Source organism: Vibrio sp. 10N.261.51.F12 (assembly GCF_041471725.1).
Classification (GTDB): domain Bacteria; phylum Pseudomonadota; class Gammaproteobacteria; order Enterobacterales; family Vibrionaceae; genus Vibrio.
Map to the genome: position 1 here is coordinate 1 of NZ_JBFROV010000011.1, position 41187 is coordinate 41187.

36 protein-coding genes are annotated in these 41187 nt (G+C 45.3%); 14 read left to right on the plus strand and 22 right to left on the minus strand.

The annotated features are described in order from the left end of the window. Window positions 1–192: 192 nt before the first annotated feature. The 3 genes from AB4405_RS05755 to AB4405_RS05765 form a co-directional block, all read right to left on the minus strand. Window positions 193–711, minus strand: coding sequence for a GNAT family N-acetyltransferase (locus AB4405_RS05755; protein ID WP_372060003.1), 519 nt, complete (start codon window positions 709–711; stop codon window positions 193–195). Between the two features lie 84 nt (window positions 712–795). Next, a complete protein-coding gene (locus AB4405_RS05760) occupies window positions 796–1968 on the minus strand; it encodes a hypothetical protein (protein WP_372060004.1) in 1173 nt (390 codons plus the stop codon). A gap of 153 nt (window positions 1969–2121) precedes the next feature. Then, a complete protein-coding gene (locus AB4405_RS05765; protein ID WP_102470975.1) occupies window positions 2122–3018 on the minus strand; it encodes a Tim44 domain-containing protein in 897 nt (298 codons plus the stop codon). Between the two features lie 262 nt (window positions 3019–3280). On the opposite strand from AB4405_RS05765, the gene AB4405_RS05770 reads away from it, so the two are divergent. The 5 genes from AB4405_RS05770 to AB4405_RS05790 all read left to right on the plus strand — a co-directional run bounded on the left by AB4405_RS05770 (window position 3281) and on the right by AB4405_RS05790 (window position 9071). Next, complete coding sequence (locus tag AB4405_RS05770) at window positions 3281–3871, plus strand: TetR/AcrR family transcriptional regulator (protein ID WP_102470976.1); 591 nt, start codon at window positions 3281–3283, stop codon at window positions 3869–3871. A 17-nt stretch (window positions 3872–3888) separates the two neighbouring features. Next, window positions 3889–5763, plus strand: a complete 1875-nt coding sequence (locus AB4405_RS05775; RefSeq protein WP_372060005.1) for an MFS transporter — start codon at window positions 3889–3891, stop codon at window positions 5761–5763. A gap of 117 nt (window positions 5764–5880) precedes the next feature. Then, a complete protein-coding gene (locus tag AB4405_RS05780; RefSeq protein ID WP_372060006.1) occupies window positions 5881–6813 on the plus strand; it encodes a YeiH family protein in 933 nt (310 codons plus the stop codon). A 164-nt stretch (window positions 6814–6977) separates the two neighbouring features. Next, on the plus strand, window positions 6978–7664 hold the full coding sequence (locus AB4405_RS05785; RefSeq protein WP_372060007.1) for a hypothetical protein: 687 nt from the start codon (window positions 6978–6980) through the stop codon (window positions 7662–7664). 252 nt (window positions 7665–7916) lie between these two features. Further along, the gene (locus AB4405_RS05790) at window positions 7917–9071 is read left to right on the plus strand and encodes an amidohydrolase (RefSeq protein ID WP_372060008.1); all 1155 of its coding nucleotides are present in this window, start codon (window positions 7917–7919) and stop codon (window positions 9069–9071) included. A 125-nt stretch (window positions 9072–9196) separates the two neighbouring features. Here AB4405_RS05790 and AB4405_RS05795 read toward each other — a convergent pair whose 3' ends face one another. Continuing rightward, window positions 9197–10000 carry a MetQ/NlpA family ABC transporter substrate-binding protein gene (locus AB4405_RS05795; protein WP_372060009.1) on the minus strand — a complete coding sequence of 268 codons (804 nt, stop codon included), beginning with the start codon at window positions 9998–10000 and terminating at the stop codon, window positions 9197–9199. 417 nt (window positions 10001–10417) lie between these two features. Between AB4405_RS05795 and AB4405_RS05800 the strand changes: the two genes are divergently transcribed. Further along, complete coding sequence (locus AB4405_RS05800; protein ID WP_372060010.1) at window positions 10418–10609, plus strand: hypothetical protein; 192 nt, start codon at window positions 10418–10420, stop codon at window positions 10607–10609. A gap of 31 nt (window positions 10610–10640) precedes the next feature. Here the strand turns inward: AB4405_RS05800 and menE are convergent, their stop codons facing one another. From menE to AB4405_RS05830, 6 genes are all read right to left on the minus strand, one after another. Next, the gene (gene menE / locus AB4405_RS05805) at window positions 10641–12161 is read right to left on the minus strand and encodes an o-succinylbenzoate--CoA ligase (protein ID WP_372060011.1); all 1521 of its coding nucleotides are present in this window, start codon (window positions 12159–12161) and stop codon (window positions 10641–10643) included. Between the two features lie 140 nt (window positions 12162–12301). Further along, a complete protein-coding gene (menC, locus tag AB4405_RS05810) occupies window positions 12302–13288 on the minus strand; it encodes an o-succinylbenzoate synthase (protein WP_372060012.1) in 987 nt (328 codons plus the stop codon). Between the two features lie 199 nt (window positions 13289–13487). Continuing rightward, on the minus strand, window positions 13488–14354 hold the full coding sequence (menB, locus tag AB4405_RS05815; RefSeq protein WP_372060014.1) for a 1,4-dihydroxy-2-naphthoyl-CoA synthase: 867 nt from the start codon (window positions 14352–14354) through the stop codon (window positions 13488–13490). 25 nt (window positions 14355–14379) lie between these two features. Further along, window positions 14380–15330 carry an alpha/beta fold hydrolase gene (locus AB4405_RS05820; protein ID WP_372060047.1) on the minus strand — a complete coding sequence of 317 codons (951 nt, stop codon included), beginning with the start codon at window positions 15328–15330 and terminating at the stop codon, window positions 14380–14382. A gap of 4 nt (window positions 15331–15334) precedes the next feature. Next, window positions 15335–17086, minus strand: coding sequence for a 2-succinyl-5-enolpyruvyl-6-hydroxy-3-cyclohexene-1-carboxylic-acid synthase (gene menD, locus AB4405_RS05825; RefSeq protein ID WP_372060048.1), 1752 nt, complete (start codon window positions 17084–17086; stop codon window positions 15335–15337). Beyond that, window positions 17086–18393 carry an isochorismate synthase MenF gene (locus AB4405_RS05830; protein WP_102470987.1) on the minus strand — a complete coding sequence of 436 codons (1308 nt, stop codon included), beginning with the start codon at window positions 18391–18393 and terminating at the stop codon, window positions 17086–17088. The genes menD and AB4405_RS05830 overlap by 1 nt, the downstream gene beginning before the upstream one ends. 246 nt (window positions 18394–18639) lie before the next feature. Here AB4405_RS05830 and AB4405_RS05835 point away from each other — a divergent pair, with 246 nt between their 5' ends. The 3 genes from AB4405_RS05835 to AB4405_RS05845 all read left to right on the plus strand — a co-directional run bounded on the left by AB4405_RS05835 (window position 18640) and on the right by AB4405_RS05845 (window position 21933). After that, window positions 18640–19854 carry a pyridoxal phosphate-dependent aminotransferase gene (locus AB4405_RS05835; protein WP_102470988.1) on the plus strand — a complete coding sequence of 405 codons (1215 nt, stop codon included), beginning with the start codon at window positions 18640–18642 and terminating at the stop codon, window positions 19852–19854. 82 nt (window positions 19855–19936) lie between these two features. After that, a complete protein-coding gene (gene yfbR, locus AB4405_RS05840; protein WP_372060015.1) occupies window positions 19937–20536 on the plus strand; it encodes a 5'-deoxynucleotidase in 600 nt (199 codons plus the stop codon). A 65-nt stretch (window positions 20537–20601) separates the two neighbouring features. Then, window positions 20602–21933, plus strand: a complete 1332-nt coding sequence (locus AB4405_RS05845) for an anti-phage deoxyguanosine triphosphatase (protein WP_372060016.1) — start codon at window positions 20602–20604, stop codon at window positions 21931–21933. A gap of 78 nt (window positions 21934–22011) precedes the next feature. Here the strand turns inward: AB4405_RS05845 and AB4405_RS05850 are convergent, their stop codons facing one another. Beyond that, window positions 22012–22614, minus strand: a complete 603-nt coding sequence (locus AB4405_RS05850; protein ID WP_372060049.1) for a tRNA-uridine aminocarboxypropyltransferase — start codon at window positions 22612–22614, stop codon at window positions 22012–22014. On the opposite strand from AB4405_RS05850, the gene rrtA reads away from it, so the two are divergent. Continuing rightward, complete coding sequence (gene rrtA, locus AB4405_RS05855; protein WP_372060017.1) at window positions 22613–23179, plus strand: rhombosortase; 567 nt, start codon at window positions 22613–22615, stop codon at window positions 23177–23179. The genes AB4405_RS05850 and rrtA overlap by 2 nt on opposite strands. On the opposite strand, the gene AB4405_RS05860 is transcribed toward rrtA, so the two are convergent. The 7 genes from AB4405_RS05860 to tig all read right to left on the minus strand — a co-directional run bounded on the left by AB4405_RS05860 (window position 23162) and on the right by tig (window position 32041). Further along, on the minus strand, window positions 23162–23455 hold the full coding sequence (locus AB4405_RS05860; RefSeq protein ID WP_102470993.1) for a helix-hairpin-helix domain-containing protein: 294 nt from the start codon (window positions 23453–23455) through the stop codon (window positions 23162–23164). The genes rrtA and AB4405_RS05860 overlap by 18 nt on opposite strands. Window positions 23456–23624: 169 nt before the next feature. Next, on the minus strand, window positions 23625–25484 hold the full coding sequence (gene ppiD / locus AB4405_RS05865) for a peptidylprolyl isomerase (RefSeq protein ID WP_372060019.1): 1860 nt from the start codon (window positions 25482–25484) through the stop codon (window positions 23625–23627). Window positions 25485–25669: 185 nt separating this feature from the next. Beyond that, on the minus strand, window positions 25670–25942 hold the full coding sequence (locus AB4405_RS05870; RefSeq protein ID WP_102470995.1) for an HU family DNA-binding protein: 273 nt from the start codon (window positions 25940–25942) through the stop codon (window positions 25670–25672). A 195-nt stretch (window positions 25943–26137) separates the two neighbouring features. Further along, a complete protein-coding gene (gene lon / locus AB4405_RS05875) occupies window positions 26138–28489 on the minus strand; it encodes an endopeptidase La (protein WP_102470996.1) in 2352 nt (783 codons plus the stop codon). Window positions 28490–28606: 117 nt separating this feature from the next. Then, window positions 28607–29887 (minus strand): ATP-dependent protease ATP-binding subunit ClpX, encoded by a 1281-nt coding sequence (gene clpX, locus AB4405_RS05880; RefSeq protein ID WP_102470997.1) that lies wholly within the window; start codon window positions 29885–29887, stop codon window positions 28607–28609. A gap of 123 nt (window positions 29888–30010) precedes the next feature. After that, window positions 30011–30634 carry an ATP-dependent Clp endopeptidase proteolytic subunit ClpP gene (gene clpP / locus AB4405_RS05885; RefSeq protein ID WP_102470998.1) on the minus strand — a complete coding sequence of 208 codons (624 nt, stop codon included), beginning with the start codon at window positions 30632–30634 and terminating at the stop codon, window positions 30011–30013. Between the two features lie 102 nt (window positions 30635–30736). Beyond that, entirely contained in the window at window positions 30737–32041 is a 1305-nt protein-coding gene (tig, locus tag AB4405_RS05890) for a trigger factor (protein ID WP_102470999.1), read from the minus strand. Between the two features lie 538 nt (window positions 32042–32579). Between tig and AB4405_RS05895 the strand changes: the two genes are divergently transcribed. The 3 genes from AB4405_RS05895 (at window position 32580) to AB4405_RS05905 (ending at window position 36289) form a co-directional block, all read left to right on the plus strand. After that, window positions 32580–34454 carry an ATP-binding protein gene (locus AB4405_RS05895; RefSeq protein WP_372060020.1) on the plus strand — a complete coding sequence of 625 codons (1875 nt, stop codon included), beginning with the start codon at window positions 32580–32582 and terminating at the stop codon, window positions 34452–34454. A 166-nt stretch (window positions 34455–34620) separates the two neighbouring features. After that, entirely contained in the window at window positions 34621–35964 is a 1344-nt protein-coding gene (locus AB4405_RS05900) for a sigma-54-dependent transcriptional regulator (protein WP_372060022.1), read from the plus strand. 142 nt (window positions 35965–36106) lie between these two features. Continuing rightward, window positions 36107–36289 (plus strand): hypothetical protein, encoded by a 183-nt coding sequence (locus AB4405_RS05905; RefSeq protein ID WP_372060024.1) that lies wholly within the window; start codon window positions 36107–36109, stop codon window positions 36287–36289. Between the two features lie 30 nt (window positions 36290–36319). Here the strand turns inward: AB4405_RS05905 and AB4405_RS05910 are convergent, their stop codons facing one another. From AB4405_RS05910 to AB4405_RS05925, 4 genes are all read right to left on the minus strand, one after another. Continuing rightward, window positions 36320–37681: a TRAP transporter large permease gene (locus AB4405_RS05910; protein ID WP_372060025.1), complete on the minus strand. Its 1362-nt coding sequence runs from the start codon at window positions 37679–37681 to the stop codon at window positions 36320–36322. Window positions 37682–37684: 3 nt separating this feature from the next. Beyond that, complete coding sequence (locus tag AB4405_RS05915; RefSeq protein WP_372060026.1) at window positions 37685–38395, minus strand: TRAP transporter small permease; 711 nt, start codon at window positions 38393–38395, stop codon at window positions 37685–37687. Window positions 38396–38616: 221 nt separating this feature from the next. Continuing rightward, entirely contained in the window at window positions 38617–39615 is a 999-nt protein-coding gene (locus tag AB4405_RS05920) for a TRAP transporter substrate-binding protein (protein WP_102471005.1), read from the minus strand. A 278-nt stretch (window positions 39616–39893) separates the two neighbouring features. Then, window positions 39894–40430 carry a dihydrofolate reductase family protein gene (locus tag AB4405_RS05925; RefSeq protein ID WP_372060028.1) on the minus strand — a complete coding sequence of 179 codons (537 nt, stop codon included), beginning with the start codon at window positions 40428–40430 and terminating at the stop codon, window positions 39894–39896. A gap of 167 nt (window positions 40431–40597) precedes the next feature. Here AB4405_RS05925 and AB4405_RS05930 point away from each other — a divergent pair, with 167 nt between their 5' ends. Further along, complete coding sequence (locus AB4405_RS05930; RefSeq protein ID WP_372060029.1) at window positions 40598–41185, plus strand: TetR/AcrR family transcriptional regulator; 588 nt, start codon at window positions 40598–40600, stop codon at window positions 41183–41185. The last annotated feature ends 2 nt before the right edge of the window (window positions 41186–41187 follow it).

Genomic DNA, 41187 nt, shown 5'->3' on the forward strand with positions numbered 1-41187 from the left:
TCCATCTCCCTCCACCATATAGAAAAAAACCGACTCATTGAGTCGGTTTTTTTTCGTCTGAATATTAATCATGGCCCATTGTGCATTCCATTAACCATCGCGCACATCAACCACCGCACACATTAGCGGCTTCATTCGTTACCAGAACAGCAACACTTCCACCCAATAACAATTTTTTATTTGTCGTGTTGATTACCGCAGTATTTTTCGGTATTCAATGACATCAATATCCACATGGTTAATATGAGCGTAGGCGCTTATTTTTTTGGTCGGGTGAAAACCATTTCGTTCCAAGACTTTTCTTGAGCCTATATTCAAGGTGGCCGCGTGCGCTCTCACCTCAATGATTGAGCTATTTTCAACCAACAACGTCAACAACTTTTTTAATGCGGTAAACGCAATGCCTTGCTTAATATAGCGGTACCCGATCCGATAGCCGATTTCTGCAACCGTCGGCGTGCACTCTTTCACGTTGACATTTATTCGCCCGCAAATCTCACCATCCGCTGTTTTTATTAACATCGGGTACATCAGGCCAGCTCGATGATAAAGCAAGAACTCCTGAACCTGCTCACGGACCCCTTTGATTGAATAGAACGCCTCATCACGAGGAGGAACATGTTGTTCAAACCAGGTTTGATTTTCAGTTTCAAACGCTAGTAATGAGGCGCAATCATCAATATGAATTAACGCAATCTGCACGCTTTCCATAAAGGACCTCCAAATAACGTTCTGATCAATATAGATAATTGTGGATTTAGTCGACGCAAATAATCAAGAAAATGTCGGTAAAGCCTAGAAGACTTCGTTCACGTGGAAGTAGAAGGTTCCACCATGTTCACCATAGCCAATATCCGCGCGCACATTCACTGTGTCTTTGATTTTTAGCCGAAAGCCCGTGCCTGCGCTGGCTAGTGTGTTGTCCCACAGTCCAGAGACATCATCGGATACGGTACCCGCCGCTCCCCAAAAGACAACACCGACTCGCCAATAAACGGGCAAGCGATATTCAACCTGCCCCATCATCATTTGGTTATCTCGATAACGCCCTAAAATATAACCGCGCATCGCATCTGCGCCCCCTAAATCTGGAAGTTGATTCCAAGGCACTTCTCCAGAAGTTAGGTTTGCCTGCACCTGCCATGCAAGTAAACCAGGCATTGGGGCGAGCGCATAATATTGTGAGGCTTTTAATGAGTACTTACCAAAGCTTTCTGAGTTCGTTGCGTCTTGGTAGTAACCGATATCTGCTTGCAGTAACGTCCCTCTCGACGCGTTGGTCACATTATCACGGGTGTCGTACACGTTGGAGATAAAAACGCCGTAGCTCGTGTTGTCGGTGAGCTCCGCAGCCAAATAATCGTTGGCCTGATTCTCAAACTCTTTTTCATGTGGGCTTACCGATTTGATATTACCGCCTAGACCAAGGAAATAATCCCCTTTTACACGAGTTAACCACGTGGGCTTGATATCAACGACACGCTCTTTAAAATCAACCTTATTGTCGTCTTGCTGACCATTCTCATAACCTTGACCATAATAAACAGCCGCATCATCAAACACTTTTATATCGGTAAATACACGGTTGTTGCCCGAATTATAAAAATGTTTATTGCTAAGAGTGATGCCCAATGAGCCATTACTTGATGCGTATGGATTAATCACCATCGAAGAAGGTTGTCCAGCGCCTTCATCAAGCTCACCGTATAACCCGACGTACAGCATTCCCAATCCCAAGCCTTGTTCCGGCGTATAGAAAACCGCAGGGATATAGCTCGAATTTACGCCTTTGTCAGCCTCGTAGTCTTGCTCAGCACCAAACACACTCAGTACGTCATCCAGCGCATCGATTGTGGCGTTTGACGCCGTTTCAAATAGGGGTACCACAGGTTCTTTCGCATGTATTGAGGTAGCCGAGAGAAGTGAAACGGAGAGCATAAGTGAAAGACTAAAAGATGTAAGTCGCATTGAGTATTCATATACCGAAAAAATGAGTGGCCGGATTATAGAATAAAACTTATATGGGGTTGTGACATTATTGAATTAAATTGTAAAAAAACCGCAGCTCAAAGGCTGCGGTTTTTGATAGGGCATGACAAGGTTAGTCTTGAATACCAACCATTAGCCTTGAATGCCAACAATTAACCATGGTGCATTCGGCTGAGTCAGATCGCGTTCTAAGTGCCAGATATCTTCGATATCTTCTTCTACGCCATCAGCTGTATCGCGGTAACGACCTGAGAATTGTAGGCTCAACTGTGCCTTACTCGCATCATGATCAGCACGAACCACTTCAACATCGACATACATCACATCGGTGTGTTGCTCACCTTCCAATTTTGCACGCTCAGAGATCAAGTCTTGCAGCAAACTAGCAGAGACGTACTCTTCAATCGTATGTAGCTCATTGTGATTCCATGCGCCTTGAAGGATGCGATAATGCTCGCGGGCACCATTCAAAAATGCGACGGAATCAAACCCTGGTGGGTAGTTGTGTGGAACATCACTATGACCCGCTGCGCCAAAACCACCGCCGGTTGCTGCGCCTTGAGGCTGCTCAAAGCTCTGGAAATTCTGTTGTTGCTGTTGTTGCTGTGGCTTTTCAAACGGGTTGCGTGTGTTGTTTCCACCAAATGCAGGCTGCTGCCCCTGCTGGTTCATACTACCCTGCTTTGCGCCAAGCACACCTCTCATGAGTCTAAAGATGACGAAGGCAATTAAGCCCATAATTAAGATATCCATAAACTGGATACCTTCAAAAGCACCACCAAAGAATGCTGCGAGTAGTCCACCGGCAAGTAAACCGCCCATCAGACCACCCATCAAGCCTTTTTTGCTGCCAGCTTTGTTTTGATCTTGTCTTACCGTGTTGGTATTTTGCTGTTGTTGTCTTGGCGCAGGCGCCGTCTTAAAGCTTTTACCAAACGATTTACCGCCACCGAATTTTTTAGCTTCCGCGACAGGATTCACCGTTACCGCAAGTACGAGTAACGCGATGAAAGAGAATAAACGTTTCATTCTGTGCCTTTTTTTATTGTTACGTAAAATCGTAGACTCTACGGTAGGGAATACGATGGTTAGTGAATCATATACTGAGCTTAGCACTAAAGGAAAGCTTCATATGAACTGACTTGTTTCAGGATATTGCTCGTTTGTTGCAATCATTGTCAGCATTCTTCGCCTTATTACCTTATATCGTCGTATCTTAGGTCTCATCAGTTGACGCTGATACTGTGCCACTCTAAAATAGTGAACTGTGTTCAATTGACCTACCACAATCATGGCCCGTAGAAACGATCATACAAGAGAAGAGCTTATCCAGCTAACGCTTAGCACGGTTAAGGACTACCTCAGCGAAAATTCACATCACACGCTTAGTTTGCGTAAAATCGCAACACTAATTGGCTATGTGCCAAGTACATTGGTCAATGTGTTTGGTAGCTACAATGTATTGCTACTTCGCGCTGTTGCAGAAACTCTGGACGATTTATCCCTAGAAGCAAAACAGGTCGTAGAAGGCGCTCAAGGGCCAGAAGATGCCCTTTACGCACTCGCCGCTTGTTACCATGATTTTGCCAAACGCTCACCTTATCGCTGGCAGCTAATCTTTGAACATAATATGAATGGCGCTAGGCTCCCTCAGTGGCAATCACAGCGAATCGATGGCATGACTGGCATGCTTGAAGGCCTACTATCCGTCCACCGACCGGATAAATCACACTCTGAAGTACTGCAAGCCAGCCGAGTTTTATGGGCAGGGGTGCACGGCATTACTTTATTGAGTGTCGATGACAAATTTTTCTCTGCAGAGCCTATCGATGGCAATGAGTTGATTCGAGACCTCATCTCGAAATACCTACAAAGCTGGTAACACCACAAGGAACGGCAATGCCACATTCGAAATCAAGCTCTCTGTTAACACAAAGACGCTTTCTACCTTATTTTATTACTCAATTTTTTGGTGCATTTAACGACAACATTTTTAAGAATGTTCTGTTGCTGTTTGTCGCATTCGCTGGGCCTCAAGTCTTACCTATATCGAGCAATCTATTTATTAATTTGGCGGCCGGCCTATTCATTCTGCCTTTTTTCTTATTCTCAGCCTCCGCTGGCGTATTAGCGGATAAATACGAAAAATCCGCATTTATTCAAAAAGTTAAGCTGCTAGAAATTGCCATTATGTGTTTAGGCGCTATTGGCTTCGTTACTGAGAGCTACGGGATCTTGCTGTTCTTGCTATTTTTAATGGGCACTCAGTCCTCTCTTTTTGGTCCCGTCAAATACGCGTTGCTGCCACAGCAATTAAAACCAGAAGAGCTATTGTCTGGTAATGCACTGGTTGAGACCGGTACATTTATTGCCATTTTGGTGGGTACCATTGGCGCGGGCCTCATTGCCTCAGCAGAACATTCTCATTATATTGCGGCGGTGAGCGTTATTGTATTTGCCATCGCTGGTTATCTATCGAGTCGACAAATCCCGAAAGCCCCAGCCAGCGCACCTAATATTAAATTTCGCTGGCAGCCTATCAAACACACCAAAGAAACGCTTAAAATCGCGCATCAAGATCGTGTGGTGTTTCAATGCATCGTCGCGATTAGTTGGTTCTGGTTCTTAGGGGCGACGTATTTAACGCAGTTTCCTAACTTCACTAAAATCCATTTAATGGGCAATGAAGCCGCCGTTTCTTTCTTACTCGCGCTCTTTTCTGTTGGTATTGCGTTGGGCTCCATGCTCTGTGATCGATTATCAAAAAATCGAATCGATATTGGTATCGTGCCGGTTGGTAGTTTAGGTATTACTATTTTTGGTGTGTTAATGGCGCTTTCTGTGCCAAGCAATCTACCGCAATTTGAGAGTTTTGGTGCCTTTATCTCGTACTCAGCGCTATGGCCAGTGTTTGGCTTTTTATTGCTACTCGGCATTTCCGGTGGCTTATTTATTGTGCCGCTTTATGCCTTAATGCAGCAACAAGCGAAAGAAACCGAACGTGCCCGCGTGATTGCTGCACTCAATATTTATAACTCACTCTTCATGGTAGGCAGTGCTGTTCTTGGCATTGTGACATTAACCGTGCTAGACCTGACGATCGTCCAGTTATTTGTCGTGCTCGCACTATTAAACTTCATGATGACGGTCCACCTATTTCGACAAGCACCCATCCTCGTCGTCTGCTTCTTGGTACGAATGCTCACTGCCGTGATGTATCGCGTCTCATTAAAAAACCTTCACCATATTCCCAAAGAAGGAGGCGCTTTAGTTGTGTGTAATCACGTCAGCTATATGGATGCCGTCGTCGTCACCGCGGCCTGCCCTCGCCCGATGCGCTTTGTTATGGAAGAAGAGTACGCGAATTTCAAACCTGCGCGTGGTTTTTTCAAGGGGTTGAAAGTCATTCCAATTTCAGCGACTAAGCAAGGCTCAATCCGCAGAGCTTTTGGTGAAATAGAGCAAGCATTACAACAAGGTGAAGTGGTTTGTATCTTCCCTGAGGGTCGTCTCACCTCCGATGGTGAGATGAACGAATTCATGCGCGGCGTTAACCTTATTCTGAAGCGTTCATCAGCCCCGGTTATTCCTATGGCACTGAAGGGCCTTTGGGGCAGTTACTTCAGTCGCCATAAAGGACGAGCTTGCAAAGGCGTACCTAGTCGCTTTAGAGCACAGCTAGAAGTGGAAGCTGGTGAGCCAGTGGAACCTAAGATGGCTAGCAGTCAGGTAATGTTTGACAAGGTTTGCAACTTGAGAGGCGAATATCGCTAAGTGATTTTTGTTCAATTTTATTGAACGTAAGTTCATTAATTTTAGATTTTTCCTGTCAAAATTTAAGGATATGATGGCGAATGCCTTTTTTGCCATCATATTAATTTACGGTTACCCATGCTGACCCTGCTTCGTACTTCGCCACTATTTTTTATTGCACTTCTTGCTTGTCTCACGCCTTGGATATCATCACCTATTGCGTTGATATTGGGTTTTTTGTTGACCACATTCAGCTTAGTCCCTCAGTCATTGCCACTGGCCAAATTCACTAAAAAACTCCTCGCCTATTCTATCGTCGGGCTAGGGTTTGGTATTCATTTAGACCAAGCGATCGCCGCCACCAGCAACGGGATTGGGATCATCATTGCCACTATATTTGGCACATTGATTATCGGTTGGTTTCTTGCAAAACGAATGGGAGTCGACAAGCAAACTGGCTATTTGATTGCCTCTGGCACCGCGATTTGCGGTGGCAGCGCCATTGCGGCGGTAGCGCCAGCTATCAATGCCGATGATGAAAAAATCGGTATCGCGTTAGCCACCGTTTTTGTTCTCAATTCTGTCGCATTGTTTGTGTTTCCCGTCATCGGCCACGCGCTGCAACTTGATCAGCATACCTTTGGTACATGGGCCGCTATTGCCATACATGATACATCGTCCGTTGTCGGTGCGGCTTCAGCCTACGGTGAGGAAGCGCTCACAACAGCCACCACACTAAAGCTGGCTCGAGCATTATGGATTGTGCCAGTTGCGTTAATCAGTGCCGTTATCTTTAGCAACAAACAAAACAAAATCACGATCCCCTATTTTATCGTTTTCTACTGTGCAGCGATCGTAGTGAGTGATTACTTACCGCAGTTTGAGTTTGTCTATCACAGTATTTTTTCCATCTCGAAGCAGCTACTCGTTGTTTGTTTGTTTTTGATTGGTTGTAGCATCTCAGTCGACAAGCTCAAGAAGGCAGGCAGTCGCCCTATGGTGTTTGGCGTCACGCTGTGGTTGTTGATATCAACCATTTCTCTGGGTTGGCTGATGAGTGGAATAGTCTAACGATTTGTAATACAACCCAGCTCACAAATTAACATTTCAACGATGGTTCGCACGGATATTCGTGGCAAATATGTCTAAGCAATCACTTTAGATCATACAATAGGATTGTATGATCTAAAGTGACAATATAATGATAATTTGACCAATACGTGAGGACGAATGTAATGAAAAAGGTATTTCTAGGCTTAGCCATCGCAAGTTTGCTGGCTGGCTGTGCATCAACAGATGACAACACCCCTGCGGCTTCTGAAACAACGATGGCAGCACCTGTCGCCACTACCGTTGTCATGACTTCCGGTGCGAACGATCTCATTTCTGATCCTCAGCTTACTCAGTTCAGAAGTAACAGTGGTAAAAGCGATTTTTGGCGAAAAGACGCTGACAAAAAAAATGGGAAAGGCGACGTAGGCAGTTCAAAAGATACGGCGTTTGATGACGAAGGTTCTGCACGAATTCGATTTGTCAGCGCCTCTGACGATTTTTCTTCTCAGCCGGGCTTGAGTCAAGAGGTCAGTGGACTTAAAGCGAATACGGACTATATTTTATCATTCTATTACAATGATAAAAAAGGCGCAGATTCAGTAAGCGAGTTAATCGCTGGCGCCAAAGGGGCTGATGGCAAAATCCTTGGTGAAAAAACGATCCACGTTAATGACCTAGGTGATAGCCCTAAAGGCGCAGTTAAAAAATCGTTCCGTCAGGCGTCTGTTGAATTCAATACTGGTAGTCAAACTACTGCCGTAATTTATACGAAAATGGCCATTACTGATCCATCTAAGATCGATATGAACGGTGACATTGGTAAGCAAACTGAAGTTCGCGTCGATGAATACTCACTGACAGAAAAATAATCATTTCATTGAAACAACAAAGCCCTTTGATTATCTTAATTAGAGGGCTTTTTCATATCTGTCCGCGCACCGCACTCAACGACTAATAATCAGCGAACCCCATGTTGGTTTGCGAATAAACAAGGTCCAGTATCCATCGTGAATAATCGATTAACTTGAACGCTATTTGAACCACTTATCGACAGCGAACGATAGGTGTATGATGCCTATCAGAGCTCGCAGATGTGCGGTTCTATATTCGAGGAGTGAATAATGGCGCAGTCAATCGGTCCCTTCCATGCAGCTTTCCACGCAAACACATTCCGAAAGCAGCTTCACAAGTACCCTGAACTTTCTTGCCACGAAGTCCAAACTGCCGATGCTATCGCCCAGCAACTTACGCTATTCGGCTTAAATCCTGTCGTAGGTGTAGAGGGATACGGGGTGCTTTGTGTAATTACTGGAAGTGAGCCCGGAGAAACCACGCTTTTACGAGCAGATTTTGATGCTATTCCGGTCAACGAGAAAAACCCGGTTGACCACGCATCAATCTATCCCGGCGTCATGCATGCTTGTGGGCATGATGGGCATACCACGTCATTGATCATGGTTGCTCACCAGTTAAGCCAATCGCCACCAAAACGCGGAACGGTTATCCTGGTATTTCAACCAGCGGAAGAAATAGGCACAGGCGCCGCCTCGATGTTAAACCACCCAGCGCTAAAGGGGCTGAATGTTGACAACGCCTTTGCATATCACAATTTACCGGGTCAACCTTTGCATGAAATCGTGGTCAAAAAAGGGACTTTTTCATGTGCCTCAATCGGACTTAGCATTGATCTGGAAGGAAAAACATCCCATGCCGCCTACCCTGAAAACGGGGTAAGTCCGCTCAATGCCATGATAGAAATCTTACAGTACCTGCAAACCCTACCAGATAGCTATCCAGAAGAATTCAGCCTTGTCACCATCGTCAACGCCGAACTTGGAGAGCGAGCGTTTGGTGTCGCTGCTGGATCGGCAAAGATAATGGCAACATTACGCAGTGACTGTAACGCCACTTTTCTCGACATACAGAAACGAGTACAACGTACGTTGCAGCGCATCGAGCAGAACACTAAACTCGACATTAACTACTCTTGGCACGAGCCGTTTAACGCCGCGGTTAATTCAAGCCATCATGTAGATTTGATCAGGCAACATGCCACTAAGCTTAACCTGGCGGTCACGGAACTTGAGACACCAATGCGTTGGTCAGAGGATTTTGCTGAGTTTCTATTGCGTTACCAAGGTGCGCTGTTTGGCATTGGAAGTGGCGTATCTCACCCAGAATTACACAATCCCGATTATGATTTTCCGGATGAGATCTTAGAAACCGCTTGTTCGTTATACGTATCGATAATCAGGCAGATCCACGGTCAGGATTGACCTTGTTTGTATCGAGAGGTGAGCGCTAGCTCCAACCCTGTTCACGCGAATATAATCCGAGGCTAACCACTCATGCTCTGTCAGAGTTGCCATGGTTAAGCCTCATACGACAGCACTACAAAAGACTAAAATGCAGGCTCAATCGTGCCTTTAAATGTCTCTTGCATGAAATCTCTAATGGCTTGTGACTGATATATCTCAACAAATTGTTTATACGCTGCATTGTCTTTGTCTTGCTCACGTGCAGCAATCACCATAACGGCTAACGGCGCTTGTTTAGATTCTAAGTAAATACCTTGTTTCTTTGGGTCTAAGCCTGCCGACATCACATAGTTCATCGTAATGGCTGACGCATCAACGTCATCTAATGTACGAGGCAGCTGTGCAGCATCAACCTCAATAAACTTAAACTTCTTTGGGTTACTCACAATATCATTCAACCCAGCCTGAAAACCAACGCCTTCTTTGAGGGTAATCAGTCCACTATCTGCAAACAGTAATAGCCCGCGACCACCGTTTGTTGGATCGTTAGGGATAGCAATCCTTGCACCATCAGGTAGCGCTTCAAGTGACTTATATTTATTCGAATAGACCCCCATGCGCATTAAAATAGAGTCGCCAATTGAAACTAGGTGTGCATCGTGACTGGTATTATAATTCGTTAAAAATGGTTGATGCTGGTAACTATTGATATCAATACTGCCATCTTCTAATGCCGCATTAGGTGTGATGTAATCGGAGAATTCGACCACTTTCACGTTTAAGCCTTGTTTTGCCGCTTCTCGTGCTACGGCTTCCACGACTTGAGCGTGGGGCCCGACTGTCGCTCCCACCTTAATTTCGGAATCATCTGATTGCCCACAAGCCGTTAACCCCGTAAGAATTGACACTATGAACGCCCATAGACCAATCTTCTTGAATCCTTTCATTGTACTCTCCATAATAAATAACAGCCGTATAGCCGTCTAAATGTCTTTATACTACTATGAGATACCTTGATGCAACCAAATTTTTATTCATAGAATGAATTAGTTAGCATTTTCCATCCAACAACATCGATCATTGACTCAAAGCTAAGATCTGACATTAAACCCATAGACCGGAGCTGGAGCATACATAAGAAAGCGAGGAAACAAGAAACAGAGTCATCAGCAGTCAGCTGAATAACTCATGTGCTTAAATAAACCAGATTATTCTCAAACTCATCGGTGTTAAGACCATCGAGCGATAAATAGAACGTGGTATACACGCCGCAGAAGGGAGGTCGAAACGACCTGTCAGCATCAATTAAATAGGTATTTACGAAGCAATAACGTGTCTGATAACACTAGTTCTGGGTCGACGACTTGGAAAAGATTCGCGAGCGCCGTTTAACACTGACACAAAGGACAACGGTGAGGATAAAAGCCGTTAACTCGGCCACCGCTCGAGGAAGCCCATCCGTTGTCAATGCCAATGCAATTTGCAGCGCAATTGCTATCCCAAGAATTATGTTCATTCCATTTACTCACGTTATTGTCCTAGAGACATTATGGTGAGCATTGAGCGAAGAGAAAATTCCGTTTTGGACTATGAAATAACCACATAATTGGATTGCGTGCTAGAAAGCCACGATTTAACTTGTGCTCGTGATACCTTAATACCCGAAGACAACAGAGATTCTGGCATATCATAGTAAGCAACAGGGTGCTTAAATTTTGCAAGTGATGTCGTAGTAAGGTCTATATCTAATTGATCGTTTTTTAATTTCACTTGATCAATCACTCGTTGCACAACCGCCACCGGACGTGCGCCATAGTCATCACTACGCACTGGGACGACAATTGATTGCACAACCTCAGGGCGCGCGTTTAACACGGCTTCTATTTCTTCGCAGTGAATATTTTCGCCACCCGATATAAATAAATTATCTGCTCTTCCAATGACTTGGAGCTCTTGAGCTGCGCTCCACCGACCAAGATCCTTCGTATCAAACCAGCCATCGACCAAGGCTAAAGGCAGAATATTCCCTTGATGGTAGTAACCCGATGACAGTACCGAGCCTTTAACCCATATATGCCCATCAATTAGCTTTACCTCACGGTGGGGTAACGGAATCCCGGATGATGCATCTTCATTCGCCTGCTTTGCCGTCACCGTTGACGCCGTCTCGGTCATCCCGTAGCCCATCCACATATCAATACCCAATTCACGGGCACTTTGAATCAAATCATTAGAAATATGGCTTCCGCCCAACAACACACGTTTGAGTTGATTCGGCAGTCGTTGATCGATAATCCGTTTTAATTGAGTGACCACCAATGAGGCGTGGCTTACATCTGAAATATCTTCACTAAACTGGCCGCCTCCAACCTTAAGTTGAGCTCCCGTCGACAACCAACGCCACACGATGGCTAACCCAGAAACATGAAACATCGGCAGGCTCAGCAACCAGCGATCACTGGGTGAAAAAGCAAAGCGCTCGAGAAGACCCGTCGCTGAGGCAAGGTGTTGCTCGGTGGTGTGCACCACCGCTTTCGGTTTGCCGGTTGAACCTGAGGTAAAGATGATTGAAGCGATTTGATGGGGGGATAGTTCGTGAATCGCATTGTTGTGAATAGCATAATCGTGAATAGTATTGCCGTGCATAACATTGCCGTGAATAGCATCGTCATTAACAGCTTGCTCGTGCTCACTATGCTCACAACCCCCCTCGATTGGTTGCGTGTTGATAAACGTTACGTCACGGTCAAAACTGGACGCAGACCATTCAAGTGCCGTATCGCTGCACCACCATAGGTAAGCACGTTCGGATTTAGAATAAAGCGTCGTCAATTTAGCGTTCATGCCCGTTACTGGCTGCCTGGCCACTAACACAGGCAAACACCCTTGGGCAAGGCAAGCAAGATAAGCAAACAACAATGCTGGTTCAGCGCGTCCGATAAGACAAACCACGGTGTTTTTTTCTACGCCAGCCTTCACAAGTGCTAACTGGTATTGGGAAACGACCCGCTGGACTTGTTGCCAACTGTACTCACCATCAGGGGTCAATAACGCGGTTTCATTCGGTGTTTGTCGCACCCAAGCGTTCAGACCCGTTGTATTGTTCATTGTCGACTCTTTCATTTTCGCTTGCCGCTCTTCCTTATCACTCGCACTGCCACTATCGACCAAATTCGCCCAAATGTAAGCACTATCGCCTAAGCATTAGCATTAGCATTAGCATTATGATTATGACCTAAACATAAACACTATGACTGCCAATACAGTGACTGCTCACTGAGCATCGATACCGGCAGTTCACAACCAGGCCATGCTGTCTCCAGCTGGGCAGCGAATAACTGCATTGTATCCAACCCTGGGGTTTCATTGGGTAGCTGCCACTGAGAAAAACGAGCAAGCTGATTTAGGCCAACGCTGCTTTCTAGGCTTGAACTGATGACCACTTGTATGTCTTGATTGTGCGCCTCTTCAATAATCCGGATGCATTTATCCAAACTGCCAACAAGCGTCGGTTTGATCACTATTGCTTTCGCACTTTTCAACGATGGCACGGTAAAGTCCGCCTGCCGCGCGGCGTCTTGCAAGGTTTCATCCCACGCAATAGCAATACCCGTTTCAGCCGCGAATGAAACACTACTATCGGCATCGCGACACGGCTCTTCAATAAAGGCAATGCGAGCGCGCAATGCTGGGGCGATATAAGAAGCAAACTTTTTCGCTTTATCCAAGCTCCACGCTCTGTTGGCATCCAGCCTCAGCGTTAAGTCTGGAATCGACTCTAAAAACAAGCTGACAATCATGCCATCGCGAATCGCCTCGTACATCCCCACCTTAATTTTTGCCACTTTACGCCCAGACATAGTATTAAGCACGGGCAACAATTCATCAGGATCCCCCGAACACAGAGGCGCAGCTTGATGGTTTCCTTTTTCAGGTAATCGCGCCGATAACTCCATCAATGCGGCGGACATACCAAATGCAACCGAGGGAAAGCAGTCTTCGAGGTCCAAGGCTTGGTTATTGACCCAAGCCTCTAAGCATGCCTGGGCTTGACCACCCGCCTGTTCAATCGACTCTTCGCTAAAGCCCGGCAGCGGCGATATTTCGCCTAATGCACGCTTGTCATGCTCCTTCAGCTCAACAATCCAACCTTCACGAGTCGTCAGTTTGTTGTCTCGCAAGATCACCCCACTGTCCATTGGTAGGCTGTAGCGAATAAGTTTTGCTTGTTTCATGGTAGGCATCCCATGTTAGTTTGAAAGAAGGCGTTGAGGTTCGAGTAACAGCGACATCGAGAGCTCGCATCACGGCTCCCTCAGGCTCTATGGATATAGGGTCTGAGGGAGGTTCGTCACGTTACATTCTCTGATTAACTAAGAAAGCCTTAGCGAGGCAGTCAATCCAACGTGAAAACAGATCAAGCTCTATGATTGCTTAAGGGTTACGTGGAAATTTATTGAAGTCAGGACGGCGTTTCTCGTTAAAGGCATTGCGTCCTTCTTGACCTTCTTCCGTCATATAGAACATCATCGTCGCGTTTCCAGCAAGCTCTTGCAGGCCAGCTTGGCCATCACAATCCGCGTTCAATGCCGCTTTCAAACAACGCAGCGCCATTGGGCTATGTTGCAACACTTCACGAGACCAGCGGATGGATTCTTTTTCAAGATCAGCAACAGGTACTACGGTGTTCACCAGTCCCATTTCTACCGCTTCTTGCGCATCATAGAAACGGCATAAGAACCAAATCTCACGCGCTTTTTTCTGGCCTACGATACGAGCCATGTAAGAAGCACCCCATCCGCCATCGAACGAGCCTACTTTAGGTCCCGTCTGGCCAAACTGGGCATTGTCTGCTGCAATGGTCAAGTCACACATCATATGAAGCACATGGCCTCCGCCCACAGCCCAACCCGCAACCGCGGCAATAACAGGCTTAGGACAGGTGCGTATTTGACGTTGGAAATCGAGCACGTTTAGATGATGTGTACCGGTGTCATCTTGATAACCGCCGTAGTCGCCACGAATCGATTGGTCGCCACCAGAACAAAATGCTTTCTCTCCGAGCCCGGTCAAGATGATCACGCCGACATTTTCGTCGTAACGAGCATCCGCTAATGCACGAATCATTTCTTGCACTGTACGAGGGGTAAATGCGTTATGTACTTGCGGTCGCGCAATGGTGATCTTAGCGATACCATCTTCCGATTTATGATAATGAATGTCTTCAAAATCACAGGTAACGTCTGCCCAGTTTACGGGTGCATAGAGTTCTTCTTCGGTTAATCCAACTGTTTTTGCCATGGTATGTTCCAATGTTAGCCACCGTTTAATACGGTGTATTTAGATACTCGAGCAGAGCCGCGGCAAACGCCTTGGGGTGCTCTTTGTGAACGTTATGCCCTGCTTGCTCAATGATACGATGTTCAATATCGCTCGACTGAGCCAGCGCGGTAAATTTTTTATCCTGCTCGCCACTGATGAACAGAGGTTGGCGGCCTGATGAGAAGTGAAGCTGTTGCACGCTATCTAATAAGTAGGGCTGGCGTCCTAATGATGTCGCGTCCATCATTTCACTGAGCTTTCCACCTAGGTTAACACTTCGCTTTGCAATCAAAAGTTGTCTTTGCTCATGATTTAATGAAGAAAAGACAGGTTGCTGATACCAGTCGACTAAAACGTCTACGATATTTTCATTTTTAAATCGTGCAGCCCAGACCTGATCGGCTTGTAAGCGTATTTTTCGCTGGCTCAGATCGGCGATACCGAAGTTCCCCCCCTCAATCACCAGGCCTATTATCGGGTTATTTGTTAGCACACCGTTAGTTATCGCACTGTTAGTTATCACACTGTCGGTTACCGAACTATTGGCTATCTGATGAGCAATGAGGGCTCGATTGTCTGCCCCAGTTTTTCTGTGCTGGTATTCAGTCAAAAAATACATCAATAGTCGAGCACCAAGTGAATAGCCAACCAGACAAATCGGATGTGTGTCACTGAACCGTTGCGCCACCAGCGTCTCTTGAATCGCGGTATCAATCGCAGCGCAAGCCTCGTCAAAACCAGCACACGGTACGTGAACACTCTTACCATGTCCGGGCAGATCCAGCAGTAGCCGCGGGTAGTCGGTAAACTCCACCACCACAGACGACCAGTCGTCAGTTGAGCCAAGAAAACCATGCACGAAGACCAACAGTGGGCGCTCACATTGTGGATTATTTACCGCCAAGAACTCGCCATTTAATTGAGTATTATTCAGGGAGGCATCTTTTGATGTCATCACGTTATGGTGGCGTCATTTTACTTGCAGAAGGTCGACTCACACCTTCTGGCACATTAAGACTCATAGCGTGCTGAGAGAGTTCACGGATAATGTGGCCCACTTCATCACTCGGGGTTATGACTTCAATTAACAAGGTTCCTGAGCCATTAGCTAGATGAGAGGTTAACGTAGACTCAAGTTCGCTTTTCGATTTAGGGTGACTATAGGCCAAGTTAAACTGTGCCGCCGCATGTTTGAATTGATAACCATGGGGCATTTGATAACACGCACTCTTTTGCTCGGCGGGAACCGGGAGCAAATCAAAAATAGCGCCGCCATCATTGTTGGTGACAACGATAACATTGGGCTGAGTCTCATTCGTCAACAACGCTAATGAGTTTAGGTCATAAAGTAACGAGGTGTCGCCAAGATAGAGTACTAAAGAAGAGTCATCTACTCGCGTGATACCACTTGCGGTCGCTACCAAGCCATCAATACCCGACGCACCTCTATTGCTAAACGTTTCGAGTCCTTGCATGGATGACACCATATCCACTAAGCGCACAATAAGGCTGTTGCCTAAGAACACCCGTGTCCCTTCGGGCAATGCCTGAACGCTTCGCGCCACGTCAAATTCAGACAGCGTGTCACGTGGTGATAGCCTCATACTCATCGCTTGAGCATAGGGCTTAAGGTCTCTAGCCCAGCCATAGAAATTTGAGGTCGTAAAGGTGAGAATAGCGGCGTCTAACCACGATTTAACGTCAACATTAAGGTGCATCATCGGCAGGTGATCTGGGTTTAGACGATCGCAGTACTCCGTCAATAAGATGCACTGGGTACCAGCATTGACTTGCTTCGCCAGCCATTGATTGAGGCGTTTAGAGACAAATCGAGCGCCAACTTGCAACACAACCTCGCACTCAGAAAGCCGCTGTTTCGCATCCATGTTTTGCAACCAAAGATCATAATGTTGCCAGTCGCTACTTTGACCAGATTGTGGGTCAAATAAAATCGGCCACCCTAGTTGCTTCGCGAAAGTTTTCGCTTTACTGGCTGTTCGAAGATCGACATTACCAACAATAATTACGCCTTTTTTACTCACAAGATCGAGCGAAGGCATTGTAGCCAAATGGTCGTGGATAGGCGACGACCCATAATCCACATACGCCGTGTTACCTTGCCACCAGCTTTGGATAGAGCGACAATAATCCTCAAAGATTGATTTGTCTTCCCCACCATAAAGCGGTTCTGGAAATGGGCAATTGATATGAAGGCTGCCACCATGTTGGCGCTGATATTCCATCGCGTGATCAACGGTGGTTAATAACCAATTCAATGACACTTCCGTACTTGGGGAAGGCAAAGCGACGGCCTTAGACACATGATTGGAAAAAATTCCGGTTTGCACAATGGCTTGATTTGCGCCACATTCAAGGAGCTCAAGCGGCCTATCGGATGTCAGTAGGATCAACCGTTCTTTGGTTAACATCGATTCAGCCACGGCAGGCAATAGATTCGCAACGGCGGTACCAGAGGTCACAACCACCGCAACGGCATGTTGTGTCGCCTTAGCGATCCCTAACGCCAGAAACCCTAAACCACGCTCGTCAAAATGGTGATGAAGTGTGAACCCTCCATGAGCGACGGCTTCTAATGTCAACGGCGTGGAGCGAGACCCTGGAGCGATACAAAGGTGACGCACCCCTTTTCGATACAGCTCCTCCAACATCACTTGAGTCCACAACCGGTTAAGCGCTGCCTGATGATTCATCATGATGCTACGCCAAGGGGCGGATGCTCTGAAATAAGGCTCAGTAGCGTCGACATCTTTTTATCCAGCTCTTGCCACTCATGCTCAGCCACCGAGCCGGGAACAATTCCCGCGCCCGCAAAAAGTTGCATTTGGTCGTTAACCAGTAACGCACTACGAATTGCTACACAAAACTCTGCACTTTCGTGGCTAAGGTAGCCAACTGAACCCGCGTACCAGCCTCGAGCAAACGGCTCGTGCTGCTCAATATATTGCATCGCCGCTTGACGAGGTAAACCTGCAACGGCAGCCGTGGGCTGCAACGCCTGTAATAGCTGTACGCCATTGATTCCCGAATCCAAGCGCGCATGGATATTACGTTTTAAATGCTGAACTTTTCTCAAACGAACCAGCCGAAGCTCTTCCTCTACTTCCACGGAACGAGAATGCGGGGCTAAGCTCTGCAGGATGTCATCCACCACATACTGGTTTTCATTGATGTTTTTTGCATCTTGAGTCAACCAGTTAGAGAGTTTCATATCAAGTGATGCATTGCCACCACGACCTATCGTGCCCGCTAGCGCTTCCGTCTCTAGCTCTTGTCCGCGGCGTCGATATAGGCGCTCAGGCGTTGAACCGACAAAGCTATGTGACGGTGACAATGCCATTAGAAAATGGAAACTATGATGGTTTTTTAGATAACTGGCTTTAAGAAGCTGAGCGGGTGATATTGGTGTTTGAAGATCAATTGAGGTCTTTCTTGCCAGCACAACTTTCTTGAATTTGTCGTCTTCAATACCTTGTAGGACGTCATCGACCAAATCGCGCCACTGGGATTCATTCGGTGTGTGTGTCACCGCCATAACGGACGAGGCTAGTGGTGCCAATTCTTGTGGTGTCGCAATCAATCGTTGTAGCGCGAGTATTGACGTTTCTTTTGCCATGCCGATGTTAACGGCAAGACGCCAGCCTGTATCAAAGCGAATCAACTCTATTTGCGGCAAAAAGAAAAACGCAGACATGCAGCGACGGTTTTTTTCAGTATGCCCGTCAAAAGAACGGCCGCCCCAGACTCTTTGATCTCGACCTAGGATCGCATAAGCCGGTGCAGGCTCAGAAAAGGTGTGCAACTGCCCCAGTGCCACCACTTCCTCGCGAGTATCACGAGACTGCCAATAGAACTTAGGATAATGAGGTTGGGCATCTAACCAATCGATCGTTGGTGTCTTGGGATTGCCACCCAGCGGTTGTTCGAGACGCTTGATCCCTGATGGTACATTCTTCAATTTTTCAAGAAGCTGGACAATAGCTTGTTTTAAATGAGACAAATCAACCTCAAAACGATTTATTTTATATTAATTATATAGGTTAACTATAGATACAGAAGCTACTGTATTTATACCTACAGGATAGATCAAGCATCATCACTTTAATTTGTTGGTCTTGTGCCGTAGTACGAGACAACCGGATTCATATCAACACTTTATTTGACACTTTTCTTAGATTTTTATTCTATAAAAATCCAATCTGGTGTAATTTGGTAAAGAAATTATCGGATTTTTAGGAACATAACAATGAAAAATATCGAGATGTCGTCAAAACTCGATAATGTCTGCTACGACATTCGAGGACCAGTACTCAAACATGCTAAACGCATGGAGGAAGAGGGGCATAAAATCCTGAAGCTTAATATAGGAAACCCCGCCCCTTTTGGTTTTGACGCCCCCGATGAAATCTTAGTCGATGTGATAAGAAACTTACCAACATCGCAAGGTTATTGTGATTCCAAAGGTATATACTCCGCTCGCAAGGCTGTGGTTCAACATTACCAAAAAAGAGGCATCCATAGCCTAGACGTCGAAGACGTGTATATCGGTAATGGTGTCTCTGAGCTTATTGTAATGGCGATGCAAGCTCTGTTAAACAACGGAGATGAAATGTTAGTTCCCGCTCCTGACTATCCACTATGGACAGCAGCGGTCTCTCTCTCTGGCGGCAACCCCGTTCACTACCTATGTGATGAGGAGTCGGACTGGTACCCTGACCTTGATGACATTAAGAGAAAAATCACCCCGAAGACTCGCGGCATTGTTCTAATCAACCCGAACAACCCAACCGGCGCGGTTTACAGTCGTGATTTTTTACTCGAGGTCATTGAGATTGCACGTCAACACAAGCTGATTATTTTTGCTGACGAAATCTACGATAAAGTGCTCTATGACGGCGCCACTCACATCCCTGTCGCAACACTCGCTGAGGATGTACTTGTCCTCACCTTCAATGGTTTATCCAAGTCCTATCGCGTATGTGGTTTTCGTGGCGGCTGGATGTTCTTAACAGGGCCAAAGGAGCATGCCGTCGGCTATATCGCCGGCTTAGAAATGTTGGCGTCGATGCGATTATGTGCCAATGTGCCCATGCAACACGCCATACAAACGGCCTTGGGTGGATATCAGAGTATCAATGAGCTCATATTACCTGGGGGACGCTTACTAGAGCAACGTGACAAGGCCTACGAACTCATCACACAGATACCTGGTATTTCTTGTGTGAAGCCTAAAGGGGCGATGTACCTGTTTCCTAAGATTGATACCAAGATGTACAACATCAAAGATGATCAACGTATGGTGCTCGATTTCCTCAAGCAAGAAAAAGTACTGCTAGTACAAGGAACGGGATTCAACTGGCCAAAGCCTGATCACTTCAGAATAGTGACGCTACCCCATGTCGAAGACCTTGAGCTCGCAATCGGTCGATTTGAGAAGTTCCTGACAACTTATAGCCAGTAACTCTTTCATATTATTATTAATAAGCCTATTCTTATTGAATGCCGCGCCGTGAGGTGCGGCATTTTTTTAAGGAGTACATTGCATGGATGACCGCAGTCACAAAGAAAGTCACTTTTTCGCCCACCTTGCTAGAATGAAGCTAATCCAACGCTGGCCACTCATGCGCTCAGTATCGAGTGAAAACATCTCAGAGCATAGCCTTCAGGTCGCTTTTGTCGCTCATGCCTTAGCCATTATCAAAAACAAAAAATTTGGCGGAGCAACGAATCCTGAACGGATTGCTATCTTAGCGATGTATCATGATACAAGTGAAGTGTTAACGGGCGACCTTCCGACGCCGGTTAAATACTACAACCCTGATATCGCCAAAGAATACAAAAAAATTGAAGCCGCCGCTGAGCAGAAGCTCCTATCAATGCTACCAGAAGAATTCCAAGAAGATTTTAAACCTTTTGTTATATCGAATTGTGCTTACGAAGAAGACACCAAAATTGTTAAGCAAGCGGATTCACTTTGTGCTTATTTAAAGTGCCTCGAAGAACTCAGTGCGGGCAACCACGAATTTGCTCTGGCCAAGAAACGACTCGATCAAACGTTAGAATCCATCAAAACCGACGAAATGACGTATTTTTTAAATACCTTTGCACCAAGTTTTGAATTGTCACTCGATGAGATTAGCTAACCGATTTGAACGACACCGTTTTATATGAATGACACATCCATCAGTTTAGAGAGTGTGGTAATACAATGGATCTAGAGCAACCCGTTGTTTGGCAATCAAGACATAGCGATGAACATAAACTTCGACGCAATGATCACCGAGATCCCTACCAGCGGGATCGCGCACGGGTACTACATTCCGCTGCGTTTAGACGCCTGCAAGCAAAAACCCAAGTCCATGGCACCGGGGGCAATGACTTCCACAGAACTCGACTTACGCATTCGCTCGAAGCCGCTCAAATTGGTTCAGGCATTGTGTCGCACCTACGCCAAAAGCAGCCTGAGTATACAAGGCTGTTACCAAGTGATGCGTTAATTGAAACCTTGTGCCTCGCGCATGATATTGGCCATCCTCCTTATGGCCATGGCGGCGAAGTTGCCCTCAATTATATGATGCGAGACTATGGTGGCTTCGAGGGCAATGCGCAAACGTTTCGCATTGTGACTCAGCTTGAACCTTACACTGAACACCATGGGATGAATCTCACCCGGCGGGCATTACTGGGTTTACTCAAATACCCCGCGTGTCTCAGCCAAACCTGCGCACGCACCCTGCCAGAACCGGTTCGACACCAACGTCAATTAAAAGCAAAAAACTGGTCACCAGCCAAAGGTATCTACGATCAAGACAAGGCTCAATTTGACTGGGTAACGCAACCGTTAAGTCAGGCCGATCGACAAAATCTTCAACAGATGCGCCTAGCAAAAACGGAGGCCTATCAACACAACAAAACCAAATTTAAGTCGTTAGATTGCTCGATTATGGAACTCGCCGATGACATTGCTTACGGCGTACATGATTTAGAAGACGCGATCGTGTTGGAATTAATCACAAAAGAAATCTGGCGTCGCGGTATTGAGAGTAAGCTGCAATTACAGAGCAACGTGTGGTTCAACAAGCATTTCAACGACATTACGGACTTACTGTTTTCAGGCAAGCACTACCAACGAAAGGACGCCATTGGCGGTATCGTGAATGCCCTACTGACCAGCATTTCCGTATCAGCGCACCGCCACTCCGCATTCGATAGCCCTTTACTCAATTTTAATGCCTACCTAGAACCCGAAATGGCGCATGTGCTCGATATCCTAAAACAGTTTGTGAGCGAATACGTGATACAGGTGCCTCGAGTGCAGATTTTTGAATATAAGGGTCAGCAGATTATTATGGATCTCTTCGAGGCATTCAGCGCCGATCCAGAACGGCTATTACCTGAATCAACTAAAGCGACCTGGTTGCAAGCCAGCGGTTACCAGGATCAAGGAATGCGAGTGATCGCCGATTATATTTCAGCAATGACGGACGGGTACGCGCAAAGAATGCATCAACAGTTATTTGCGGCGCATTCACACTTGTAATACACAGCCTGTCATTAAAGCCCCCCTAATCGCCTTTGCGATGCCGACGTAAGACAAGCGAAAAACAGAACGACAGAGTTACTGGTAGTTCTGCTCAAATACACCAGGTGGCATTTGCGAAATATGAAACTCAATCATTTGTTCAAATGCATAAATAAGAGAACTAAAATCCTGCTCTGGTTCTAGGATCGATAAGACATGGTAACCAGCCTCGACCGTCGACAATGCGTTACTGGTTGGCGCCTTTCTAATTCGGTAATCCCCCTCTAAGTCGAGTGGTAACTGCACGAGCGGTAGGGCGTGAAGATTGGTGGACAATGTCCACATTTTAAAGGCTTTCTTCCAGGTCCCATCTAGCAAGATAATACGAAGTGGCCTAGGATCACTGTTCTTCACAAGCTCAGAGATTGGGGTAGATTGCTCACTAAGAAATAAGACACAGGTTCGCACACTCGTATCGCTGAGTAACGAGTTGAGGTCATTATGATCGGTAAAGTTTTCACCGATAAACAAACGAGTGTTCGGTAATGATAACTGAAGGATTTTTGCAGTACCAAGTGGCCGTTTTTCTTCACTAGAATGCTGTAAGATAATCAACTCAGAGTCACAATGAACCGATGTAATCCATTGACAAATACAGGCTCGTTTTGCTTTTAAACATTGAGGACAATATCGCAACATGACTTTTTCTTTCGTCATAAGACTGGCTCTCATCTCACTATTTTGCTTAGTGTTACAAATCCCCGAGATCCAACATTGGGTGATATGGGACCGAGGGTTAATTTCTAACGGTGAATGGTGGCGGATAGTAACAGGAAATTTCTCACACACCAACCTTGCACATCTAGCCATGAACTTGGCTGGGCTTGTTGTGATTTGTTACCTCTTCACACCAACGAAAAAAGCACTCTATGTTCTGCTGGCGCTGTTATCGCTAACGATCGGGCTTGGGCTTCTATTAACCCCGCTCAACGCTTACTTAGGACTTTCTGGGGTGTTACATGGCTTATTTGCTTATTGGGCGCTGAGCGAATGTCTCGGAGGAAGAAAAAACAGTATATGGTTGATAGTCGGTGTTGTCGCTAAGGTCACATGGGAGACATTATTCGGTGCGTCTCAATCAACGATAGACCTGATTGCCGCCAATGTTGCGACCGAAGCCCATGCAATAGGTACCGTCGCAGGGCTTCTTTTTTCGTTAGGCTATTGGTTATACAACCGAGTACCTTTACAACAAAATTCGTGAACGATTTTTCTCAACGGTCGCTGGACCGACCCCTTTTACATGAGTGAGATCATCGATCGTTTTGAACTCTCCATGTTTGTCGCGGTACTCCACGATGCTTTTTGCTTTTTCAATGCCAATCCCACTTAGCAAGGCCGCAATTTCATCAGGATCAGCTTGATTGACATTGACCGTAATATCGATACCTTCCAACTTATCAGCGTTTGCTGCAAAACTGGTTGATAATGGGCTCAATGTGAATAAAACCACAAGCCATGCTGACAGTAGTACTTTCATCGTAACTTCCTTTCTAGTTAATGAAGTTTCAAAGTACACGCCAACATAGGAATAACCAGTAAGCAAAGCTCAAAATAAAACGGGTCGCTTTCGCGACCCGTTTTTAGTTTATTATCAATTGCACAATTACTGTGAACTCACCACGTTTATAATGGCAAAGTCGATGTCATTATTCTGCAACGATAAGGTACTCAATTTCTGTATTCTTACGAAGGATCGTTAATACAGAAGCAAGGTCTTGTTGTGTTGCCGCTCGCTCCATTTGAGCGCCAATTTGCTCGTTGTACATTGGATCGGCGTTTGCTGCTACCTTACTTAGTTCGATAACAACCACATTACCTTCAGCATCTTTTGCTTGAGCAAAAGTTACTTCGCCTTCCGCTGGTTTTGCCATCGCAAATACCGTACCCGCCAAAGCAGAACTACGGTCGATAGCTTCTAGCTCACCAAAGCTCAATGCATTTGCCGTCAATGCGTCTGTTTTGCCTTCTTTCAGCTCGTTAACCAATTGAACACCGAGCGCCATCGCAGCTTGCTCACCTTTAACATTTGCTAACTGTGATTTAACTTGCTCACTGACTTCTTCCAGTGGAAGAACCGTTTCATTGCGTACTTCTTCAACTCGAACCACGACAATATGCTCAGGTTCAACTTCCATTGCTTCTGAGTTCAGGCCGTCTTCTTTTACTTCAGGAGACTGAAGCGCTTGCATAACGGCTTGATTTTGAAGAATAGCAGGCACGTCAGCAAGAGAAACGAAATCTGTTGTCACGACTTTTTGGTTAATTGCTGATGCAGCGTCATCTAATGAATCTGGGTATTCAAAGGCAATTTTTTCCAGTTCATTTTGCAGATTATAAAAATCATCAACCGCAAGCTGATCCGCTAGCTCAGAAACAATTTCATCTTTCACTTCTGCAAGTGGTTTAGACTCTGATGCCTTGATTTCATCAAGTTGAATAATGTGGTAACCAAAGTCTGATTTGACTAATTGCGTTCTATCACCAACATTTTGAAGGGCAAATGCCGCCTCTTCGAAAGCAGGATCCATCACATCACGTTCAATCCAACCCAGAGAGCCACCTTCTTCAGCACTGCCGAAATCGTCTGACTTTTCTTGAGCCAAAGTCGCAAAGTCAGCACCTGCGTTTAGTTCGTCTAGAATCGCTTGTGCTTTCGCTTCGTCATCGCCTTGGATAAGGATGTGACTCACTTTACGTTGCTCAGCCGTCGAGTACTTATCTAGATGCTCATTATAATACTGAGTCACTTGCTCATCTGAAATATCAACGTTGCCTTTCAATGCTTGAGCAGACAGCTCTACATAAGAGATTTTCAACTGCTCAGGGCGAGTAAACTGCGCTGGGTTAGCATCGTAATATTGTTGAATTTCTTCTTCAGTCAATGATGCTTGTTTAGAGAAATCGGCAAGAGACAGTGTCAGTGTTTTGATATCTCGTGTTTGAGTCAGAAGCTGGCTTTGCAGCTCAATCTCACTTGGAAGGGTAAACTCACTGCCTTGCAATGCAGAAAGCAGCTGATTACGTACGATGTCTGTGCGCAGATACTCAGCAAAGCTGTCAGCACTGAATCCAGCGCGTCTCAGGGTTGCTTGGTAGATATCTTGGTCAAACTTACCATCGCTTTGAAATTGTGGCATTTCAAGAATCATCTGGCGAATTTGAGCATCACCAATACGAAGTCCTAGTGACTCTGCATGTTGCTCAAGTAACACGTCGTTAATCATGCGATCAAGCACAGACTTACGGAACGATTCCACATAATTCGGATCAGCCAGTAACGTCGAAAAATAATCCCCCATTTGTGATTGCATTCGATTCCGCTCATTTTGATAAGCTTGCTCAAATTCACCACGACTGATCTCAACATTTCCAACTTTTGCTGCCGTGTTACCACTGCCACCTGTGATGTAGCTGCCTACGCCCGCAAACACAAAAGATAGGATAATGAGTCCAAGGATAATCTTAACTGCGATACTATTCACGCCTTCGCGCATTCGCTCCATCATAATTTTATTACTCTCCAGATAGGAAGGTTTATCTTCTACTGAATAGGATAATATCAGAAAAAGAAATGCGCATCAGTAAGATGCGCATATTTAAAAAAGGGTGGCTTTTCGAGCCGCTCAAACCCTATTTAAGGTCTGATTTTTGTTCAGTTAATAAGCAATTTGCTTCCAACTGTAACAATTGATTAGTTACAAGCGTCTTTCAGCGCTTTACCTGCTTTAAATGCGGGTACTTTTGCTTCTGCGATTTGGATTTCATCACCCGTTTTTGGGTTACGACCGGTGCGAGCGGCACGAGTACGTACGCTGAATGTACCAAAGCCAACTAGTGCAACTTGATCGCCATCTTCTAGAGTAGTACTTACTGCTTCGATGAATGCGTCTAATGCACGTCCAGCTGAAGCTTTAGATAGGTCTGCGTTTTCTGCAATTTTTTCTACTAATTGAGTTTTGTTCACTGTGTTTCCCCTTAAGTGTTACCGAGTTATTATTTTGGAAAAGGTAACGTTAGTTCCGTTCTAGTAATAAAAGACTCTAAGCCTTGTCTATCAAGGGTTCAGAGTTACATAGCTAAAGTTAGTGCTACAAAAAAACGCTGACAAGCTTTTTTTACTTATCAGCGTATTTCTTTTATCTAAATTTGGAGCGCATCACTATTTTACAGGCTCAAACGCAGCCCCGAGGGGTGCTCGCTCTAGTGCAATTTCTAGAACATCATCAATCCATTGCACTGGGATCACTTTCAAATCAGCAATAACGTTGTCTGGAATCTCTTCCAAATCACGTTCATTGTCCTTAGGAATTAGCACGGTTTTGATTCCGCCACGGTGTGCCGCTAGGAGTTTTTCCTTTAGGCCACCGATAGGAAGCACTTCACCACGAAGCGTGATCTCACCGGTCATTGCTACCTCAGCTTTGACTGGATTCCCCGTTAAGCTAGACACCAATGCTGTACACATAGCAATACCTGCACTCGGTCCATCTTTTGGTGTTGCCCCTTCTGGAACATGGACGTGAATATCACGTTTTTCATAAAAATCGGTATTGATACCCAATTTGTCGGCTCGCGATCGCACGACGGTCATGGCGGCTTGAATAGACTCTTGCATCACATCACCAAGCGAACCTGTTTGCGTCAGCTTACCTTTGCCAACCATTGATTCAGTTTCAATAGTGAGCAGATCACCACCAACTTCGGTCCACGCCAGTCCAGTAACTTGACCTACTCGGTTACTGTCATCGGCTTTACCAAAGTCGCAACGCTGCACACCAAGGAACTCTTTCAAGTTTTCTTGGTTAACAATCACTTGCTTCAGTTCAGGCTTAAGAAGAATGTTCTTCACCGCTTTACGACAAATCTTAGAGATCTCGCGCTCAAGGCTACGCACACCCGCTTCACGCGTGTAATAACGAATAATGCCAAGGATTGCTGAATCTTCAATCTCAATCTCATGGGGTTTCAAGCCATTACGTTGCACCTGCTTGTCCACTAGGTGACGTCGCGCAATGTTTAGCTTTTCATCTTCCGTGTAACCAGATAAACGAATCACTTCCATACGATCAAGCAAAGGACCTGGAATATTCATCGAGTTCGACGTCGCCACAAACATCACGTCAGAGAGATCGTAATCAACTTCGAGGTAATGGTCGTTGAATGCCACATTCTGTTCAGGGTCAAGTACTTCTAACAATGCTGATGATGGATCACCTCGCATGTCTGAGGCCATCTTGTCGATTTCATCCAGCAAGAACAATGGGTTTTTCACGCCCACTTTCGACATTTTTTGGATCAGCTTACCCGGCATAGAACCGATGTAGGTACGTCTATGGCCGCGAATCTCAGCTTCATCTCGAACGCCACCCAATGCCATACGAGTATACTTACGCCCCGTAGCGGCCGCGATAGAGCGTCCTAATGAGGTTTTACCGACACCCGGAGGACCGACTAGACACAGAATAGGGCCCTTGAGTTTATTAATACGGTTTTGAACCGCCAAATACTCAAGAATGCGTTCTTTCACTCGCTCAAGGCCATAATGGTCTTCGTTCAGCACTTCTTCGGCTTTTGCTAGGTTCTTTTTCACTTTAGAACGCTTTGCCCAAGGTACACCGACCATCCAGTCAATATAACTGCGAACCACGGTCGCTTCCGCCGACATTGGTGACATCATTTTGAGCTTTTGAAGCTCTTGTTCTGTCTTTTCTTTTGCTTCTTGAGGCATTTTCGATTCTTCAATCTTTGCCTTAAGAGTTTCAAATTCGTCAGGTGCGTCGTCTAAGTCGCCCAGTTCTTTCTGAATCGCTTTCATTTGCTCATTCAGATAGTACTCGCGCTGAGATTTTTCCATCTGCTTTTTAACGCGACCACGAATGCGCTTCTCAACTTGCAGAAGGTCTATCTCAGACTCCATCTGCCCCATCAAGAACTCTAAGCGCTCAGACACATCAAGTAACTCGAGCACTTGTTGTTTATCAACAAGTTTCAATGGCATATGCGCAGCGATGGTATCCGCTAGGCGTGCTGCTTCATCAATGCCGCTCAGTGACGTCAACACTTCTGGTGGGATTTTTTTATTGAGCTTAATAAACCCTTCGAACTGATCAATAGCACTGCGAACAATCACTTCTTCTTCGCGTTCTTCAAGTTCTGGGGTAATAAGGAACTCAGCGTCCGCCATGAAGAACTCTTCATCACGGTAAGAATTTATTTTTGCTCTCTGCTGCCCTTCAACAAGAACTTTGACCGTTCCATCAGGGAGTTTTAGCAATTGAAGAATTGTGGCAACGGTGCCAGTCGTGAAAAGGTCTTCAATCGTTGGTTCTTCAGTATCTGCTTCTTTTTGAGCGACGAGTAGTATCTGCTTGTCATTGTCCATTGCCGCTTCTAAGCAACTAATTGACTTTTCGCGACCAACAAACAAAGGGATTACCATATGTGGGTAGACCACAACATCGCGCAGAGGCAATACCGGGATTTCAATACGCTCGGAACGTTCCAAGTTCATATTATTCTCTCTTCCGCTTAGTATTATTTTCTGTATATGGGGGCGTATTCGTTGGATTCAATAAAAGAATAAAAAAAAGGAGGTATCCAATACCTCCTTTTCTATTACTATCGCAATTTAGTCTGCACTTGCAACCTGATTATCATTGCTGCTGTAGATAAGTAGCGGTTCTGACTCACCATTTATCACACTTTCATCAATAACAACCTTGCTCACGTCTGTGGCAGATGGCAGTTCATACATTGTTTCTAGAAGGACACCTTCTAGAATCGAACGTAGACCACGAGCACCCGTTTTACGATCCATTGCTTTTTTAGCAATCGCTCGAAGTGCATCTTCACGGAACTCAAGTTCAGCACCTTCAAGGTCAAATAACGCACCGTACTGTTTAGTCAGGGCGTTCTTTGGCTCATTCAGAATTTGAATCAGCGCTTGTTCATCAAGCTCAGTCAAGGTCGCTGTAACCGGTAGACGACCGATGAATTCTGGGATCAGACCATATTTCACCAAATCTTCAGGTTCAACCTGCTTAAACAGCTCACCAGCCGTCTTGGTTTCATCTATAGAGCGAACTTCAGCTCCAAAACCAATACCTGCACCCGTTGCTACGCGTTGGTCGATGACCTTATCTAGGCCTGAAAACGCACCGCCACAAATAAATAGGATCTTCGATGTATCTACCTGTAAAAACTCTTGTTGAGGATGTTTGCGTCCGCCCTGAGGAGGAACAGAAGCAACGGTACCTTCAACAAGTTTCAATAGTGCTTGTTGAACGCCCTCACCAGACACGTCACGTGTAATTGATGGGTTTTCTGCCTTACGAGAGATCTTGTCAATCTCATCGATATACACAATACCACGCTCAGCTTTCGCAACGTCGTAATCACATTTTTGAAGAAGTTTTTGAATAATATTCTCAACATCTTCACCCACATAACCGGCTTCGGTTAGTGTGGTGGCATCAGCCATTGTAAATGGAACATCTAGGAAACGAGCAAGCGTCTCTGCAAGCAATGTTTTACCACTACCTGTAGGACCGATAAGAAGAATATTACTCTTACCAAGTTCTACTCCTTCCGCCGTGGTATCACCATTGCGCAAGCGCTTGTAATGGTTATAAACGGCAACGGAGAGGACTTTCTTCGCATGGTCTTGTCCGATTACATAGTCATCAAGATGAGACCGAATATCTTTTGGCGTGGGTAACGCTTCAGATTCTTTTTTCGGTAACACATCTTTGATTTCTTCACGAATAATATCGTTACACAAATCAACGCATTCATCGCAGACGTAAACAGAAGGACCCGCGATTAGCTTGCGAACTTCGTGCTGACTTTTGCCACAGAAAGAGCAATACAGCAGTTTACCACTACCACTCTCTTTGCTTTTATCTGTCATTCGCTAACCTCTTAGCCTGTACTTTCTATGGTTTGAGTGTATATCAATTTAGACCAAAATGCGTCCGAGAATTAATTATTCTCGCTGAACAAATTGGTCTATCTACAATCAAACAGTTATGGATTAACCTCGCTGGGTCAATACCTCATCAATAATGCCATATTCTGCGGCTTGAGCTGCCGACATGAAATTATCGCGGTCCGTATCTTTTTCAAGTACTTCCAACGGCTGACCAGTGTGTTCTGCAAGTAACTTGTTCAGTTTATCTTTAATGGTCAGAATTTCTTGAGCATGGATTTGAATATCCGACGCTTGCCCTTGGAATCCACCAAGCGGCTGATGAATCATAACGCGAGAATTTGGCAAAGCAAAACGCTTGCCAGGTGCACCACCCGCCAATAGGAACGCACCCATTGAACAAGCTTGACCTGTACATAACGTACTGACATTTGGTTTGATGAACTGCATGGTGTCATAAATAGACATACCCGCAGTCACACTGCCACCAGGTGAGTTAATGTATAGGAAGATGTCTTTGTCAGGATTTTCTGATTCTAAGAAAAGCAGTTGGGCAACCACAAGGTTCGCCATGTTGTCTTCCACTTGACCCGTCAAGAAAATGATTCGTTCTTTTAGTAGTCGAGAAAAAATATCATAAGAGCGTTCACCACGGGAAGTTTGTTCAACCACCATTGGTACTAGCGCGTTCATAATTGGCGACATTGCATTTTTTTCTTGGTAGCTCATATTCTTATGTCCCTAAAATAAATGGCCCGGATGATAAACATCATACGGACCATTGTTAACAGAGAAGTCGACTCTAAGTCAACCTTCTATACAAGATATTGCTTATTGAGCTGGTTGCTGATTCATTAGCTCGTTAAAGCTAACTTCTTTATCAGAAACCTGTGCTTTAGCAAGAATTGCATCGATAGCTTGCTCTTCTAGTGCAACGTTGCGCATGTTGTTCATCATTTGCTCGTTTTGCGCGTAGTATTCCATAACTTCTGTTGGGTCTTCGTACGCTGTTGCCATTTCAGAGATAAGTGCTTGCACTTTCTCTTCGCTAGCTTCTAGTTTCTCAGCTTTAATCACTTCACCTAGAAGAAGGCCAACAACAACACGACGCTTCGCTTGCTCTTCGAATAATTCACGTGGAAGTTGTTCTGCCGCTTCAGGGTTACCACCGAAACGCTGTGCAGCTTGTTGGCGTAGGCCAACAATTTCTTGGTCGATTAGAGCTGAAGGAACGTCCATGTCGTTCTCTTTAACTAGACCGTCAAGCGCTTGCTCTTTGATGCGGTTTTTGATCGCTTGCTTAAGCTCACGTTCCATATTCTTACGAACTTCAGCTTTAAGCGCTTCAACGCCGCCTTCGTTCACACCGAACTTAGAAACGAACTCATCGCTTAGCTCAGGAAGCTCACGAGCTTCAACTTTGCTTACTTTGATCGCAAATTTCGCTGCTTTACCTTTTAGGTTCTCAGCGTGGTAATCTTCTGGGAAGTTTACGTCGATTTCAAATTCCATGCCGGCAGTTTTGCCTTTAACACCGTCTTCAAAACCAGGAATCATGCGGCCAGCACCCATCTCTAGTGGGAAGTTCTCAGCTTTACCGCCTTCGAATTCTTCACCGTCGATAGAACCAACGAAATCGATAGTAACACGCTTACCATCTTCTGCTGCTTCTTCAACATCTGTCCACGTAGCTTGTTGCTTACGTAGTGTGTCGATCATTTCTTCAACGTCAGAATCGTTAACTTCTGTTGTTGGTTTTTCAACAACGATGTTTTCTAGGCCAGCAAGCTCAACTTCTGGGTAAACTTCAAACGTTGCAGCGAAAACAAGATCTTTGCCAGCTTCGTTTTCAACAGGTGTAAATGTTGGCGCACCTGCTGGGTTGATTTTTTCTTTAACGATAGCTTCGATGAAGTGACGTTGCATAACCTCACCCATCACGTCTTGACGTACTGCTTGGCCGTACATTTGCGCAACCATTTTCATTGGCACTTTGCCTTTACGGAAGCCATCAAAACGACGGTTTTTCGCGATGTTGCGTAGTTCAGCTGTCACTGCATCTTCGATGTTTGCAGCAGGAACGGTAATGTTTAGACGGCGCTCTAGGCCCTCTAGAGTTTCAACAGTAACTTGCATTCTATAAACCTCAGTTTGGCTCAGTTTTAGCCGAGCGTATGAGCATCCATATCAACATAAAAAGGTATCACTACCTTCATAGGCGATATTTCTGCTTCATCCTTGTTAGTGCAAAAATGCACCTTCTAAATAGGTATCGATAATCATCAAGATATTTCATGATTATCGGACTAATGAGTGACGTCTTCTTGTAGCGAAGTAGAACTTCGAAGGCATCTCCGATTAGTCTCAGGACAAAATTTCAGACGCGACATTCTAGCGATCTCAGTCTGTGGTGTCGAGTCGAACTCCGTTCAATCGCAGGTTTTGTCACTAATTACTCAATGAAACGAACAAACCGAGGAATTTAAACTCGGTTCCAACCTGAAATGGGGACATTATTGATATTTTCAAGAAAATAAACGGTTTTTTTTGTCAAACCTTTAAAAACGCGAACTAAGTCCTCTTTCTTACCTTGTTACATCTCACTTCATATAACTTTTTTGCCACATATTCGCCAAATTCGTTAACCTATGGAGGCGAGAATTACGGAGGTCAAATGCGTTTAAAACCGATACTACTTAGCTTTATCGCTCTATTTGCCCTCATATCCGTCATCGGAGGGCAATGGTACTGGCAGCACAACTTCACATCATTACAAGGTCAACATGAAAGCTGGTTGAACCGATTTGTTGAAAACATAGATAGTAAACTCGACAAATACCGGCATATTCCGCAGCTTCTTTCCCAAGATCGTGAGTTGGTCGATGCACTCTTGTCGCCAGATAACAGCGCTCAGCTAGAAGTAACGAACCGCTACCTATCGCAGGCCAATCGCATTGTGCAGGCTTCGGATACTTACTTAATTGATAAATTTGGCAACACGATTGCTTCTAGCAACTGGCATTTACCTCATTCTTTTGTTGGTAAAAACTTCGCATTTAGACCGTATTTTCAACAAGCGATTCAAGGAAGACAAAGCAGTTACTTTGCTCTGGGATCAACCTCTGGACGCCGAGGGTATTACTATTCTTATCCTGTCACATACGCCGCCGAGCATATCGGCGTTGTCGTGGTCAAAATGGATCTCTCAACGATTGAACGCAACTGGCAAAGCGACACCAGTATCTATGTGGCCACCGATAATCACCATGTGGTTTTCATGTCTAGTGACGCCGACTGGTTGTTTCATAGCTTGTCCTCCATAGACGATGATGCATTAGAAGACATCAAACAATCCCGCCAATATCTCACTACCTCCATCCAGGATTTAGGCTTTAAAGGTAAATTGTCGGGAGATTCCAGTGTCATTACCAAACCCAGCCGTAATGTCTTTACCCAAGACTTCCTGATGACCCAGCGAGATTCCGGCGTTCCCAACTTAACACTGCGCGTACTCACGCCCCTGTCGACACTCTATATTGATATTGTTGGCTTCGTATTTATCCTATTTCTACTGTTTGTGACCGCTTATCTCATTGTCGTTCTGATCGCAATGCGCCAATCAAAACATCGCCAGATTGAACGCCTGCAAGCCGAAGCAAAACAAAAGCTTGAATTTCTCGTGATGGAGCGTACGTCTGAGCTTCATGTAGAAATTGATGAGCGAGTAAAAACAGAAAAAGCGCTCAGAAAAACCCAAGATGAACTCGTGCAAGCAGCCAAACTCGCGGTATTAGGGCAGATGTCAGCAAGCATTAGCCATGAGTTAAATAACCCACTAGCGGCTATTCGCAGCTTCGCTGAAAATGGACAACGCTTCATCGATAAAGACAACATCGATCGAGCAAAAGACAACTTAGCCCGGATTGTCGTGCTCACAGAACGAATGGCTAAGATTAGCCAGCAATTGAAATCATTTGCGCGGCGCAGTGACGCCAATGAATTGAGTGAAGTCCGCCTCGCCCCTGTCATTTTTTCAACCATAGAATTAGTCCAGCCACAACTCAAAACCAGCCAGGTTACTTTGGATTATCTCGCATCGGATGAGGTGATTGTTATTTGGGTGAACCCTATTCAAGTCGAACAAGTACTCATTAACCTTATCAGTAACGCGGTACAAGCGATGGAGCACCGCCAATCTAAACGACTCCAGATATCGGTAGAAACCCATCCCAATAATGTATCAATTCATATCGATGATTCCGGCCCAGGACTTGATAAGCAAACTATCAATGACTTATTTGAACCCTTCTATACAACGAAAGACAACGGTCTAGGGCTCGGGCTATCGATTTCTCAGCAGATTATTCATAATCTCAAAGGTAAAATATCAGTGGCAAGTTCACCATTAGGAGGGGCTCGCTTTACGGTCGCCCTTCCGAGAGTTCGCGACGAAAGCTCACTCAATCACAACAGTGGCTATGATGGTGGCAGTCGTAACAGTAACGACGATGCTGGTAGTCGTAAAGCAGCCAAACCTAACGAGCTATAAAGGTTACGGCTTCTGCATATAGCGGTTTAAGCATGTCATCGTGTAGGTAAATAACCGCTTAGTTTGTCGCCAATTAAACCACGTACCAACTAAACTACTCACCAACTAAAGCGCTCACTGACTAAAGCGCTTACTGACTAAGTTTGCAGCGAATAAGGATTAACCTATGAGCCATGTGTTCCTCATTGATGATGAATCGGATATACGGATTGCGTTACAGCAAAGTTTTGACCTCGCGGATATCAACGCGCAGTGCTTTTCATCAGTGGAGGATGCATTACTCGCACTGCAGCACCAAGAAACGCCCCCTATGGTTATTATTTCTGATATCCGCCTACCTGGGTTATCAGGGATGGACCTCTTGAGAACCATTACTCATCGGCATCACGATATTCCTGTTATTTTAATAACGGGGCATGGTGATATTTCAATGGCGGTTCAAGCCATTCATGAAGGCGCTTATGACTTCATTGAAAAACCCTTCTCTGCCGACCGCCTCATTGAGACGACATTGCGGGCGATAGAGAAGCGCCAACTGACCCTAGAGAATGAACGCCTCAAACAATCACTGAAAGTAAGCCAAACCCTCGGCCCTCGAATTATCGGTGACACTCCCATCATTCAAGATCTTAGACAGACCATCACTGCGGTCGCCGATACCAACGCTGATATTCTATTGTTTGGCGAAACGGGCACAGGCAAAGAACTGGTGGCGCGGTCATTACATGAACAAAGCACAAGACGAGAAGCCAACTTTGTTGCTGTCAATTGTGGGGCCGTGCCAGAAAACCTGATCGAAAGCGAATTATATGGTCATGAAAAAGGGGCCTTTACCGGTGCAGACAGTGTGCGAGTGGGCAAATTTGAACATGCCCAAGGTGGAACTCTGTTCCTTGATGAGATTGAATCTATGCCGATGCAAGCCCAGATTCGCTTACTCAGAGTGCTACAAGAAAGGGTCATTGAGCGCATCGGCTCCAACCACTTAATGCCACTTGATATTCGCATTATTGCGGCCACAAAAGTTGATTTAAAAAAGGCAGCATCGAACGGGGTGTTTCGCGAAGACCTCTATTATCGCCTCAACGTAGTGACGCTGCACCTCCCCTCTCTTCGTCAGCGGAAAGAAGATATCCCCGCGCTTTTCCATCACTTTTTGTTAGTTGCAGCCGCTCGGTACGGAAAAACAGCCAGCACACTTCCCGCTAAAGACCTGCAAACGTTAATGAGCCAAAATTGGCCCGGCAATGTCAGAGAGTTGAGAAATTGCGCTGAACGGTTCGTTTTACTGGGTAAACTCAGTAACGTCGGACAACCTGATAACACCAATACAGATACACCATTAACGATACAAGTGGCGGAATTCGAGAAAGCCTTGATAGAGCAAACATTGATTAGCTGTGATGGAAAAATTAACGAAACCATGGCCACACTGCAAACCGCGCGCAAAACGCTTTACGACAAGATGCAAAAGTACGGCCTGGATAAAAACAATTATAAGAAGGAATAGGCAAGGTCTACGTAGGATAGATGGCGAGCTTAGCGCTCAAAGGTCATGACGTAATGTAGAAGACGAAATAAACTCGTAAATTTAATACCGAATCCTACACTTAATTTAACAGTAACAAATTGGTAACATTAAGGGGTTATGTATGGGCGAAAAAATAACGGTACCGGCCATTACTGAAACCATTGAGATTGATGGTGTTTATTACGTTGAGCAACGTGAATTCCAAGAACGCAGAAAGCAACGTAGTCAAAGAATATTTTACGAACGACGCTCCTCTGATGACCCGCGCCTAAAAAACATCAAACACATTGACGAAGAGGTATGAACCTTTTTCGTCAATGCACCATTATTTTCGCTACTTGGTAATGATCTCTGGCCCCATTAGCAACGTTGGTAACCAAGTCGATACCCACGGTACGTAAGTCACGATAATCAAGAACAAGAACATGACACCTACCCAGGGTAGAGCGGCTTTTACCACATTCATCATCGACATTTTCGCAACCCCTGCCGTGACAAATAAATTCAACCCAACCGGTGGCGTAATCATCCCTATTTCCATGTTCACCACCATCATGATTCCAAGGTGAATAGGATCAATACCCAAAGCAATAGCAATTGGAAACACTAAAGGTGCCACGATAATGAGCAGCCCTGATGGTTCCATAAACTGCCCGCCAAGCAACAATAAGATGTTAACCACAATTAAGAAGGTGATCGGTCCTAGCCCTGCAGACAGCATAGATTCAGTGATCATCTGAGGAATACGTTCTTCCGTTAATACATGCTTTAAAATCAAGGCATTAGCAATGATAAATAACAGCATTATCGTCAGCTTTCCTGCCTCATATAAGGTGTGTTTTGTGTCTTGATGCACAAACGCTTCCACAACCTTAACCAGCACAGGCTTGGTATTCTTTTTATCCGCAAATGGTCCCATGTCTTTGTAGATAAAGTTGGCAATCAGGAATGAATACACGGCAGCCACCGCCGCCGCCTCCGTCGGCGTGAAAATACCACCATAAATACCACCAAGGATAATCACGACCAGCAGTAATCCCCAACTTGCGTCTTTTGCGGAGTCGAACGCTTCTCTCCACCCCACAAACGGCTGCTTGGGTAATCCTTTTACTCGCGCGGCAATATAAATGGCAATCATCAACATTAGACCTGCGAGCAAACCAGGGATAACGCCACCCAAAAACATGCGACCTACCGACACATCCGTTGCAGCCGCATAAACCACCATAACAATAGAGGGAGGAATCAAGATTCCCAGCGTCCCTGCGTTACAAATGACCCCGGCCGCAAATTCTTTGGTATAGCCGTTCTTGATCATACCCGCAATCACAATGCTACCGATCGCTACGACGGTCGCTGGCGACGAACCAGACAGAGCGGCAAACATCATACAGGCCACAACCGATGCCATCGCCAAACCACCACGAAATGAACCCACCATCGCAATTGCGAAGCGAATGATTCGTTTAGCCACTCCTCCTGTCGACATAAAGCTCGACGCTAGAATGAAAAATGGAATCGCAAGCAGGGTATAGTGACCCGCGAAAGCATTAAAAAGCGTCTGCGCCACTGATGCCAAAGACGCATCTGAATGCATTAATAGAAATAAAACACTCGATAAACCCAATGATATCGCAATGGGTACGCCCACGAGCATAAAAGCAATAACCATTAAAAATAGAAATAAAATCGCCATCGATTATTGCCCCTTATCCTTGGTGTCACTGGTGTTATGTTCACTTTCTGACGAGCGGCGTTGTTGCGAGGTATTCAGGCTTTCAAAGGCGTTATTGTCTGCCATTTCAGCCTTTAGTGCTTCCAAGTCTTCCTCTGCTTCATGCCCTGCAATCATCCGGTCCATCTTGCCAGTCACAACCTGATAAGCGACCTGAAGGAAGCGATAGGTAAGCATGGCCATACCAATAGGCAATGCCATGTAAGGAATAAAGCGAGGTAATTTTTCATAACGCTCCCCTTCATTCAGCCAATCCGCTAAAAATTGCAAGATCTCCGGCATTGGGATGTCATCGGTTTCATACCAGGCACGTTCCGTCACGAAGGGATACCAATAATTCCAAGAACCGATAAGGAGCAAAATTGAGAACGTCAAACAGCTTAGTACCGCGACAATCGCACATACCTTACGCCATTTCTCGGACACCATATTGATGATGACGTCTACGCCGATGTGAAAGTGTTTTTTTACCCCATAGGACGCGCCGACCAAGACCATCCATGCGAACATAAATACGGTCAACTCCAGCGCCCAAAGAATATTGTCATTAAAGACATAACGCGAAATAACATTCGCAAACGTCAAGAGAGTCATCGCACCTAAAAAGAAGGCAATGAGTGTTTCTTCAAACGCATCGGTGACGTTACCGACTTTAGTCATTATTGATTGTTCCATGTGAACCATCACTTTAAAAATAAGGGCAGAAAGGTAGACCTTGTTCCAACAAGGTCCATAGAAATGAATAGGTACTGACGTAAGCTGCACGATTACCTCGAGTACTCGCTTGAGAGTACGCTGGTATTAAGCACTGCGAGGGTGAGCACCAATATTATGAGCACGAACGACATGAATACAGTGGTGACATTACATCCACGCCGCTCGCACCGTTCCTCGTATTACTGTTGATTAGACGCCAATGCCGCCTCTATCAGTTCAGCGCCAATATCTTTCTCAAACTTCGTCCAAACTGGTTTAAGTGCATCGACCCATTGTTGACGCTGCTCTGGTGTCAGCGTGCGAACTTCACCACCGGCCTCAATGATATTATTCTTGTTGGCAAGGTTAACCTGACCAGATTCTGCATTTCGGGTCTCCGTCACCTCTTGGATAATCGTACCTAACTGGCTGCGAACATCATCTGGCAACTCTTTCCAGAAGTCGTTCGATGTCACGACTAAATAATCCAAAATGCCATGGTTGGTTTCTGTTACCCCATCTTGTACTTCAAAAAACTTTTTGCCGTAGATGTTTGACCATGTATTTTCTTGGCCATCGATGACTTTAGTTTGCAAGCCTCCATAAACCTCTTTGAACGACATTTTTTGTGGATTGGCACCGAGTTGTTCAAATTGAGCCACGAGCACATCTGAGGCTTGAACTCGAAATTTTAGGCCTTTTGCATCTTCAGGAACCAATAACGGCTTATTCGCCGACATTTGCTTCATGCCATTGTGCCAAAAAGCCAGGCCTTGCAGGCCACGACGTTTCATGGCGTTCTTAAGTTTTTCGCCGGATTCAGAGTTCTGGAAACGGTCGACAGCGTTCACGTCTTCAAACAAAAAAGGTAAATCGAAAATGCGGTATTTTTTAGTGAACTTTTCAAACTTAGACAATGACGGTGCCGCTAACTGAACATCACCATTTAACATGGCTTCCAACACTTTGTTGTCATCATATAGCGTTGAGTTAGGGAAGACCTGCATACAAGCCTTACCGTTCATTTCTGTATTAACACGCTCTTCAAGAAGAGAAGCGGCAATCCCCTTGGGATGCTTATCCGTATTCGTTACATGACTAAACTTGATGACAATTTCACCAGGGTCGCAATTAGCCGCCGCATTAAAACTGGCAATCGACAAGATGGAAACGGTAAGTAGGGATAGAGGCTTTAACATTCTTGTTCTCCTTGGATTGAAGCAGTCCCGTCAATGGGTACTGATACTTCAATAGAGCAAGAAGAATACCAATTACATTATTATCAATAATTTCAAAACGTTAATGATTTTTTAGGGCGTTCAAGTTGAAATACGCCGAAAAAATGGGGGGAAACCCACCCATCAAATAGGCATTGACGGGTGATTATTGACTCATTGATAAGGCAAGATGATCACGTTGATACGAAAAACCTCGCGTGATCATTCATTACCTGTCTAATTAAAATCGTTTGCCTCGCTCACCGAGTGCTGCGGACAAAATGATTTTGTACCATGGCGTCTAGGTAGGTCTCCGTTTTAACAAAATCAAAATGTAGCGGGTTAAGCAATGCGCCAAACAAAGGCGCTCCGCCACCAAGTAACACTGGAATAGTGGTGATGATGAGCTCATCGATCATATCTTCTTTTAAGAAATTTTGTATCGTCACCCCACCGTCTATGTAAAGATTCTGATACCCCTTTGCGTTGATATCACTGACCACTTCTTTTAATGGGCCCTTGACCATAAATACCTTGTCTTCGTAGCCCGTTGGGACCGAATCCATCGTGTTCGACAGGACAAAAACGGGCTTGCTGTAAGGCCAATCGACACCAAAACTCAGTACCATCTCTAATGTATTACGGCCCATGACCATGGCATCAATACGATCGAAGTGGTCGTTATACCCCATATCTAACCCTTCTGGGTTTGGTATCGTATGTAACCAGTCAATCTTTCCTTTTTTATCGGCAATATACCCATCTAAACTCGTCGCTATAAAAACACTGTTTGACATGATCGGACCCACTCTCATTGGTTCATTTGAACGTCATTATTGATTCATTAAAACAACCGCGCTTACTTTAATGCTGTAAACGTAGGCGTCAGACTTGGCTTTTAATTCATCTTACACTAAAATATTCTACACTGTAGAAATTAATATTAGTTTAGCGAGTAAAGTCAATGGCTGTCAAGGACAAGAAACGAGGTCGACCTAAAGCCGGCAGCGGCTCATTAAGTGCCGAACATATACTCATCGTTGCAAAAGACATCATGTGCCAAGAAGGAAAAATGCCTAGTATTCGAAAGCTAGCGTTGGCATTAAACGTCGATGCGATGGCGATCTATCATTACTTCAACAATAAAAATGCACTCCTTGAGGCCATCACGGTTTCTCTGGTCGAAGATATTTATCAGCCCCGCACCGACAGCCCCTGGAAAGTAGAACTAGAGGCACTCTGTATCAGTTATCTAGGCTTACTAAATAAATACCCAGGGCTGTTAGAAACATTGCTCACGATGACGTCTTTGGGTCCTGCCAACGTATTTTCTGAACGATTTAATCAGGTCACGAACGTCTTTCAGCTTTCGACCCGCCAAGCCGACGATGCCCTAGACCTCCTCGCCGATTACTTACATGGATTCGCTTTTGCTCTCAACTGCGACACAACAGGCACAACTTTAAGTCCATTAAAGATTAAAGGGCCATTGGAGTTGTATTGTTCGGCACTGGAGTACCAGTCATCGAAGAGGATAGAGAATAGAGAATAGAG

Bases quoted from the DNA above. Each gene is read 5' to 3' on its own strand.
- rrtA (WP_372060017.1), top strand. From the start codon at position 22,613: ATGACTTTTTCTTTCGTCATAAGACTGGCTCTCATCTCACTATTTTGC.
- AB4405_RS05915 (WP_372060026.1), bottom strand. From the start codon at position 38,395: ATGGAACAATCAATAATGACTAAAGTCGGTAACGTCACCGATGCGTTT.
- menD (WP_372060048.1), bottom strand. From the start codon at position 17,086: ATGAATCATCAGGCAGCGCTTAACCGGTTGTGGACTCAAGTGATGTTG.
- menB (WP_372060014.1), bottom strand. From the start codon at position 14,354: ATGGCAAAAACAGTTGGATTAACCGAAGAAGAACTCTATGCACCCGTA.
- AB4405_RS05850 (WP_372060049.1), bottom strand. From the start codon at position 22,614: ATGTTGCGATATTGTCCTCAATGTTTAAAAGCAAAACGAGCCTGTATT.
- ppiD (WP_372060019.1), bottom strand. From the start codon at position 25,484: ATGATGGAGCGAATGCGCGAAGGCGTGAATAGTATCGCAGTTAAGATT.
- AB4405_RS05775 (WP_372060005.1), top strand. From the start codon at position 3,889: ATGCCACATTCGAAATCAAGCTCTCTGTTAACACAAAGACGCTTTCTA.
- AB4405_RS05845 (WP_372060016.1), top strand. From the start codon at position 20,602: ATGGATCTAGAGCAACCCGTTGTTTGGCAATCAAGACATAGCGATGAA.
- AB4405_RS05790 (WP_372060008.1), top strand. From the start codon at position 7,917: ATGGCGCAGTCAATCGGTCCCTTCCATGCAGCTTTCCACGCAAACACA.
- lon (WP_102470996.1), bottom strand. From the start codon at position 28,489: ATGAACTTGGAACGTTCCGAGCGTATTGAAATCCCGGTATTGCCTCTG.
- AB4405_RS05820 (WP_372060047.1), bottom strand. From the start codon at position 15,330: ATGACATCAAAAGATGCCTCCCTGAATAATACTCAATTAAATGGCGAG.
- AB4405_RS05755 (WP_372060003.1), bottom strand. From the start codon at position 711: ATGGAAAGCGTGCAGATTGCGTTAATTCATATTGATGATTGCGCCTCA.
- AB4405_RS05900 (WP_372060022.1), top strand. From the start codon at position 34,621: ATGAGCCATGTGTTCCTCATTGATGATGAATCGGATATACGGATTGCG.
- AB4405_RS05770 (WP_102470976.1), top strand. From the start codon at position 3,281: ATGGCCCGTAGAAACGATCATACAAGAGAAGAGCTTATCCAGCTAACG.
- AB4405_RS05785 (WP_372060007.1), top strand. From the start codon at position 6,978: ATGAAAAAGGTATTTCTAGGCTTAGCCATCGCAAGTTTGCTGGCTGGC.
- AB4405_RS05920 (WP_102471005.1), bottom strand. From the start codon at position 39,615: ATGTTAAAGCCTCTATCCCTACTTACCGTTTCCATCTTGTCGATTGCC.
- AB4405_RS05860 (WP_102470993.1), bottom strand. From the start codon at position 23,455: ATGAAAGTACTACTGTCAGCATGGCTTGTGGTTTTATTCACATTGAGC.
- AB4405_RS05910 (WP_372060025.1), bottom strand. From the start codon at position 37,681: ATGGCGATTTTATTTCTATTTTTAATGGTTATTGCTTTTATGCTCGTG.
- menC (WP_372060012.1), bottom strand. From the start codon at position 13,288: ATGAAACAAGCAAAACTTATTCGCTACAGCCTACCAATGGACAGTGGG.
- AB4405_RS05795 (WP_372060009.1), bottom strand. From the start codon at position 10,000: ATGAAAGGATTCAAGAAGATTGGTCTATGGGCGTTCATAGTGTCAATT.
- clpP (WP_102470998.1), bottom strand. From the start codon at position 30,634: ATGAGCTACCAAGAAAAAAATGCAATGTCGCCAATTATGAACGCGCTA.
- AB4405_RS05835 (WP_102470988.1), top strand. From the start codon at position 18,640: ATGAAAAATATCGAGATGTCGTCAAAACTCGATAATGTCTGCTACGAC.
- AB4405_RS05930 (WP_372060029.1), top strand. From the start codon at position 40,598: ATGGCTGTCAAGGACAAGAAACGAGGTCGACCTAAAGCCGGCAGCGGC.
- AB4405_RS05925 (WP_372060028.1), bottom strand. From the start codon at position 40,430: ATGTCAAACAGTGTTTTTATAGCGACGAGTTTAGATGGGTATATTGCC.
- clpX (WP_102470997.1), bottom strand. From the start codon at position 29,887: ATGACAGATAAAAGCAAAGAGAGTGGTAGTGGTAAACTGCTGTATTGC.
- AB4405_RS05760 (WP_372060004.1), bottom strand. From the start codon at position 1,968: ATGCGACTTACATCTTTTAGTCTTTCACTTATGCTCTCCGTTTCACTT.
- AB4405_RS05765 (WP_102470975.1), bottom strand. From the start codon at position 3,018: ATGAAACGTTTATTCTCTTTCATCGCGTTACTCGTACTTGCGGTAACG.
- AB4405_RS05905 (WP_372060024.1), top strand. From the start codon at position 36,107: ATGGGCGAAAAAATAACGGTACCGGCCATTACTGAAACCATTGAGATT.
- tig (WP_102470999.1), bottom strand. From the start codon at position 32,041: ATGCAAGTTACTGTTGAAACTCTAGAGGGCCTAGAGCGCCGTCTAAAC.
- yfbR (WP_372060015.1), top strand. From the start codon at position 19,937: ATGGATGACCGCAGTCACAAAGAAAGTCACTTTTTCGCCCACCTTGCT.
- menE (WP_372060011.1), bottom strand. From the start codon at position 12,161: ATGAACAATACAACGGGTCTGAACGCTTGGGTGCGACAAACACCGAAT.
- AB4405_RS05895 (WP_372060020.1), top strand. From the start codon at position 32,580: ATGCGTTTAAAACCGATACTACTTAGCTTTATCGCTCTATTTGCCCTC.
- AB4405_RS05780 (WP_372060006.1), top strand. From the start codon at position 5,881: ATGCTGACCCTGCTTCGTACTTCGCCACTATTTTTTATTGCACTTCTT.